Origin of the sequence: Vibrio sp. 1-2 (7-a), from assembly GCF_013048515.1 — a bacterium.
Taxonomy (GTDB): Bacteria; Pseudomonadota; Gammaproteobacteria; order Enterobacterales; family Vibrionaceae; genus Vibrio; species Vibrio diabolicus.
The window spans coordinates 1-57,671 of sequence record NZ_VHSQ01000011.1 but is presented as its reverse complement, the minus strand read 5'-3'; the positions used below and the strand labels follow the sequence as shown (position 1 = coordinate 57,671).

At 44.8% G+C, this 57,671-nt stretch carries 52 protein-coding genes and 1 pseudogene (1 of these 53 running past the window's edge); 40 read left to right on the top strand and 13 right to left on the bottom strand.

From position 1 onward, the window contains the following. The 8 genes in view from FKN08_RS19590 to fliJ are tightly spaced (at most 24 nt apart) and all read left to right on the top strand, a layout consistent with a single transcriptional unit that may run on beyond the window. Positions 1 to 283: the end of an OmpA family protein gene (locus FKN08_RS19590; protein WP_170892742.1), read on the top strand. The gene continues 737 nt to the left of window position 1, outside the view; the window shows 283 of its 1,020 coding nt (coding positions 738-1,020); the start codon falls outside the window, past its left edge; the stop codon is at positions 281 to 283. After that, on the top strand, positions 283 to 1,614 hold the full coding sequence (locus FKN08_RS19585; RefSeq protein WP_006741978.1) for a sigma-54 dependent transcriptional regulator: 1,332 nt from the start codon (positions 283 to 285) through the stop codon (positions 1,612 to 1,614). The genes FKN08_RS19590 and FKN08_RS19585 overlap by 1 nt, the downstream gene beginning before the upstream one ends. Positions 1,615 to 1,629: 15 nt before the next feature. Next, positions 1,630 to 1,986 carry a flagellar hook-basal body complex protein FliE gene (fliE, locus tag FKN08_RS19580; RefSeq protein ID WP_005375045.1) on the top strand — a complete coding sequence of 119 codons (357 nt, stop codon included), beginning with the start codon at positions 1,630 to 1,632 and terminating at the stop codon, positions 1,984 to 1,986. A 3-nt stretch (positions 1,987 to 1,989) separates the two neighbouring features. Continuing rightward, positions 1,990 to 3,738, top strand: a complete 1,749-nt coding sequence (fliF, locus tag FKN08_RS19575) for a flagellar basal-body MS-ring/collar protein FliF (protein WP_031780427.1) — start codon at positions 1,990 to 1,992, stop codon at positions 3,736 to 3,738. After that, entirely contained in the window at positions 3,707 to 4,720 is a 1,014-nt protein-coding gene (locus tag FKN08_RS19570) for a flagellar motor switch protein FliG (RefSeq protein WP_005394839.1), read from the top strand. The genes fliF and FKN08_RS19570 overlap by 32 nt, the downstream gene beginning before the upstream one ends. Positions 4,721 to 4,724: 4 nt before the next feature. Then, positions 4,725 to 5,480, top strand: a complete 756-nt coding sequence (gene fliH / locus FKN08_RS19565; RefSeq protein WP_005394841.1) for a flagellar assembly protein FliH — start codon at positions 4,725 to 4,727, stop codon at positions 5,478 to 5,480. Next, positions 5,473 to 6,819: a flagellar protein export ATPase FliI gene (fliI, locus tag FKN08_RS19560; RefSeq protein WP_005394843.1), complete on the top strand. Its 1,347-nt coding sequence runs from the start codon at positions 5,473 to 5,475 to the stop codon at positions 6,817 to 6,819. The genes fliH and fliI overlap by 8 nt, the downstream gene beginning before the upstream one ends. 24 nt (positions 6,820 to 6,843) lie before the next feature. Then, a complete protein-coding gene (gene fliJ, locus FKN08_RS19555) occupies positions 6,844 to 7,284 on the top strand; it encodes a flagellar export protein FliJ (protein ID WP_005394844.1) in 441 nt (146 codons plus the stop codon). Positions 7,285 to 7,300: 16 nt separating this feature from the next. Here the strand turns inward: fliJ and FKN08_RS19550 are convergent, their stop codons facing one another. Continuing rightward, the gene (locus FKN08_RS19550; protein ID WP_170892741.1) at positions 7,301 to 8,350 is read right to left on the bottom strand and encodes a serine protease; all 1,050 of its coding nucleotides are present in this window, start codon (positions 8,348 to 8,350) and stop codon (positions 7,301 to 7,303) included. Positions 8,351 to 8,427: 77 nt separating this feature from the next. Continuing rightward, positions 8,428 to 9,318, bottom strand: a complete 891-nt coding sequence (locus tag FKN08_RS19545; RefSeq protein WP_170892740.1) for a LysR substrate-binding domain-containing protein — start codon at positions 9,316 to 9,318, stop codon at positions 8,428 to 8,430. Between the two features lie 129 nt (positions 9,319 to 9,447). On the opposite strand from FKN08_RS19545, the gene FKN08_RS19540 reads away from it, so the two are divergent. The 5 genes from FKN08_RS19540 (at position 9,448) to FKN08_RS19520 (ending at position 12,840) form a co-directional block, all read left to right on the top strand. After that, on the top strand, positions 9,448 to 10,371 hold the full coding sequence (locus FKN08_RS19540) for a DMT family transporter (RefSeq protein ID WP_170892739.1): 924 nt from the start codon (positions 9,448 to 9,450) through the stop codon (positions 10,369 to 10,371). Between the two features lie 99 nt (positions 10,372 to 10,470). Then, positions 10,471 to 10,917 (top strand): SRPBCC domain-containing protein, encoded by a 447-nt coding sequence (locus tag FKN08_RS19535; RefSeq protein ID WP_170892738.1) that lies wholly within the window; start codon positions 10,471 to 10,473, stop codon positions 10,915 to 10,917. Positions 10,918 to 11,000: 83 nt separating this feature from the next. Next, a complete protein-coding gene (locus tag FKN08_RS19530; protein WP_046876136.1) occupies positions 11,001 to 11,753 on the top strand; it encodes a phosphatase in 753 nt (250 codons plus the stop codon). Positions 11,754 to 11,908: 155 nt separating this feature from the next. Beyond that, positions 11,909 to 12,298, top strand: coding sequence for a cytochrome b562 (locus FKN08_RS19525; RefSeq protein WP_005394852.1), 390 nt, complete (start codon positions 11,909 to 11,911; stop codon positions 12,296 to 12,298). Between the two features lie 176 nt (positions 12,299 to 12,474). Next, positions 12,475 to 12,840 carry a hypothetical protein gene (locus FKN08_RS19520; protein ID WP_104972915.1) on the top strand — a complete coding sequence of 122 codons (366 nt, stop codon included), beginning with the start codon at positions 12,475 to 12,477 and terminating at the stop codon, positions 12,838 to 12,840. On the opposite strand, the gene FKN08_RS19515 is transcribed toward FKN08_RS19520, so the two are convergent. From FKN08_RS19515 to FKN08_RS19505, 3 genes are all read right to left on the bottom strand, one after another. Continuing rightward, on the bottom strand, positions 12,820 to 13,203 hold the full coding sequence (locus tag FKN08_RS19515) for a VOC family protein (RefSeq protein WP_085342550.1): 384 nt from the start codon (positions 13,201 to 13,203) through the stop codon (positions 12,820 to 12,822). The genes FKN08_RS19520 and FKN08_RS19515 overlap by 21 nt on opposite strands. After that, on the bottom strand, positions 13,196 to 14,125 hold the full coding sequence (locus tag FKN08_RS19510) for a LysR family transcriptional regulator (protein ID WP_085342551.1): 930 nt from the start codon (positions 14,123 to 14,125) through the stop codon (positions 13,196 to 13,198). The genes FKN08_RS19515 and FKN08_RS19510 overlap by 8 nt, the downstream gene beginning before the upstream one ends. A 77-nt stretch (positions 14,126 to 14,202) precedes the next feature. Further along, positions 14,203 to 14,676 carry a hypothetical protein gene (locus FKN08_RS19505; protein WP_170892737.1) on the bottom strand — a complete coding sequence of 158 codons (474 nt, stop codon included), beginning with the start codon at positions 14,674 to 14,676 and terminating at the stop codon, positions 14,203 to 14,205. Between the two features lie 288 nt (positions 14,677 to 14,964). Here FKN08_RS19505 and FKN08_RS19500 point away from each other — a divergent pair, with 288 nt between their 5' ends. The 4 genes from FKN08_RS19500 to FKN08_RS19485 all read left to right on the top strand — a co-directional run bounded on the left by FKN08_RS19500 (position 14,965) and on the right by FKN08_RS19485 (position 18,773). Continuing rightward, on the top strand, positions 14,965 to 15,648 hold the full coding sequence (locus FKN08_RS19500) for a spondin domain-containing protein (protein ID WP_170892736.1): 684 nt from the start codon (positions 14,965 to 14,967) through the stop codon (positions 15,646 to 15,648). Between the two features lie 9 nt (positions 15,649 to 15,657). After that, positions 15,658 to 16,353, top strand: a complete 696-nt coding sequence (locus FKN08_RS19495; protein ID WP_065646215.1) for a spondin domain-containing protein — start codon at positions 15,658 to 15,660, stop codon at positions 16,351 to 16,353. 198 nt (positions 16,354 to 16,551) lie between these two features. Further along, the gene (locus FKN08_RS19490) at positions 16,552 to 17,283 is read left to right on the top strand and encodes a response regulator transcription factor (RefSeq protein WP_065646216.1); all 732 of its coding nucleotides are present in this window, start codon (positions 16,552 to 16,554) and stop codon (positions 17,281 to 17,283) included. Positions 17,284 to 17,399: 116 nt separating this feature from the next. Continuing rightward, positions 17,400 to 18,773 carry a HAMP domain-containing sensor histidine kinase gene (locus FKN08_RS19485; RefSeq protein ID WP_161445707.1) on the top strand — a complete coding sequence of 458 codons (1,374 nt, stop codon included), beginning with the start codon at positions 17,400 to 17,402 and terminating at the stop codon, positions 18,771 to 18,773. 30 nt (positions 18,774 to 18,803) lie between these two features. On the opposite strand, the gene FKN08_RS19480 is transcribed toward FKN08_RS19485, so the two are convergent. Beyond that, complete coding sequence (locus FKN08_RS19480) at positions 18,804 to 19,319, bottom strand: superoxide dismutase family protein (RefSeq protein ID WP_048625386.1); 516 nt, start codon at positions 19,317 to 19,319, stop codon at positions 18,804 to 18,806. Between the two features lie 541 nt (positions 19,320 to 19,860). Here FKN08_RS19480 and FKN08_RS19475 point away from each other — a divergent pair. From FKN08_RS19475 to FKN08_RS19425, 11 genes are all read left to right on the top strand, one after another. Then, positions 19,861 to 21,270 carry an aminotransferase class V-fold PLP-dependent enzyme gene (locus tag FKN08_RS19475; RefSeq protein WP_006741963.1) on the top strand — a complete coding sequence of 470 codons (1,410 nt, stop codon included), beginning with the start codon at positions 19,861 to 19,863 and terminating at the stop codon, positions 21,268 to 21,270. A gap of 62 nt (positions 21,271 to 21,332) precedes the next feature. Beyond that, positions 21,333 to 22,265, top strand: coding sequence for a transporter substrate-binding domain-containing protein (locus FKN08_RS19470; protein ID WP_065646218.1), 933 nt, complete (start codon positions 21,333 to 21,335; stop codon positions 22,263 to 22,265). Next, a complete protein-coding gene (locus FKN08_RS19465) occupies positions 22,262 to 24,592 on the top strand; it encodes an EAL domain-containing protein (protein ID WP_170892735.1) in 2,331 nt (776 codons plus the stop codon). The genes FKN08_RS19470 and FKN08_RS19465 overlap by 4 nt, the downstream gene beginning before the upstream one ends. A gap of 212 nt (positions 24,593 to 24,804) precedes the next feature. Beyond that, positions 24,805 to 25,998 carry a glycine C-acetyltransferase gene (locus FKN08_RS19460; protein WP_170892734.1) on the top strand — a complete coding sequence of 398 codons (1,194 nt, stop codon included), beginning with the start codon at positions 24,805 to 24,807 and terminating at the stop codon, positions 25,996 to 25,998. A gap of 44 nt (positions 25,999 to 26,042) precedes the next feature. After that, positions 26,043 to 27,074, top strand: coding sequence for an L-threonine 3-dehydrogenase (gene tdh, locus FKN08_RS19455; RefSeq protein WP_047009590.1), 1,032 nt, complete (start codon positions 26,043 to 26,045; stop codon positions 27,072 to 27,074). A gap of 379 nt (positions 27,075 to 27,453) precedes the next feature. Next, positions 27,454 to 27,987 (top strand): spore coat protein U domain-containing protein, encoded by a 534-nt coding sequence (locus tag FKN08_RS19450; protein WP_006741959.1) that lies wholly within the window; start codon positions 27,454 to 27,456, stop codon positions 27,985 to 27,987. Continuing rightward, positions 27,988 to 28,524 carry a spore coat U domain-containing protein gene (locus FKN08_RS19445; protein ID WP_244190851.1) on the top strand — a complete coding sequence of 179 codons (537 nt, stop codon included), beginning with the start codon at positions 27,988 to 27,990 and terminating at the stop codon, positions 28,522 to 28,524. 39 nt (positions 28,525 to 28,563) lie between these two features. After that, positions 28,564 to 28,893 carry a fimbria/pilus periplasmic chaperone gene (locus FKN08_RS23850; protein ID WP_249373451.1) on the top strand — a complete coding sequence of 110 codons (330 nt, stop codon included), beginning with the start codon at positions 28,564 to 28,566 and terminating at the stop codon, positions 28,891 to 28,893. 266 nt (positions 28,894 to 29,159) lie between these two features. After that, a complete protein-coding gene (locus tag FKN08_RS19435) occupies positions 29,160 to 31,535 on the top strand; it encodes a fimbria/pilus outer membrane usher protein (RefSeq protein WP_170892763.1) in 2,376 nt (791 codons plus the stop codon). After that, entirely contained in the window at positions 31,532 to 32,503 is a 972-nt protein-coding gene (locus FKN08_RS19430) for a spore coat U domain-containing protein (RefSeq protein ID WP_046875766.1), read from the top strand. The genes FKN08_RS19435 and FKN08_RS19430 overlap by 4 nt, the downstream gene beginning before the upstream one ends. A gap of 141 nt (positions 32,504 to 32,644) precedes the next feature. Beyond that, positions 32,645 to 33,364: a carbonic anhydrase gene (locus FKN08_RS19425; RefSeq protein ID WP_005394873.1), complete on the top strand. Its 720-nt coding sequence runs from the start codon at positions 32,645 to 32,647 to the stop codon at positions 33,362 to 33,364. A gap of 72 nt (positions 33,365 to 33,436) precedes the next feature. Here the strand turns inward: FKN08_RS19425 and FKN08_RS19420 are convergent, their stop codons facing one another. Continuing rightward, positions 33,437 to 34,540: a mechanosensitive ion channel family protein gene (locus FKN08_RS19420; RefSeq protein WP_170892733.1), complete on the bottom strand. Its 1,104-nt coding sequence runs from the start codon at positions 34,538 to 34,540 to the stop codon at positions 33,437 to 33,439. A gap of 300 nt (positions 34,541 to 34,840) precedes the next feature. On the opposite strand from FKN08_RS19420, the gene FKN08_RS19415 reads away from it, so the two are divergent. After that, entirely contained in the window at positions 34,841 to 35,188 is a 348-nt protein-coding gene (locus FKN08_RS19415) for a helix-turn-helix transcriptional regulator (RefSeq protein ID WP_005375109.1), read from the top strand. 91 nt (positions 35,189 to 35,279) lie between these two features. Here FKN08_RS19415 and lldD read toward each other — a convergent pair whose 3' ends face one another. Both lldD and FKN08_RS19405 read right to left on the bottom strand, forming a co-directional pair. After that, a complete protein-coding gene (gene lldD, locus FKN08_RS19410; protein WP_005383962.1) occupies positions 35,280 to 36,419 on the bottom strand; it encodes an FMN-dependent L-lactate dehydrogenase LldD in 1,140 nt (379 codons plus the stop codon). A gap of 315 nt (positions 36,420 to 36,734) precedes the next feature. Further along, a complete protein-coding gene (locus FKN08_RS19405) occupies positions 36,735 to 38,426 on the bottom strand; it encodes an L-lactate permease (RefSeq protein WP_170892732.1) in 1,692 nt (563 codons plus the stop codon). A gap of 162 nt (positions 38,427 to 38,588) precedes the next feature. Between FKN08_RS19405 and FKN08_RS19400 the strand changes: the two genes are divergently transcribed. Both FKN08_RS19400 and FKN08_RS19395 read left to right on the top strand, forming a co-directional pair. Beyond that, positions 38,589 to 39,488, top strand: coding sequence for a LysR family transcriptional regulator (locus tag FKN08_RS19400; RefSeq protein ID WP_005375112.1), 900 nt, complete (start codon positions 38,589 to 38,591; stop codon positions 39,486 to 39,488). A gap of 122 nt (positions 39,489 to 39,610) precedes the next feature. Then, positions 39,611 to 41,644: a prolyl oligopeptidase family serine peptidase gene (locus FKN08_RS19395; RefSeq protein WP_170892731.1), complete on the top strand. Its 2,034-nt coding sequence runs from the start codon at positions 39,611 to 39,613 to the stop codon at positions 41,642 to 41,644. A gap of 241 nt (positions 41,645 to 41,885) precedes the next feature. Here FKN08_RS19395 and FKN08_RS19390 read toward each other — a convergent pair whose 3' ends face one another. Next, positions 41,886 to 43,517, bottom strand: a complete 1,632-nt coding sequence (locus FKN08_RS19390) for an ABC transporter ATP-binding protein (RefSeq protein WP_170892730.1) — start codon at positions 43,515 to 43,517, stop codon at positions 41,886 to 41,888. A gap of 85 nt (positions 43,518 to 43,602) precedes the next feature. Then, a complete protein-coding gene (locus FKN08_RS19385; protein WP_047009582.1) occupies positions 43,603 to 44,100 on the bottom strand; it encodes a hypothetical protein in 498 nt (165 codons plus the stop codon). Between the two features lie 187 nt (positions 44,101 to 44,287). Between FKN08_RS19385 and FKN08_RS19380 the strand changes: the two genes are divergently transcribed. From FKN08_RS19380 to FKN08_RS19370, 3 genes are all read left to right on the top strand, one after another. Then, positions 44,288 to 46,648, top strand: coding sequence for an ATP-binding protein (locus tag FKN08_RS19380; protein ID WP_170892729.1), 2,361 nt, complete (start codon positions 44,288 to 44,290; stop codon positions 46,646 to 46,648). A gap of 294 nt (positions 46,649 to 46,942) precedes the next feature. Beyond that, positions 46,943 to 48,571, top strand: coding sequence for a methyl-accepting chemotaxis protein (locus tag FKN08_RS19375; RefSeq protein WP_005394881.1), 1,629 nt, complete (start codon positions 46,943 to 46,945; stop codon positions 48,569 to 48,571). Positions 48,572 to 48,969: 398 nt separating this feature from the next. Next, on the top strand, positions 48,970 to 49,929 hold the full coding sequence (locus FKN08_RS19370) for a porin (protein ID WP_048625378.1): 960 nt from the start codon (positions 48,970 to 48,972) through the stop codon (positions 49,927 to 49,929). A gap of 122 nt (positions 49,930 to 50,051) precedes the next feature. On the opposite strand, the gene FKN08_RS19365 is transcribed toward FKN08_RS19370, so the two are convergent. After that, complete coding sequence (locus tag FKN08_RS19365; protein WP_041853113.1) at positions 50,052 to 50,789, bottom strand: flagellar brake protein; 738 nt, start codon at positions 50,787 to 50,789, stop codon at positions 50,052 to 50,054. Positions 50,790 to 50,925: 136 nt separating this feature from the next. Here FKN08_RS19365 and FKN08_RS19360 point away from each other — a divergent pair, with 136 nt between their 5' ends. Further along, complete coding sequence (locus FKN08_RS19360; RefSeq protein ID WP_145535690.1) at positions 50,926 to 51,201, top strand: GNAT family N-acetyltransferase; 276 nt, start codon at positions 50,926 to 50,928, stop codon at positions 51,199 to 51,201. A 2-nt stretch (positions 51,202 to 51,203) separates the two neighbouring features. Further along, entirely contained in the window at positions 51,204 to 52,178 is a 975-nt protein-coding gene (locus FKN08_RS19355) for a phosphotransferase (protein ID WP_165603439.1), read from the top strand. A 28-nt stretch (positions 52,179 to 52,206) separates the two neighbouring features. Here the strand turns inward: FKN08_RS19355 and FKN08_RS19350 are convergent, their stop codons facing one another. Beyond that, entirely contained in the window at positions 52,207 to 52,722 is a 516-nt protein-coding gene (locus tag FKN08_RS19350) for a GNAT family N-acetyltransferase (protein WP_145535689.1), read from the bottom strand. A gap of 394 nt (positions 52,723 to 53,116) precedes the next feature. Between FKN08_RS19350 and napG the strand changes: the two genes are divergently transcribed. The 4 genes and pseudogenes from napG (at position 53,117) to FKN08_RS19330 (ending at position 57,532) form a co-directional block, all read left to right on the top strand. Beyond that, the gene (gene napG, locus FKN08_RS19345; protein ID WP_015313573.1) at positions 53,117 to 53,887 is read left to right on the top strand and encodes a ferredoxin-type protein NapG; all 771 of its coding nucleotides are present in this window, start codon (positions 53,117 to 53,119) and stop codon (positions 53,885 to 53,887) included. Continuing rightward, positions 53,887 to 54,741 (top strand): quinol dehydrogenase ferredoxin subunit NapH, encoded by an 855-nt coding sequence (napH, locus tag FKN08_RS19340; protein WP_145535687.1) that lies wholly within the window; start codon positions 53,887 to 53,889, stop codon positions 54,739 to 54,741. Before napG ends, napH begins: the two co-directional genes overlap by 1 nt. Before the next feature lie 204 nt (positions 54,742 to 54,945). Next, positions 54,946 to 55,620: pseudogene (locus tag FKN08_RS19335) on the top strand (MFS transporter); the annotation flags it as partial. Between the two features lie 682 nt (positions 55,621 to 56,302). Beyond that, positions 56,303 to 57,532: an AAA family ATPase gene (locus FKN08_RS19330; protein WP_170892728.1), complete on the top strand. Its 1,230-nt coding sequence runs from the start codon at positions 56,303 to 56,305 to the stop codon at positions 57,530 to 57,532. The last annotated feature ends 139 nt before the right edge of the window (positions 57,533 to 57,671 follow it).

Here is a 57,671-nt window from a genome sequence, read left to right as displayed (position 1 = left end):
CCACACCGATAACGTTGGTTCTAGTTTGGCGAACCTTTCAGTATCGCGTACTAGAGCAGAACAAGTTGCCGAGGCCTTAGTTGAACTTGGTATTGATAAATCGATGCTCGAAACAAGAGCGCATGGTTCTCGTTACCCAATTGCCAGCAATAGTTCGACGAAGGGCCAAGCGAAAAATCGACGCGTAACGTTGCGCCTAGTGAGAGATAACGAGCGAACGGCAGTGAAACACCACCCTGATGTACAACAACAAAATCAACAAACGAAAGTTAAGGTTCAATGATGACGAAAACGAAAATTTTGTTGGTTGAGCCGAATGAAGCTCTTGCTCAACCAGTATTGGATGTGTTGCAAAATGCAGGTTACACCGCAAAACACACTCGTACTGGCCGAGGCGCATTACTTGAAGAGCGAGCAGAAATCACTCTTGTGAGCTCTACTTTACCGGACATGTGTGTCCGCGAGTTTGTTGCTTGCCACCAAAAGCAACGTAACTCTGGTGTTGTTATCGCTATTGTCGATCAAGAGCAGGGAATCTTGGCGGCTGAGACGATGAAATCGGGAGCAACCGATTATCTATTACGCCCATTTGAAGCGAATCAGCTGCTCAATTTACTGAAGCGCGTTGAAGCGCTAGGTAAGCCAATGGCCAACATTGTTGCGGAATCTTGGCGAAGCAAGCAGGTACTGCAATTGGCGCATCGTGCCGCTTGCACCAGCGCCAGTGTGTTAATTACAGGCGAATCGGGAACGGGTAAAGAAGTGCTGGCTCGATATGTGCATGAGCACTCTCCACGTATTGATGGTCCATTTGTGGCGGTTAACTGCGCCGCCATTCCAGAGTCGATGCTAGAAGCGGTTCTATTTGGTCATGTAAAAGGTGCCTTCACAGGAGCGACTAACTCTCAAAGCGGTAAGTTTGAAGAAGCGAATGGCGGGACGATTTTGCTAGATGAAATCGGTGAAATGTCCCCTGCAGTTCAAGCCAAGTTATTACGCGTTCTTCAAGAGCGTGAAGTGGAACGCGTAGGCAGCCACAAGGCGGTGAAGCTTGATATTCGTGTTATTGCGGCAACCAATAAAGACTTACGTGAAGAAGTTCAAAAAGGCACATTCCGTGAAGACCTTTATTACCGATTGGATGTTTTGCCTCTGCACTGGCCTCCTTTGCGTGAAAGAAAAGAAGACATTTTACCGATCAGCCAATTCTTTATTGAAAAGTATCAAGATAGCAGTCGCTGTCATCTATCCCAAGATGCGATCAGTGCGCTGAGTCAGTATCACTGGCCAGGTAATATTCGCGAGTTGGAAAATGTCATTCAGCGTGCATTGGTCATGCGTCATGGTGACTACATTACTGCCCATGATCTGATGCTGCCTATTGAACTTGTTGCGCCAGTTCCATCCGCTGAGCCAGCTTCAAGCTTTGGTCATGTAGAAGCGAAGAAGCAGGCCGAATATCAATTTATTTTAGAAAAATTACGTCAGTTTGGTGGAAACCGAACGAAAACCGCAAACGCGCTTGGAGTCTCTACTCGAGCGCTACGCTACAAACTCGCAGCCATGCGAGAACATGGTATTGATTTACAGTCGGCACTAGGCTCGGCTGCCTAATAGGAGAAAAAATAGATGGCAAGTCAACCTACTCATGCGGTCTCGGCAGAGCAACTTATGTTGTCAAAAATGCAGGCGATGCAGGCACAAGTGCAGCCGCCAGAGTTTATCGTGAGTGCAAATCCTTTAGATCAACAATCACTAAACGCACCATTATCGTTCTCACAAGCGATGACAAATGTGTTGGATACAGTGAATCAACATCAATCAGTGGCTAGTCAAAAAATGACGGCCGTAGAAACAGGAAAAAGTGATGACCTAGTTGGTGCGATGGTCGCTAGCCAAAAAGCCAGCTTATCATTTAATGCTTTGATGCAAGTGCGCAACAAAGTCGTGACCTCATTTGAAGATATTATGAAGATGCCGGTGTAATTCATGTCAGAACTAACCCCCCAAGTCGCCGGAAATACAGCCATGACCTCCGGCTCAGCACAGACATTTTCTACTGCGAATAGCATGGACGATGTAACAACGAAGCTGAAGCAAATCTGGTCGAGTAGCCAGAGAAACCTAGTGTTATCTGCCGTACTCGCTGCGATTGTTGCGGCAATCATTGTGGTCGCTCTTTGGAGTTCCTCACAAAGCTTCCGTCCACTGTATAGCCAACAAGAACGTTTTGATATCGGAGAGATTGTCTCGGTATTAGAAAGTGAAGGTGTGAGCTACCGTATGCAAGAGCAAAATGGCCAAGTTCTTGTGCCAGAAGGCGAAGTTGCGAAAGTTCGTATGTTGCTTGCGTCAAAAGGTGTTAAAGCCAAACTGCCGACAGGTTTGGATTCGCTCAAAGAAGACAGCTCTCTCGGTACAAGCCAATTTATGGAAACGGCGCGTTACCGTCATGGTTTAGAAGGTGAGTTAGTACGCACTATCATGTCTCTGAATTCAGTGGCGAATGCGCGTGTTCACTTAGCTATTCCTCGTCAAACCTTATTTGTTCGTCAAAACAGCGAGAACCCTTCAGCATCAGTGATGCTTGAGCTGAAACCTGGCGAAGACCTCAAGTCTGAGCAAGTTGAAGCAATCATCAACTTAGTAGTTGGTAGCGTGACGGCGATGAAGCCTGAATTTGTATCTGTTATCGACCAATATGGCCGTTTACTCAGTGCTGATGTTGCTTCGGCGGAAGCAGGTAAAGTCAACGCAAAATATCTTGAATATCAAAAGAACGTTGAGAAGCAGATCATTCAACGCGCAGCAGACATGCTTACGCCAATTGTGGGTCCGAGTAACTTCCGTGTGCAAGTTGCTGCCGATATGGACTTTAGCCAAGTTGAAGAAACGCAAGAGATTTTGGATAACGCACCTGTCGTACGTAACGAGCACACCATTCACAACAACTCAGTTGACCAAATTGCGCTAGGCGTACCAGGTTCTCTAAGCAACCAACCGCCGGTAACTGGTGAAGAAGTAGAAACGAACGATAGCCAAAACACCAACGCACGCTCTGAAGTAAACCGTCAGTATGCAGTGGGGAGTAGTGTTCGTCGTACTCAATACCAACAAGGTCAAATTGAGAAAATGAGCGTGTCGGTACTGTTGAACTCGAAAGCCTCTCCGGATGGTGTTGCTTGGAGTGAAGCAGATAAAGAGCAGATTTCAAATATGATCATGGATGCTGTCGGTATTTCTGCGGCACGAGGTGACAGCTTAAGCTTGATGAGTTTCAACTTCACTCCAATTGAAATTGATGCGCCTCCTGCGCTGCCGTGGTGGCAAGACCCTACAGTACAGCAGCCAATACGTTACGTTATCGGTGGTTTGTTAGGCTTGGCGATGATCTTCTTCGTACTACGCCCATTGATCATGCACCTCACAGGCGTTGATAAGCCAGTACCAGAGTTAGACTTTGCAGAGCCGCAAGAAGAGCCTGATTATGACAACCTGCAAACGCGTGAAGAGCGTGAGCATGAAGAAGTGCTTGATCGCCGTCTATCAGAAAAAGGTATCTCAGCCTCTTCCGGCTTAGATGTAAACAGCGACATGCTGCCTCCAGCCGGTTCGCCACTAGAGATTCAATTGAAACACCTACAGCTTATTGCCAATGAAGAGCCAGAGCGCGTAGCCGAAATACTGAAACAATGGGTAAACATCAATGAACACAGTTCCATCAAAGCAGACGCTTAGTTATGTAGAACAAACCGCGCTCGTGCTATTAGGCATGGGCGAGGATGCCGCTGCGAAGGTTTTACAGCACTTTAGCCGTGATGAAACCCAGCGGGTGACTCGTGCAATGGCGAAGTTGAATGGCATTAAGAGCGATTCCGCTCGCGGCGTTATTCAAACTTTCTTTGAAGACTTTCGTGAGCACAGTGGCATTCGTGGAGCTTCTAAAGAATATTTGTCCAATACGCTACGTAAAGCATTGGGTAATGATTTGGCAAAAGGGCTGCTGAATACGCTGTATGGTGATGAAATTCGTAACAATATGCAGCGCTTACAGTGGGTGGAAGCAGAAACGCTTGCTCGTTTCATTGTGAATGAGCACCCGCAAATGCAAGCGATTTTTCTTGCGTATTTGCCAGCCGATAGCTCTTCAGCGGTGTTGAAGCACCTGCCACAAGATTACCATGACGAAATCTTGTTCCGAATTGCTCAGCTGCAAGACATCGATCATCAAGTTGCTATTGATTTGCATGAGCTCGTTGAGCGCTGCATTGAAAAAGTATCTGCAAGCCAAAGCACACCGCTATCTGGTGTCAAGCAAGCTGCTGATATCATTAACCGCTTTGAAGGTGATCGCGGGTCGTTGATGGAAATGCTGAAGTTGCATGATGAAGATGTCGTTAATGCCATTGAAGAGAATATGTTCGACTTTATGGTTCTTGGTCGTCAGCGTGAAGAAACCATGGACATGCTAGTGCAGCAGATCCCACTAGAATTGTGGGCGGTTGCACTTAAAGGTTCAGAAATTACGTTACAGCAAGCCATTAAACGTTCTATGCCTCAGCGTATGGTGAAAGCACTGGAAGACGATATGGAAGCGCGCGGGGCTGTTGCGCTAAGTCGTGTTCAAAAAGCGCGTCAAGACATCATGCAAATGGTGCGTGAGTTGGATGAATCTGGTGAAGTTCAGTTGCTTCTTTATGAAGAGCCAACGGTGGAGTAACGTCATGGTAGAGACAAAATCAAGTACGATGCGACTGCCGCCGAGTGGATACCGTTTGCACCGCTTTCCGCCTTTGGCGCAGCCTAAGGCTATAGAAGACGAATTCGGGCTAGATAACCAAGGTTGGCAAGAGCCGCAAGTTGATATTCAACAACAGCTTGAAGCCGGTTTTCAACAAGGTTTACAACAAGGGCATGAAGAAGGCTTACGTCAAGGTATCGAGCAGGGTAAGCAACAAGGTCTGCTAGATGGACAAAAAGAAGGCTTCCAAAAAGGCTTTGTGTCTGGTGAGCAGTCAGGAAAACAGAGTTTTCTAGAGGCGGCGAAACCCGTGAACGAGCTCTTTCATGCGCTGTCTCGCTGGCAAGACGAAAAAGAGCAACAGCAACGCCATATGATTTGTGAGCTGGTACAAAAAGTGGCTCAGCAAGTGATTCGTGCTGAGCTCACTTTAATGCCTCAACAGATCCTTGCCTTGGTGGATGAGACATTGTCTGCCATGCCAGGCAAAGCGGAAACCGTAACTGTGCATTTAAATCCGCAGGATTTAGAACGAATTACTCACATTAATGCTGATCTACCACAATCTTGGAAACTGGTGGCTAATACGGAACTTCCGATTGGCGGCTGCCAACTAGTGACCGATGATGCAGAGGCGGATGCAAGTTGCGACTCTCGTTTAGAAGCCTGTATGGATAATGTAAAACAACACCTTTTGGATGAAGTTAGTATTCCGCAGGTAGAATCAGAGCATGAGTAATACCTTAAGCCATGAGCTATTGAGTGAGCGTTTGAGCGAAGCATTGGCTTCGCTCGATTCAATCCCTGTTGCTCGCGTGACAGGGCGCTTGATTAAAGTAAACGGCTTAATGTTACAAGCCGTTGGGTGCCGGTTTAAACTGGAGCAGCGCTGTCTCGTAGAAACCGCAGAAGGCGACATGATCGAAGCGCAAGTGGTGGGCTTTGAGCACACTATTGCTTACCTAATGCCTATTCGGCGCTTAGGTGGCTTATTTGCTGGTGCGAAAGTCATTCCTCTGGACGGTGACAGTACCGTGCAGTTAAGTGCTCAGTGGTTAGGGCGAGTGCTGAATGGTTTAGGTGAGCCGTTGGATGACGGGGCACCGCTTAAAGGGGGAGATCGTGTTTCACTTGAACCAAAACCGATTAACCCATTGAAGCGACGTCCTGTTGATACCCCACTCAACGTTGGGGTGCGCGCAATCAATGGACTCTTGACCGTCGGAAAAGGGCAACGCATTGGCTTAATGGCGGGCAGTGGTGTCGGTAAAAGTGTTTTAATGGGGATGATCACCAAAAACACCGAAGCCGATGTGATCGTGGTCGGTCTTATTGGTGAGCGAGGCCGAGAGGTACGCGAGTTCATCGAACGAAACTTAACCCCAGAGGCGCGCAAGAAGGCGATTATCATCGCAGCTCCTGCTGATGAATCCCCGCTGATGAGGTTAAGAGCGACACTGCTTTGTCATCGCGTTTCCGAGTATTTTCGAGACCAAGGCAAAGATGTTTTGTTGTTGATGGACTCTCTCACTCGATACGCCATGGCACAGCGTGAAATCGCTCTTTCGCTTGGCGAGCCTCCGGCATCTCGCGGTTATCCGCCCTCTGTCTTCAGCGTGTTACCGCAACTCCTCGAGCGTGCGGGCAACAGTGAAAATCAGCACGGCAGCCTAACCGCAATTTATACCGTGTTGGCGGAAGGGGACGACCAGCAAGATCCTGTCGTGGATTCTGCGCGTGCTATCTTAGATGGGCACGTCGTATTATCGCGTCAACTTGCCGAGCAAGGGCACTACCCTGCCATTGATATTAATGCGTCTATCAGCCGTTGTATGAGTACCTGTACACAGGAGGCGCATAGCACGATCGCGAATAATTTCCGCCAGATGTACTCCAACTATCTTCAGGTGAAAGAACTGCTGCCGTTAGGAGGCTATCAACCGGGGCAAGATCCTGAATTAGATCAATCTGTTGCTATGTATCCAAACTTACGTGCGTATTTACAACAAGCCGCCAATGAGTCAGTGGATTACCCAACCAGTTTGACCGAGCTCGCACAGCTTTTTCAAAGTGCTTAACCAAATGGGAGTGGTATCGTTGAGATGAAATCCAAGTTAAAAGCAGTGGGTAAGCTGCAACAAATGGAAGAAAAGCAACGTGATCGTGTGGGTCAACAACTTGATGCCATGCGCCAACGTCACTCCCATCTTTCAATGCAGTTGGAACAATTGTCAGCATTGAAAGGCCATGCGGGACAATCAACAAGAACTGTTCCAACACTGACAAGCGCAGCGCTGATGAACTTTAATCGTGTCGATCAAATGCTGCAAAAAATGCTTCGCCACCATGAGCATGAACAAGCCGTCATGCAAGCGGAATGCGCGTCTGTACAAAAAACGCTGGAGCACAAACACGCTCGTGTTCAAGGGTTAGAAAAAGTGCTCGAACGATGGCGTACTAAGCAAAATTATGAAAAAGCGAAAAAAGAGCAAAAAATAATAGAAGACATCATCAACTCTCGTGTTAAGCGCAAGATATTATGATGTCTTATCGAAGCTATTAGGAGCGCGAATAATTTCTGCGGCGTCTTAGCCAACCAAACCAGCCCCCAAGCATGATCATCCCTGCGCCAAGTGCGCCACCACTACTGCCATTATCCTCAAAGCCAGATGTGTTGGTATCTTCTGGTTCAAAGCCGGAATCACCTTCACTATGATAATCTTCTGTGCTTGCTAAGAGGGCATTGTAACGAGTTTTCACTCCCGAACTGGTTTGGGCTTCAATCCATGTTGTGTAATTTAGAACCTCAGTAAACACACTCGGAATCGCAGCGGATTCACAAACAGAAGAACCATAGCTCACAATACCGATTTGTTGATACATTCCGTTGTTGTCTTGATAGGTGAGAGGGCCACCAGAGTCACCGCTGCAAATACCGGTATAACTGCGCTCAGGAAACCCATTGGCACATAAGCTTTCTTGAGCATTAAACCCCGTCACTAAAGAAGCACATTGCGCATCGGTGAGTGGTTTTACTTCCGCCCATCGCAAATAGTTTGGTCCATTTTCATCGTTGGTCGAGGTTTGCCCTAAACCGAATATCTGATAAACCGATTTGCTGCTGTAATCACCAAAATCTTGCGGCAACGTAATGGATTGAACGTTGTCGGTGATCGGGTGGGTAAGTTCAAGTACGGCGATATCATTAATCCATAAATCACTAGGCTCGTAATTTGGATGAATGGCGATAGAGCGAACATCTTTGAATTCCTCAACAAACACATCGTTCATTGTCGGGTTTTTTACTAAGACTCGCAGATCATTGATTGTCCATCCGTCAGAAAAAACACTCGGCTCTACACAGTGAGCGGCGGTTAAAATGAAGCGGTCATTAACAATCGTGCCGCCACAGATGTTGGCAAATTGATTAGCGCCAGTTTTGTGTAGAATGAGTCGTGCGAAAAATGGCAATTGATTCTGAGTGGCTTGCTGGCCGCCTATGATTGCCGTTGAGATGCCTTGCTCTGAATGAGCGTCTTCACTTTCAGCGACTGCACTCATGGGTACTGTGAGGCAGAGTACGCTTAACCATATTTGATACCGCTTCATAAACCATCCTTGGATGAAAAGTGCTCTTTCTAACTTTATACTAATTTTTCAATGAATGTGCTTAACAAAAGGTTTCTTTAATTGAATGATTGTTGCAACCACGAGCGCAGCAGATGAAACGATTCCAACTTTAGCTTGTGTGGCGGGCATACAAAGTAAAGCTGTTGATGAGGATTAATTACGGGTTCGCCCAGCTCGATTAACTGGCCATATTTGATGTCATCTTTCACAAACAAGCGATGAGTGACCAATAACCCCAAACGACGAGTTGTGGCCTGGACGGCTTGTATCGACATATTAAAAGTGATTGGTTTTTTGCTTTTAGGTCGCAGGATGCCAGTCGCATTCTGCCACACGTTCCAGTCATTTTTTCTTCGTTCGTTAGTGACTTCAATGATGGGATACTGCTTTAACAGTTGAGCGATATTTGAGTCATTCGTCTTAGCTACCAATTCAGGGCTACACACCAAAACCAGTTCATCTTCACTGAGCTTTTCACAGTAATAATCTTGCCATTCCTCGGTGTTTCCATGCACGAGTGCTGCGTCGATACCTTCTTGCTCTAGATTAAACCTGCCAGACAGGTTTGATAAACGAACGTCTAATTGCGGAGCAAAGTCCTGCAAACTCGACATTCGCGGAATCCACCAATGCAGCGCCAAGGAATTCACCATATTAAGCGTAATACGTTGCAAGTTTTGGTCTTGGATTAGCGCTTCTGTGGCATCGACAATTTGTTCTAAAGCTGGCGCAACCTTTCGATAATATTTTTTACCGTCAGCACTAAGTTGAACTTGTCTGCCTACGCGATCAAACAGAGGTTTGTTGACCTGAGTCTCCAGTGATTTTATCGCCTGACTCACCGCCGAATGACTCACACTTAATATCTGCGCTGCTTCTGTCATGCTGCCAGATTCCGCCACAGCGACAAATGCATAGATGGATTTTAGAGGGACTAATTTACGCATATTTTAGAAACCATAACATGATGAGAGATAAGTTAACTTGTAAGTTTTTCTTACATTAATAGTTAATATTACTCGCTATTTACAATAAGTGATATCTCATAAAATACTCCACATATTAAGGAGTATCGAATGAATGCAGTAAATAAATCTATCCTTTTCATGCTGATGTCTACGTTAAGCTTATCTGTTACTGGGTTGTTAGCAAAGCAGTTGACAGGTGAACTTTCCGTCACACTGTTTAGTTTCTTACGCTTTTTGGCTCCTGCACTTATTTTGCTTGTCTTACTTCGTTTCAAAAATCTTACCTTTCCTAAAGCTGGGACGTTAAAATCGATTTTACTTCGCGCCTTCTGTATCGGCTTATCACAGTTGTGTTTCATCGCGTCACTACAAACGTTAACGCTGGTAGAAGGGGTGGTATTGTTTGCCACTGGCCCATTATTTATTCCTTTGGTTGAAAAGCTGTTTATGGGAGGCCACATTCGCGTTTCAACATTGGCGGCTTTAGTAATGGCGTTTACTGGAGTGGTTATGTTGGCGGGAGTTGGTGGGGAGTTTACTTGGCGCTCGGATTTATTACTCGGTCTAGCTGGTGGACTCTTCAATTCCGGCTCTCAGCTTACGCTATATAAAGTGAGTAAAACTGATATGTCGCCATTAGAAATCAACTTTTGGGCGTTTGGGTTTGCTGCCGTATTTCTGTTACCGCTAACGTTGTTTAACGACATCGATGTTTTCCTCAAAGCCAATGTGATGGAATCTACTGTTTCTTCTAATATGCTGTGGCTCGGTGTGATGTCCCTGATGATCATTAACACCCAAGTTTTCCGCTCCAAAGCGTACCAACTGGCAAGCAGCGGCTCTCAACTTGCACCACTTATTTTTACTAACCTACTGTTCACCGCGGTTTGGCAGAGTGCGTTTTTCGATGACCGAATGAGTCAAAGCCAAATTATCGGGATGAGTTTAATCGTGCTCGCAACCATACTGAACACATGTTGGGTTCGCTTTACGGCGCATCGTGGTGGTAGGTTACAAGCGAGAACTTCTTAGCCTGTCGGAAAATAGAGGATTAAATAAGGCAAATCAGAGGTGAGGTTTGATTTTTTCTGACAATGAACTAGCGTCAAGAAAGGTTCAGGGAGAGAAATAATGCTTACGCTAAATTATTACGTTGAGATTTCGGCTACACCGCAACGGGTGTGGGAAGTGCTAACCGATGCTGAGTTATACAAACGCTGGGCACAGGCTTTCTCACCCCAGTCTCAATTTGATGGGATATGGGAAGAAGGGCAAGACATCACTTTTTTTGATCCCGATATGGGCGGAACGCGAGCGACTATCGATATCGTGCAACCGCAACAGCGCCTTGAATTTCATCACATTGCCATTTTTAATCCGGATAATAGGCAGCAACTGGATGGAGATTTAGCATCTAAGTGGATTGGATCACGAGAGATCTATCAGATCGACACCAACAGTGATCGTTTGTTACTCAATGTCACCATTCATACGCACAGCGACTTTGTTTCTATGTTTAATCACGGATGGGAAATAGCGTTGCCCCTAATAAAAGCCATCAGTGAGGAGCAAGCTTAAGTCTGATACTCATCTTGGGCTGACGGTACGTCACGTGTAGGTATACAATAGCACGCAAGATAGCGCACCTAAGAGAGTGGATGATGGAATTTAAAGTTGATACCCATACACATACGTACGCCAGTGGTCATGCGTACAGCACCTTGATTGAAAATGCAAAATTGGCGAAAGAGAACGGCTTGGATATGTTCTGTACGACTGATCACGCGGAATCAATGCCGGGCGCGCCGCATTACTGGTTTTTCTCCAACCAAAAAATCCTGCCTCGATTTTTAGACGGTATCGCGATCATTCGGGGTGTGGAATCCAACATTCTTAATACCGAAGGCGACATCGATATTCCGCTGAGTGTCGATCGTAACCTAGATTGGGTTATTGCAAGTTTCCATGAACCTGTTTTTCGTCCTGCAAACAAAGAAACTCATACGGAAGCGCTCATTAATGTGATTCAAAACGGTCGTATTGATGCGCTTGGCCATCTTGGGAATCCAAATTTCGACTTTGATTTTCAGGCCGTTTTAACGTGCGCGAAAGAGCATAATGTTGCGATTGAAATCAATAACACCACGCTAAAAGGGAATAGCCGAGTGGGTAGCGTAGACCGTTGCCACGAGATTGCACAAATCGGTAAAGATCTCGGTGTCTTCTTCACAACGGGAAGTGATGCGCATTTCTGTCATGATGTTGGTAATCTGGATTTGGTTGGAGAGCTAATGGATAAAGTGGGTATCGATAGCAAAAAAGTGATTACTCACACCGCTCAGCAGTTTTTGTCTTTCTTAGCTCTGAGAGGCCGTAAGCCAATTCCAGAGTATGACGACATTCGCAACGCATAAACTTGATTACATTTTAGGTATGCACCTGGCGTAAGATTGCTTTACACTGCGACCCGGAAATACTCAACTAAGCTAGTTTGTCGCCTTTTATGGCGTGGGTTATTTGGGTAAATAAAGCCGACACAGAATTCGGCACTATAAATGGAGAAGTGAAAATGTTACGTCCTTTAGTCCTAGGGTGTGCGATTGCGTTTGGCTCAACATACGCAATGGCAGAAGCGGTTGATTTAAAACAAAACATGAAGCAGATGAAGATGGAATTCAAACAGGCGGCAGAAGCGTCGGATGTTGAAACCATGAAGTCTGCAATTGATAGCTTGCAAGCAATCGTCGAGCAATCTAAGCGCGGCAACTATCCACCAGAGAAATTCGATACCTACTTAGAAGGCTTTAATAAACTAACGGTAACGTTAGACAAGATTGAGGCAGACTTAGACGCTGGTAACCTGCAAGACGCGAAAGCACAATTACGTGAAATTGATAGCCTACGTGAAGAATACCACGACAAGCGTAACCCAAGTATTTGGAGTAAGCTGTTCGGCTAATCGCGATAAAAGCTGACAATAGAATATGAAAATAGCCTGCCGTTTTGGTGGGCTTTTTTGTGTCTGTCAATTGCGTTATTGAAGAAAAGCTGTGAGGTGGCAACCACTTATTGATCCTGTTTTTGAGCTAGCACTCAGAATTAGTTACGCTGAATTAAATTTGTTAAGTCACCGTTATGCGTAGATTAATTCCTTTTTATCGCTCCATGCTATTTGCTAGTGCTCTAAGTTGGGTGCTAGTGACGCTGATGCCTGTTATCAATGCTCATGGTAACAGCATGGGCGTGTGGGCGACGCTATGTACGCTTAATGGGTTTGAATTGGTTCAAATCGAAGAAAGTGACAATGCCGTCAGCCATAAAGGCAAACCTTGTCCTTTTAGCCACTTTTCGACTTTTCATCATGATTCACTTCCAACTACACCAATACTTCCACAACTGAGCTTGGTCATTTCTGAAAGCTACACTTTTTTGGCTCTAAGTGTACGATTTGAAACGCCAGTTCCTCGTGCCCCACCAAAGTTAGCGTTGATAAACCTCTAGCGGCAAGCCATCTGGATCTTTAAAAAAGGTAAACGCTTTGCCTGTAAATTCATCGACGCGAATGGGCTCTACCTCAATTTCTCTCGCCTCTAAATATTCTTTAACATGCTCTACATCATCCACTTGAAAAGCAAGGTGGCGTAACCCCTGAGCTTCTGGAAAGCTCGGTCTTTCTGGCGAGTCTGGAAAGCTAAATAGCTCAACTTGGCTACCGTCAGGCAGAGCAAGGTCAAGTTTGTACGAGTCTCTGGCTTCACGATAATTTTCAGCAATGACTTTTAGCCCTAACAATTCGGTGTAAAAGCGTTTTGACCTTGGATAATCACTGCAAATGATCGCAACGTGATGAATGGCATTAAACATGGTTAGTGTCCTCGGAGACTAAATGCTCCTTAACAAAGTCGATAAACACGCGCAGACGAGCAGGCATGTATTTGGTTTGTGCATACTGCATCGCAATAGCGCCGTGGTAGTTACTCTTGATCATCCAATCCGGTAGTACCTCCACCACTTCACCTTGCTCTAACGCGTCTTTGATCACGAAGTCATGGAAGATCCCAATTCCCAAGCCAGACTTAACGCCATTTAAGCGCATTTGTGAATGGTTGACGGCATAACGGCCACTCACTGCAATGGAGTGGAACGCTTCCTCTTTAAAGAACGACCAGATGTTGTCTTTGTCGTTCTCGGCAAGGTAAATACAGTCGTGCTGCTCAAGTTCAGTCGGATGCTCAGGCATACCGTGTTTGGTGAGGTAATCTGGAGAAGCACATAAAACGAGATTGGTCTTGCTGATCTCTTTGAGTACCAGATTCTCATCGGGTTTGTCGGTGAGCTTAAAGGCGACATCAATACCTTGGCGGAAAAGATCAATCTCACCATCAGCAGCACGTAGCTTGAGCTGAATGTTTGGGTAGCGATCTAGGAATGGCAACACAAATGGTTGAAGCACCGAGTTAAGAAACGCTTCGGGTGCAGCCACTGTGAGTGCACCCGTGGGCTCGGCATGATCTTCCGCCGATAATTCAACCGCTTGCTGCGCCGCATTCACCATTGCGATGCTTTGGTCGTAAACCTTTTGCCCAGCTTGAGTGATGATCAATTTACGAGTCGTGCGCTCAAACAATTTGACCGAGAGCGCTTGCTCTAGTCGGGTTATCAACTTACTTAAAGCCGATGGCGTCACGCCGAGTTGTTTGGCTGCAGCGGTAAAACTGCCTTCGTTTACCACTAAGATAAACGAAGCAAGATCAGGAAGTAGGGCAATGAGTTTTGGATTAACCATAATTGTTCAGTTCTGCGCAGCGGAATAACGATATTGTCTGGTACGGTTTCACGAGGTTCAAGTGTCACCGTCTCGCTTTAACGATATTTTGCCAAAAATGCATGGAGTGCAGGCAAGCCAGATTCACCAGTATGGTATTGCTGCCAACAGTGATAAATGGCCGTTTCGTGGTCTGCAATCAACTCGATAGCTTCTCGCTCAGCGGTTGAATACTGCTGTGAAGCTTTCACTTCTTCATGCCACTCTCGATACTTCACCTCATAAGACTCCACCCATTTCAGAAGAGTTGCCACCAACTCTTGCCATGGTAAACCAATCCACTTGGTTGCATCTGCCAAGCCTTTATCCAGCATCTCTTGGTGTCGACTTTCGATATCCATGCCATTTGTCAGCAGTACAGGTTTGAGCTTTTCTGCGGTGAGCTCTTCAACTTCAATCAAGGTTTTCCACAGTGTTTGTTGTTCACTTTGGGCGTAATGGCTCAAGTAGTGGTTGAAAAAAGCGATGCCGTAGATTTCGCCATAGTAGGCAGACAGAACGTTATGAATCATGGTGAGAATCGTGATTTAAACAGGGAATACCGCATTGTAGGAGGGGAGAGCGCGAAGTGTAAATACCTGATTAAGAGTAAAAAAGTGCTGCTGACAGAATTCGAACAGAACTTGTGAGAATTTTATGAGAATTCGATGAAGTTGCTGATAGATTTGCTCGTCATTCTTAGAAGCAAGAACGCAAAACGTTCGGAACGTAATGCTTAACCTACTCAAGTCACGAACAAAGAAGTAAAGCCGTACACATGGGCTTGGGTAGTTTAACCCTCATTAAAGGATGGAATCACAATGAAAAAACGTACCCAACTCGGACTCGTCATGACTTCAGTCGCTATGGCACTAGGCTCTGCATCAGTGAATGCGGCGGAATTGGAAATCACCGTAACCAACGCAACCAAAGGCATTTACTTTACGCCACTTATTGTTGCCGCACATGGCTCTGACCTTCAAATGTTCAGAACGGGTCAAGTAGCGACTCCGGAACTAGAAGCCATGGCAGAGGGCGGTGATATCTCTGGTCTTGCTAGTGTGATTGGTAACGCTGGTGGTACGGTGGTTGAGAATCCTGCTGGTGGTATTTTGAATCCAGGTGTTGCAACCACCTTCACCTTGGACAGTGGTGACCACGGTTACCTTTCTCTGAGCGCGATGCTACTGCCAACCAATGATGGGTTCGTCGGTCTGGATAGCTGGAAGATTCCAACGGAAGCGGGTACATACCGAGCAACGCTAAGAAGTTACGATGCCGGTACAGAAGCGAACGATGAACTTGCGTCTAGCATGCCAAACCCACCTTTCATTACCTTTGGTACTGGCGGCACAGGCGTTGAAGCGACAGTAACTAACGACAAAGTTCACGTGCATCCAGGCAACCTTGGTGATAGCGATCCAACCGGCGGCATCAGTGACCTAGACAGCAGCAGCCATCGTTGGTTAAACCCAGTTGCAACCATCGCAATCGTTGTGAAGTAAGGGGGATGTATGAAAGTCAGAATCTTACTAGTAGCAGCTTCAGTCGGCTTGCTCGCCGGTTGTCCAAGCGATGATGATAATGACGTAGTGAAATCGTACCGTTACACCGTCAACGTGGCGAACTTGACTGCGAATCAACCTATGTCTCCGCTTGCGGTACTCACTCACAATGGTGACTACCAACTGTTTGAAATTGGACAAGCCGCATCTGTTGAACTTGAGCACCTTGCCGAAGGCGGTAGTAATGCAGAGCTGATTGAATTGATGAACAGCAATGACAGTGTTTACCAAGGTATTTCGGGTAATGGATTGGTGCTGCCGGGTACATCGGACGAAGTCACCATCACGGTTGACACTAGTCGTTACGGTTACTTGTCTGTGGCGTCTATGTTCGTGAATACCAACGATGCCTTTGTTGGCGAAACTGGGCTATCGCTCAAATCGCTCGCAGTGGGTGAAAGCTATGAAATGAGCATGAATGTTTGGGATTCTGGCACGGAACTGAACGATGAGCTTGCCGCGACCATTCCGGGCCCAGCAGGTGGCGGTGAGGGCTTCAATGCCGCTCGTAATGACAGCAATGACGTCGTTGCATTCCATGCGGGTGTTGTTAGCCAAGATGATGGATTAGCAAACTCAGCACTTTCTGCGAACCATCGTTTCTTGAACCCTGGTGCGAAAGTCACCATCACTCGAGTCGAGTAACACAGGCTCCGATGACGTCTCCTTTCCAAAGCGCTTGTAGCCGAGCGCTTTATCCCTTATGGCGTCATCGGAACCTTTTTATTAGCTAAGGTGATACTCGCTGAATATAGCAGTAAGGGAGCACTTGGTGATATGAAAGAAATGTTAGTTTGTTCCGGTCATGTGCAGAGTGGCTTTACGTAAGTTAGGGAAAGGATCATGGAACGACAAGCTAGCTATTTATCGGCGAAGATTTTACTGGTGGAAGATGACGATGATTTGGCAGAACTGGTTCAGATGCATCTTAAGTTTCAAGGACACCAAGTGTCGCGAGCGACAAATGTCGCCGATGCTAAAGCGCAATATCAGCAACAACCCTTTGATTTATTGATCCTTGATCGAGGTTTACCAGATGGTGATGGCCTAGACATCTGCCATTATTTGCGTCAGCAACAAGATTGGAGTCCAGTGCTCATGCTGACAGCCAGAGACGGTGAAATGGACAAGGTTGACGGCTTAGAAGCGGGCGTTGATGACTACATCACTAAGCCATTTAGCGTATTAGAATTCCAAGCACGAGTGCGAAACGTGTTACGCAGAGTCAGCCAAACCGCAGAAGCCAAAGTAGCAAATGAAGTTCTCGATGATGCGATGGATTTTGGTCCGCTGAGAATTATTCCGGAGTTGCACCAAGTATCCCTAAACGATAAAGATGTCACTCTTACCGCGACAGAGTTTACTTTGCTGCAGTTTCTCGCGACTCGTCCGGGCAGAGTCTACAGTAAAGATGAATTGCTCGATCACGTTTGGAACACCAGTCATTCTGGTTATCACCACACGGTGTGTAGCACCATTAACCGTTTACGCAGCAAGTTGTCTTTGTCTGATTCTGATCATCACTTCATCCAAACCGTGTGGGGTGTTGGATATAAGTTTCAACCAAGACACTAATGCAAGAAAGTAAGTCAAAACATTAAGCCAAGACAGTAAGTCGGCAGTTGTTTTCACCGTCATTTTTCAATCATCACGGGTGTTGCAAAAACACCGCTGTTTAAGGAGGCGATAGGATGAGCTTCAAATCTCGCTTAGTGGTATTTACTAGCTTGTGGTTCTGCCTCGCGGCGGTGGTGATTGCACTGACTTACAATTGGCAAAAAGAAACCATCGAGTTACGCACTAAGCAAAGTTTGCACAAAGAGCTAGCCAGCCACATGCGTGATGATAATCCGCTGATGATCGGGACGGATTACAACCCTAAAGCGCTAAAGTCGATCTTTCATACCCTTATGCTGATCGGCCCTGATTTTGAAATCTATTTCCTCGATAGCCAAGGCAATATCACCACCCATGCTGCGCCAGATGGGGCAAAGCTTATGGACTCGGTGGATCTGAACCCCATTCAGCAATTCTTAAACAACGAACCGCTTCCCATATTAGGCGAAGATCCTCGTAATCGCGGTGAACACAAAGTGTTTTCTGTTGCGGCGATAGAGGAACTAGGCTCTACGGTCGGTTATCTTTATGTGGTGATTGGCAGTACCCGACATGACGCCATTGCCAATGCGCAAGTCGATACCCCTTACATCGCGCTGGCAGGATTGGTCTTAGTGTCCATTTTAGGCTTTGCTCTCGGGGCTTATGTGCTGGTCAAACGTAGCCTATTGAACCCGATTGAGCGTGTGACCAAGCAACTTCAACAGCAAGCCGAACATGATTTTCACCTACAACCTGACTTTACTTACCAAGTGCCGGAGCTCGTGCCGATTGCGCACTCTTATCAGATGATGGCGAAGCACATTCAGCAGCAGTTTTTACAGTTGGAGTATCAGTCTTCTCATCGCCGTCAAAGCTTATTGCAGCTCAGTCATGACTTAAAAACGCCGTTATCGAGCGTGCTTGGCTATCTGGAAACGTGGCGTTTGCAGCATCCGGGATCCGATCCGCTGATTGATGTCGCGTTCCGAAATTGTGAGAAGCTCTCAACTCAATTGCATTCTTTATTAGACGCCGCGCGTAAAGAGGAACCAATGCCAAACTACGAGTACCGCCCCATAGAGCTTGGCGCATTGATGGCAGAATGTGCCGAGATGATGCAGAGCCAGCTTTCTCGTAAAGAAGTGGTGTTGAAAGTGGATATGGATAGCGAGATCCAAACTGTGGGTGACAAAGGACTCTTAGAGCGGTTGGTATTGAACCTGCTTGAAAATGCGTTGCGCCACAGCCCACTCGGTTCGGAAGTGCATTGCCAAGCGCATTTGAGTGAGGATAAGTCGCGAATCCTGTTCACTTTTGTCAATCGAATTGATAAAGATGCCGTCGGGGGCGCATTAGGAATTGGTACAAAGATAGTGCAGTCAATTTTAATGTTGCACCACAGCTACTTAGAGACGTGCGAGACGGACACTGAGTATCAACAAAAATTCGCACTTCTCGCTACTTGAGGAGAAGCGCGAATTTGGCTTATCGAATGACTACTTAATAACGCCACATACAACGCGCGCACCGCCGCCGCCTAATTTAGCAGGATGGTCGGAATGATTGTCACCACCAGCATGAATCATTAATGCTCGGCCTTTTAAATCTGATAATTTTAGGCGAGGCGCGACAACGGGCTGATTGGCATTGCCATCCATGTCCACATAGAGTGGAGGCAGGTCGCCTAAATGATTGTCATCGGTCCAAGGGTAGCCATGTTTCCCTGTGTTGCTGGGGTCATAGTGACCACCTGCTGCACCGCCAAGGACGGTTTTGCCATTCTTCTCCGCGCTATCGCACGATGGTTTGGTGTGAACATGGAAGCCGTGCACCCCTGATGACAAACCTGATAACTGAGGCATAAATACCACGCCATAGTCACTTTGTGAAATCTCAATGGTGCCAGCGCTCTTCTTACTGTTGAGATCGGTCATCGCGACAGTCTGCGCAAGTACGTTAGGGGCGGCTACGAGAGTGGCAGCAACTGAAATGCATAGCAATCCTTTTAACATGGGACTTCCTTCTTTTTGGTTGTACGCTCAAGCACATATTAGTGAAAACTTCTCTTCCTTATGTCTGTTGAGCGGTGGGTTTATGTCAGAGAGTGATGTGTCTCACTCTATGGTCTTAAACTGGTATCTATCTGCGAAATCAGTTCTCCATTATTAAGACTTAACATATTGAGATTGTTCAGATATAAAAAGAATAGACGTCAATCAAAAAATAACCTGAATATTTTTAAATTAACGCAAAGTTAAATTTTTAATGACTTTATAACAAAGCTCATAATTGTTTTATAAAGAAGTTGTCGGAATTGTCTTCTATAAAAAGTAATCAATTTAATGAATATTTTAATGTGAATATGGTTGTTTATATGTTTGTGGTCAAACTGTTGCTTATATCATCAAATAAGATAAAAAATTGGAACTAAAGTCACTTAATGGCAGAGGAAAAAATTAAACTCTGGTTTTAATGGGTAATAATGTTTTAGTAACAGATAGTTACGCACTTAAAATTAATAATATGGCTAATTTCCGACAAGGATTGAAAAAGATGAAAGACAAGGAATCTATTCAGACTAATAGCAGCCGCCGTAATTTTCTGAAAGGCGCAACAGGAGCTGTTGTTGCTGGTGTGAGTGCTTCCGCTTTCTCGGGCGCAGTTCAAGCACGAGAACAGAAAATTGATTGGAGCAGCCGCGGGCTAGGTAGAAAACACGATAAGCGCTTTTGGCGTAAAGTGCAACGACAGTTCGTTTTGGATAAACGTACGACTTACATGAACATTGGCACAACGGGTTCTATGCCAAGACAAGTTCTTCAAGATTACGAGCATAACAACAAGTTGGTGGCTAAATATCCTTGGGATATGAAGGGCAAATTTGGCTCTTGGCCTTATGTCTCTGAGATGGTTCAAGAAGTAGCGCCTGGCTTTGGTGCTAACCCAGAAGAAATCATTCTCAGCCGCAATACTACTGATGGTCTATGTTCGATCATTAACGGCTTACACTTTGAACCAGGTGATGTGATTTTAACGACGCACCATGAGCATATGGCAGCGACATCACCGATGAACGTCGCAAAACATCGTTTTGGCGTCGATGTTGTTGAAATTCAACTACCAGTATTTACCGGTACTGAAGACGTTTCTGAACAAGATTACATCCAAGCTTTCCGCGACGCGCTTGATGCGCATCAAAACGTTCGCCTCATCATGTTCTCTCATATCACCTATAAAACGGGAACGGCGTTACCAGCCAAAGCCATTTGTGCTTTAGCGAAAGAATATGGTGTGCCTACGCTTGTAGATGGAGCGCATACTGTCGGTATGTTTGACCTCGATTTCCATGATATGGATTGTGATTTCTATGCAGGTTCTGGTCACAAATGGCAGTGTGGTCCTGGCGCAACCGGTATTTTGTACGTACGTGATAACGCCAATCGCTTGAATGAGTATTGGAGTGATCGTGAAAACCCGTTGTGGTTGATCAACTCTTCACTTTCTCATGCTGATTACTTAGGCAAACAATTACAGATGCAGTACATCGGGAACGACAACTATCCTGCGAAACAAGCGTTAGTTGATAGCTGCAAAATGTGGGATGAGATTGGTCGTGACCGCATTGAGGAACGTGTTCTAAGTCTTGGTAGTTTGTGTAAAACCTTACTTCAAGAGTACTTGCCACAAGCCCAAATGTACTCACCAAACGTGGAAGGTTTAACGAGTGGCTTAACCACAGTTAACCCATTCTCTGATGTGACGAATGAAGACATATTGACTGAATTCAGAGATCGTCTGCGTGAAGAATATGGCTATATCATTCGAACAACCAGCTTTAAGCTGCATAAAGATGATGACTTTGATACTTACGCACTCCGTATCTCCACGCACTTGTTCCATGACGAGCAGGATGTTGAAGGGCTCGTGGTGGCGATGACGAATTTGTATTACTCGTCGTTCTAACATCGTTGTTTATCACTCAAGCGCCCATGATTGGGCGCTTTGTGAAAGGTAAGGATATTATTATGTCAGTCAAAACATTCAAAAGAACTTTAGCGGCGATGGCGCTTATGGCGGCCTCTGTTATGTCCTCTTCCGCTTGGTCAGACGACTTACAACAGATTCGTGATCGCGGAGTGTTGCGCCATATTGGTGTGCCGTACGCTAACTTCGTTTCTTATATTGAACAAGGTGAAGTGGAAACCTTGACTGGCTTAGATGTAGAGATAGTAAAAGGCTTTGCCAAGTCGTTGGGCGTCAAGTACCAATATGTTCCAGCTCAGTGGAGCGATATGGTCGGTAAGCTGACGGGCCAAGATGTTCAATACCATAATAAGCAAGCTGTTGTGGGAGAAAGTGTTCCAATCGAAGGTGACTTGATCGCAAATGGCGTTACCATTCTCGACTGGCGCTCTGAAGTTTTAGACTTTTCACAAGATTACTTCCCGTCGGGCGTTTGGTTAGTTTCCAGAACAGATTCCACGCTGAGTCCGATTAAACCAAGTGGTTCGGTTGATGAAGATGTAAAAACCGTCAAGCAGCTTATTCATGGTCGCGAAGTGTTGGCGTTGGAGCACTCTTGTTTGGACCCTAACCTTTATAACTTATATGACACAGGCGCAAAAGTCATACTGCCTGATGGGGCTCGTCTTCTTAATGAGATGGTGCCAGCGATAATGAAAAATGATGCGGAAAGCACATTACTAGACGTCGCCGATACGTTAATTGCATTAGAAAAATGGCCAGGTGAAATAAAAGTCATTGGTCCAGTATCCGAAAATCAGAAAATGGCTGTTGCATTCCGGAAAAACTCGCCGGAATTACGCAAAGCATTTGATCGTTATTTAGATTCAATAAAGAAAGATGGAACCTACGAAAAATTAGTAAAAAAATACTATCCATCTATTTACTACTTTTATAACGATTACTTCATAGAAGATAGTAAGAAAACCCGATGAAAAAGGCCGTTAAAAAAATATCCAGTAAAAAATTTATTGCAATAAGCGCAATATTAGTCTCTATTTATTTAGCTATGCTTATTGTTGTGACAAGTTTGGGGCAAAATAAATTAAAAGAATCCCAGCATAGGGAACTCGGTTTAAAAGTAAAAAGTTACGCAAGCACACTCGATAATTTATTTACCATTGCTAGTGAAGATGTTGATAATTTATCTACAGATAAAACAGTACAAACATTCTTTGCTAATTTAGCCTCTGGCATGTCAATGGAGTACGGATTAGGAGCGAGTTTAATTAACTTGAAGCGTCGTTTCGATGAAAAGATAGATGGTAAGTTAATTAATAGCAGCCAAATCTATAAAAAGCTCACACTGGTAGGCAGTGATGGCACAACGATTGTCACGACGGGCTCTGAAGACAACACAGAGCAGAAGATGGATATCCAAACCTTAATGACTCAACATGGGCATCCCGAAGAGGTTTGTGCAACTCGATATAACGACGACGTGCGTATTCAAGTCATCAAGCAAGTCAAGTTCTCTGGAAAGCCAGTTGCCTTTCTAATTGCAGATCTCAATAAAAACATTGTTATTGATCAGCTCACTAATCAAGAGCACGAAGACAGTTATAGCCGGCTGGTGCTCAAAATAAAAGACGTTGAGATGGTCGTATGGGATACAATAAATAAAACGTCTTCTCATAATAAAGATGAGAATTATTTAATATCTGAAGCCGTTGATGGAAAAATATATTTTGAAGTGCCTGTTGAAAAACATCACTTCAAACTTATGGCTTGGTTTGAGCCTTTGAGTGAGCGAGATATTTTCACATCACGGATCTTCATTCTCGGTTTGAGTATTCTTGCTATTATGGTTGTTATTGCGCTGTGTTATGCGTTCATTACAAACAATAATAGAATTGAATTGAAAATTAAACTTGAAGAAGAGAAAAAGCGAAAAGACATTCTTTCTCAACAGAACCGAAAACTAACTAACGAAATTGAACGCCGAAAAGCGTCTGAAAAAGAACTCGCCTTCCAAGCTAAATACGATACGTTGACTAACTTGCCTAATCGCAGCTACGGTTCTGAGAGACTGGCTTTGGAGTTGATTAGAGCGTCACGTAGTGGTTCAAAAGTATTGGTCATGTTTATTGATTTAGACCACTTTAAGCAGATTAACGATTCAATGGGTCACTTTGTTGGGGACGAGATCCTTAAACTTAGTGCTCAACGACTTCATCAAGTCGCGAGAAAAACAGACTTACTGGCGAGAATTGGTGGGGATGAGTTTTTATTAGTGATTCCTGACTTGCCTGATAATGACACCGCGAAGCGCGTTGCTTCAAGCGTGCTTTCGGCGTTTAACGATCCATTTGTATGGAACAACCATGAATTCTTCTTGAGTAGCAGCGTCGGAATGTCCGTATTTCCGGATGATGGAGATAATGCCGAGCAGCTCCTCGCCTGTGCTGACATGGCGATGTATCGCGTGAAGCAAGATGGACGCGATGCCTTCTGCTTTTATAACCACAATATGAACCAAGACTTGCAACGCTATTTGGATTTGGAAAATCGACTAAGAAATGCCATCTCTAGTCAATTACTAGAGTTGTATTATCAACCTATTATTGAGCTAAGCAGTGGTAAAATTGTTGGCGCAGAAGCGTTAATGCGTTGGAATGATGAGAAGTACGGATTCGTAAATCCTGAAGAGTTTATCTCTATTGCTGAGAAAAATGGCTTGATTCATCAAATTGGTGAATTCGCTATCCAGCAAGCGTGCCGCCAAGCGGCGCAATGGCAAAATCTGACGCCGCTGTTTGTTTCTGTGAATTTCTCCAGTGTTCAATTTAGGTATTGTGATCGCTTACTTGCGTTTATTAAGAAGAGCCTTGAGGAGTCTGGTCTTCCATCAGATAAGTTCGATATTGAGGTGACAGAGAGCCTTCTCTTTAACCACGACTCAGAGCTATTAGACATGCTCAATAACTTAAGAGCGTTAGGCACTAAGCTTACCATCGATGACTTTGGTACTGGCTATTCTGCGTTGAGTTACTTACAGAAATTTCCGTTCGATCGCCTTAAGATTGATCGCAGCTTTATGCAAAATATGTTCGAAAACGACTCCGATCGTGAGCTCGTCAACGTGATCATTGCAATGGCGAAAGCGCTGAACCTTAAGATTGTTGCTGAAGGCATTGAAGAACAGCGTCATGTCGATTATCTAAAAGGCTTAAACTGTGAGTTCGGGCAAGGTTTCCACTATAGCCGCCCGTTACCAGCCAAAGACTTTGAAGCACTACTTAAACAACCAACTGGGCGATAACTCCTTTTATTACAATAATATAGGAAAGCATTAATTGAATTCGTGCCTTGAATTCATTAATGCTTTTCCACCTTAAGGGATAATCCTTCTTCCTTCCTTGAATTACACTACAATTAATTGATGAGTGATAGCCCGTGATGCCCGTCACATAAAGGCTCAACCTAATTCTAAACGAGTAAATACTCGCCAAAATAACCAGGAAGGAATTTCAAATGTCTTCTGCATTCTACCAACAGATTCAGCAGCAAATTGAAGAAGTGAAGGCTGAAGGTCTTTACAAATCAGAGCGCGTAATCACGTCTCAGCAGCAAGCGGCTGTTAAAATCTCTACCGGTGAAGAAGTATTAAACTTCTGTGCAAACAACTACCTTGGTCTTGCTAACCATCCTGCGCTAATTGAAGCGGGTAAAGCGGGTATGGACGAACACGGCTTTGGTATGGCTTCAGTACGTTTCATCTGTGGTACTCAAGACATCCACAAAGAGCTTGAGCAGAAGTTGTCTAAGTTCCTAGGTAAAGAAGATACGATTCTTTACACCTCTTGCTTCGATGCAAATGCAGGCCTGTTTGAAACCATTCTCGGTAAAGAAGACGCAATTATTTCAGACGCACTAAACCACGCGTCAATCATCGACGGTGTTCGTCTATGTAAAGCAATGCGCTTCCGTTACTCAAACAACAACATGGAAGAGCTAGAGCAACAACTGATTGCTGCGAAAGAAGCGGGCGCACGCCACATTCTTATTGTTACTGACGGCGTGTTCTCAATGGACGGCGTAGTGGCGAACCTTCCGGCTATTTGTGACCTAGCTGAAAAATACGGCGCACTGACCATGGTTGATGACTCTCACGCGGTTGGCTTCATGGGTAAAACGGGTGCAGGTACACACGAATACCACAATGTGGTTGACCGTATCGACATCATTACAGGTACGCTAGGCAAAGCAATGGGTGGCGCTTCAGGCGGTTACACATCAGGTAAAGCGGAAGTGATCGACTGGTTACGTCAGCGTTCTCGTCCATACCTATTCTCTAACTCTGTTGCACCAGCAATCGTAAACGCTTCTATCCGCGTTCTAGATCTACTAGAAGAGAGCGGTGACCTACGTGACCGTCTATGGGAAAACGCAGCACACTTCCGCGCACGTATGGAAGATGCTGGTTTCACAATGGGCGGCGCTGACCATGCGATCATTCCAATCATGTTAGGTGATGCGAAAGTGGCAGCAGAATTTGCTGAGCGAGCACTAGAGAAAGGCATCTACGTAATCGGCTTCTCATTCCCTGTGGTACCAAAGGGCCAAGCGCGTATCCGTACTCAAATGTCAGCAGCGCATTCTCGTGAGCAGCTAGATCGTGCAATTGATGCGTTCATCGAAGTTGGTAAGGACATGGGTCTTATTTAAGACTCTAGGTCCTAGATAATAGGGCCTTTAATTAAGGTTACATTATGAAAATTAAAGCATTATCAAAGCTAAAGCCTGAAGAAGGCATTTGGATGACTGAGGTTGAAAAGCCTGAAGTTGGCCATAATGACATTCTGATCAAAATTAAGAAAACCGCTATCTGTGGTACGGACGTACACATCTACAACTGGGACGAATGGTCACAAAAGACAATTCCAGTTCCTATGGTTGTCGGTCACGAATACGTGGGTGAAGTGGTTGCGATTGGTCAGGAAGTTCGTGGCTTTGAAATCGGTGACCGCGTATCTGGTGAAGGTCACATCACTTGTGGTCACTGCCGTAACTGTCGTGGCGGTCGTACTCACTTGTGTCGCAACACGATCGGTGTGGGTGTAAACCGTGAAGGCGCATTTGCAGAATACCTAGTGATTCCTGCATTTAACGCGTTTAAGATCCCTGACGAGATTTCTGACGATCTAGCATCGATCTTCGACCCGTTCGGTAACGCGGTACACACTGCGCTTTCTTTCGATCTAGTTGGTGAAGACGTGCTCATCACTGGTGCTGGCCCAATCGGTATCATGGCAGCTGCAGTCGCAAAACACGTTGGTGCTCGCCATGTGGTTATCACAGACGTTAACGAATACCGTTTAGAACTTGCTCGTAAGATGGGCGTAACACGCGCAGTAAACGTTGCAGAAGAGAAGCTTGAAGATGTAATGGCTGAACTAGGCATGACAGAAGGCTTTGACGTAGGCCTAGAAATGTCTGGTAACCCAGCGGCATTCAACTCAATGCTAACCACAATGAACCACGGTGGCCGTATTGCATTACTCGGTATTCCACCATCAGATATGGGCATTGATTGGAACCAAGTGATCTTCAAAGGCCTAGTTATCAAAGGCATCTATGGTCGTGAAATGTTCGAAACATGGTACAAGATGGCTTCACTGATTCAATCTGGTCTGGATCTATCACCAATTATTACGCACCACTACAAGATTGATGACTTCCAAGAAGGCTTCGATGTCATGCGTTCAGGCATGTCTGGCAAAGTTATCCTTGATTGGGAATAATCTGCTCAAATAAGAAAGCGCTCCGAAAGGGGCGTTTTTTTTTCGTTTTTTAAACGGTTAGATTTTTTATTATTTAGCTCACACCCTATCTCTTTGCGTTTCTAAAAGCTGTCTAAATTCAGAAAAAACTGCCTTCTTCGTGTTTCAACGTATGCAGAATACACTAAAGACCTTTTATTTAATGTGGTTAATTGGTGGTTTTATATTCCAACCTAAAAGAATATCTCGGTGTAAAGCACTGCTTTTCTTTTGACAACTACAATGAACTGACTTCTTTTTATCTTTTTAATCTTGATATGCACTTTGTTTTATTTGTTGAGCTATAACTAATAATACAATCATCTGTATAGAGTTCACAGAGATAGAAATGGAGCTTCATATGAAAATTTTTTGTTTGATTATTCCCTTGTTATTTACAGTGTTGAGCTTACAAACGAGGGCAGAGACAATTAGCGGTACGATAGACGTTTCGATCAATTTAGTGGAAGGCTGTGTCATTAATGGCAACAATGCGGTGAACGGTTCCAGTAATATTGGTTTTGGCTCATTAAATTTTGGTGACGTTCCGGCCATTTTTACTGAGCAAGAAGCAGTCTTGACTGGGGAAGGTGGTACAGGGATCGAAATACTTTGCAGCAATGGAGTCACGCCTACTTTCTCTTTAGTCAGTGGTGCCAACGATCCCAGTTCGACGACAGGTAATCACGCAATGACCAACGGATCCGAGTTTGTGGATTACACTCTCTTCACTGATTCAGATCGTTCTACCCAGTTTACCTCGAGTAACCCTATAGCACTCTCTACATTTAATGGTGTTGATTCAGAGACCATTAATTTGTACGCCACGGCATACGGTACCAGCAGCGTCGCAGGGAGTTATGTTGATACACTAAACGTAACTCTGAGTTGGTAAGTGAACTCTATATTACTCAAAGTATTTTTATTCACCGCATGTGCCACTTTTTCCAATCCTATTTTTGCAGCGCAGAGTGAAACTTTCCAAGTGTCAGCGACCATTGATACGGGGTGTCTGATCAATGGTGCGCTGACAGAAGAGAGTAACACTCAAATTGGAACAATAGGAGAGTTAAACTTTGGTGAACATTCAGCTATTTATGCTGCGGAAGTCGAAGGCAGCATCACCTACAACGGTGGGCTTACGTTAAGTTGTACCCCTGGCATAGCCATGAATATTAAGATTGACGGTGGTTTGAACGCTTCGGTAGGGGTACGCAAGCTGAAGCACACAGAAAAGTCGAGTACGGTGGATTATTTATTATTTGAAGATGCAGAACACTCTCAAGTATTAGACATTGATACCCCCTATTCTGTTGGAACTAATGAAGACCCTGACAACATTCAGGTGCCAATTTGGGCAAAGGCGATATTAAATGGAAATGAAATCGCTGGTATTTATACAGATACTCTTACCTTAACGCTTGAGTGGTAAGCGCTGTTTCGAAGAAATGATAACCTTCGGAGAAATTAAATGGATTTAATAATAAAAAGACTGGTTTTCGTCACTATTTTCTTATCAACGTTAACTTCACAGGCCTATGCTAATTCTCTCCTTATTTGGCCTATTTACCCTAAAATATCTTCTGAATCGAATGCAACATCAATTTGGATGGTTAATCAAGGCACTGAAGATTTTTATTTGCAGGTTCGTATTTTTCAGTGGGGACAGAAGGATGGGCAGGATACATATGCGCAGCAACGACAACTGATAGCTACGCCTCCTTTTGTGAAAATTGCACCTGGTGCCAAGCAACTTATTCGTATATTAAATCAAGATGGGGCGCTTTCGAATAAAGAGTAAAGATAAGAACCTTATTCATATAGAAAACACCAGTAATCACTATGTCAGATTAGTCAACCTAGCAGTGACCGCACCAAACCAATCGCCTTTTATTGTTTCGAAAGGGTTAGCAGGGTATATATTACCTGAGCAATATAAAACGTGGCCTATTTCTTACTCCAATATGAAAAATATAAAAGTAAAGGCGGATATTGAAGGTAAGCGTTACGTTATTCCACTCGAACACAATGAATAAGATTTTATATCTATCTTGTTTATTTACCAGTATGACGCCTGGCGTGGGTTGGTGCGATAACGTAGTGACCCATTTATCGCAGTTACCTAGTCCTGAAAACTTTTCTTATGAGAACTTTGAAAATATTCATTTGTCGTTAGAACTAGTCATTAATCAACGACCTACTGGTTTAATCTCGGATGTTGAACGTAAAGGCGAGCGTTACTTCGTGTATAGAGACGATTTACTTTCTGCTGGCGTGGTCGCGGATGTATTACCTGGGACGCAAGAGAAGTTAGACATAACATCAATATCGGGTGTAGAGGTCGATTATTTGCAATCGTCACTGCAATTATTAATCACAGTGCCTCCTAATTGGTTGCCGATGCAACGCTTTTCTGCGCAGAACAGGAGGCGTTTTTCGCCCGCTAAATTCGGAACTGGTGGGTTATTTAATTACAGTGTGTTTGGTGTTTATGATCACGATAGTAGTCAAAAAGAAGTATCTATTAACCACGAATTGAGAGCCTTTTCCGAATTCGGCGTACTTTCTACGACGGGAATATTTAAATCTAACCTTCATCGAGACGTTCAAGCGCAACAAAGTAATAAATATACGCGCTTCGACACGAGGTACGAATATGTTGATCAAAGTCGTCGATTGCGCTTTGAAGTAGGGGATTACATTGTGAGGCCCCTTGCGTGGAGTCAACCAGTTCGAATGGCTGGTATTCAACTCTCACATGACTTCTCTATGCGTCCTGATGTGGTTACCGCCCCTTTACCTGTATTTTATGGCGAAGTAACTGCTCCCACGACGTTAGATTTGTTTGTAAACGGATTAAAAACCGATTCAATGTTTGTGGGGCCGGGACCGTTTGTTATTAATGATATTCCAATGGTATCGGGAGCTGGTGAAGCGACAGTGATTGCAACGGATGCTCAGGGAAGGCGGACTGCAATGACCAGTCCATTTTTCCTTTCAGCTAACTTGCTGAAGGCTAACTATACCTCTTACAACGCCAGTTTTGGTGCTTTACGCCGAAACTATGGCAACGCTTCAAATGACTATGGCGATGGTGCTGTTGTCGCAGCTGCGAGGCACGGAATGACAAACTGGCTAACGTTGGAGGCACAAACCGAAGCGAAAGATGACTTAATTGTTGCGGGAGTCGGTTTTGTTACCAACCTATTCAATATGGGAACGATTGATGGGGCGGTAAGGTTTAGCAATTATGAGCAGAGAGCGAGTTCCTATTCAGTTGGTTATAGTTATCAATCTCGAATGTTTAGCTTTTCCGCTCGTACCCAAGTTGAGAGCGAGGGATTTTACTCGCTCTCCCAAACACCAGAGAGCTTGAGAAGTGATGACACTAACGAGCGAGAGAATTTGTCTCGACATGTCTCTCAGATAAATGTTGGCGCCCGGCTGAATGAGTTGGGTTCGTTATCAGGGGGATACTTTGATGTTCAGCAAACCGACTCTCGATCGAGAATACTTAATGTAACTTACAGCCGCTCGCTTCCGTTCGATATCAACATGTCATTATCGTTTAATCGGAGCATAGGTGGAGAGGCCGTTACGCTAGCACAATTCTCATTACCTTTGAGTGCCTTCTCTGGTAGCGCGGGATTAACCATGAAGCGTGAAAGCGATGGTCATCTTAGTGGCCGTGCTAGTGTTAGTCGACTTGCGCCGATTCGAGGTGGTTGGGGAATCAACTTAGCGCATGATATTAATGAAAAGCCTGACAATAGAAAGCAGGCCGATGTTACTTACCGAGCCTCTTGGGCGGAGTTCCGAGCGGGCTTAAACGGGACGAGTGGTAATTACGATTATTTTGCCGAAATGTCGGGTTCGGTTGCGTCACTCGATGGTGAAATATTCCCTGCAAATAATGTGTACGATAGTTTCGCTGTTGTCAGTACTAGCGGTTTTGAAGGTGTGCCCGTCAAATATGAGAATCAAGTCGTTGGATTGACTGATGATGACGGTTACTTACTTGTGCCGTGGGCAATGGCATATTACACCGCAAAATATGAAATTGATCCGCTTAGATTACCAGCCAATGCTTTTTTCCCAACAACAGAACAATACGCGTCGATACATTCTGGGTACGGCTATTTGCTCGAGTTCCCAATAGCTTTGCAAGTTGCGTTAAGCATGGAGGTTGTTGATGAAAATGACGCCTACTTGCCATTAGGAACTTATGGCCAATCAGATACTGGAGTGGTAGGGCAAATTGGTTGGGATGGAGTGACGTATTTTGAGGGGCGTAATGTAGGTGAGTACATTATCTTTTACCCCGAAGGCTTTCCACCATGTAAAGTATTTATAACGGGACTCTATCAAACACGGAGCGAGAAAATACAGACATTAGGTAAACAAGTCTGCACGAAAGAGCAAAAAGCAGAGGTACAATTATGAGTCGGTATTCTCGTTATCTTTGGTTTTTTCTTCTTTTTATATCGTCCGGTAACATGGCTTGTGAGCTCACTGCGCCGACGCCTTTGATTCAATTTGGAAGCGTTTCCTCGTTTACCGTTTCAACTATTCAGCAACAGAGCTCAGCCCAGCCTCATGCTGGGATAACGTGTGACTTTTCTACACTTGTTTCTTTGTTGAGTGGCGATTATGTGTCTGCAACGTTTAACAGCACTAACGATGGGCGGTTGCTTAATGCGGCGGATATCAGCTCGGAACTTAGCTATCAGATTTTTGGAGACCCAAGCCTTTCGCAAGAGTACATTTTTGGCCAAACTTACAATTTTTTTGAAATTGGGCTGCTCGATTTACTAGGTTTATTTGGCACTCAAGCTGAATTTCCGCTTTATGCTCGGACAGGAGCTGGTAGTAATCTCTCAGCAGGGACTTATCGAGACCAAATTACGGTGTCTTGGATTTGGAATTATTGCTCAGGAATTGGAGTTGGAGGCGTATGTCTTGGGCGAGAAACAGGCAATGCACAAAGCTTGATTACGGTAGAGTTGGAAGTCACTCCCGATTGTATGATCACGGCGCCAGATATTAATTTTGGTTCATCACCTTTGGTGGCAGGTTTTGACCCTGTCAGTCAGGTTATATCATTAACCTGTACCAAGAACAGTGCTTTTACCATTGGTTTAAACGACGGTGTGAATGCCTCCGGAGGCCAACGACGCATGGCATCTGGCGGTAACTATTTGGAGTATGAAATCTATAAATCCTCATCGACGGAGCGGTGGGGGGGGACTGGTTCTGAACGTCGTGAACAGAGCGATGTGGATACGGGTGACACCATTCCCGATGGCATCACTCCGCAGAACTTCAATTATCGCGCAGAGATAATAACAAGCCAAACCACCCCACCAGCTGGCACTTATACCGACTCGATAATCGTTGATGTTCAATTTTGAGCATCATATCAATTGCATAACTAGAGGCATCTATTCCAAAAAACTTTTGTAATCATAGTTTTCACTCTATTCCCGCTTAATTCTGTGCGATTAGTATGGTTTTGTTTTCACAACATTTAACTTGAAGGAATAAGGAAAACTATGAAGAAGTCACTGGCAGCACTAGGTTTGGCGTTGGTATTTACAGGAACAGCTTACGCAGCAAGCTGGGGTTACGAGGGGAGTCACGGGCCTGAGCATTGGGGCGAGTTTGCGTCTGAATGTTCCAAAGGTCAAAACCAAAGCCCAATTAATATTGTCTCCGCAGCAGAAGCGAAGTTAGACAAATTGCAGTTCGACTACCATGGCAAAGCAATCTCATTGCTCAATAACGGCCACACCCTGCAAACCAGCCTAGAGGGTGACAACACACTGTTGATTGATGGCAATGCATTCACGTTAAAGCAGTTCCACTTCCATACCCCGTCAGAAAACCATGTGGATGGCAAAGAATACCCTTTAGAAGCGCACTTTGTGCATGCTGATACAACTGGCCATTTGGCGGTTGTGGCCGTGTTTTTTCAATCCGGAAAAGCGAATCCAGATTTAGCGAAGTTACTAGCAAACATACCAAGTAAAGATCAAGGTGTAGAGATTAAATTGCCATTTGAAGCGGATGCACTGCTTCCAAAAGACAAAGCGTATTATCGCTTTAATGGCTCACTAACGACACCACCATGCTCTGAAGGGGTACGTTGGTTAGTGATGAAAGAAGCACAAACCATTTCCCCTGAGCAGATTAAAGCGTTTACGAAAGTGATGGGGGAAAACAATCGTCCCATCCAACCATTGAATGCTCGTATGGTGTTAATGCAACACTAACCAATCCAAGCAAATAAAAAATGAAAAAGCCCGCTTGAATAAAGCGGGCTTTGTTATTGGTATTGGTGGAAATTAGAAGCCGTGATCTTCTTGCTCTTCAGCTTTTATCATTTGAATTGGGTCGAGCTTGAGTGTTTGAGTTGGGAAGGCGATATCTGCTTCGTGTTCTTTAATGATGTTAATTACTTGAAGAAGAACATCCTGTTTAACCTCATGGTATCTCACCCAATTCACGGTTTTTGTGAAGGTATAAATGAAGAAATGCAGTGACGATGGACCGAACGTATCGAAGTTGACGATAAGCGTTTGGCGTGCATCAATATCTTTGTGATTCTTAAGCATCTCTTTCACCGCTGTAATGATTTGCGGTATTTTTTCGGCGTCGTCGTAACGAAGTCCAATTTTTTCGTAGATGCGTCGGTTTAGCATGCGAGATGGGTTTTCTACGACTATGTTGCTAAACACAGAGTTTGGCACATAAAGAGGGCGCTTGTCGAAAGTTCGTATGATGGTCATTCTCCAGCCAATTCGCTCTACCGTACCTTCAATTTGGCGATCTGGAGAGCGGATCCAGTCGCCAACTTTAAACGGACGATCGAAGTAGATCATAAGGCCGCCAAAGAAGTTCGACAGCAGATCTTTCGCCGCTAAACCAACGATTAAACCACCGACACCACCAAAGGTGAGCAATCCTGACAGTGACAAGCCAAACGCCTGCATCACAGTGAGAATTCCGACGGTAATAAAGAACAAGCGCGCGACTTTAGCTATCGCTTGTACTGTGGTTTCATCTCGGTTTTTTTGTTCTAGGACGTACTCTTCAACATTGGTAATGAGTCGCATAACGGTCCAGACGAAGATACTGATCACCAAAATCAGTTTCAGCGTGCTTAACCAGTTTATTTTATCGTTTAGCTCGCTCTCTAATATGATGCCGATAGAGACGGTTGCTGGCCAACACCAAATGAGTGTACTGACTGGCGCTTTTAGCGCATCAAGCAACATGTCATCCCAGTGGAAAGGGGTTTTCTCTACTAGTACTGCGAGACGAGAGCGGATCAGTCGCCAAGCTATCCAAGCAATAAAGCTGGCGAGTGTAATGAAAAGGACACTCCCACTCCAATCTTGATGAGATGTTTCAATATAGCTTTGCAAATCGGTAAACCACTGTGACATATGTAACTTCTTTCTAGTGAACCATGGAAGGAAAGGTAGCAGATATTACTCCTTCACCCCAGTGATTTCCTTTAAATCATTTACTTATGTATAAATCGCCTGAGGTAGGCTATTTCGTGAGGTGAAAAGTGAGTGGTCGAAACTGGGTGATGAGCCGCCGTTCCATTCGTGTGCGGAGCTTCGTCATCTCCGATGTGCGTTGATATTTGAACGATCAATTATAACTTCTCTGACTTATCGCTAACATTTATCTTAAGTAAGTGTGAGAGTGTATTGGCTCTTGAATTAGCGGAGGCAGATATGGAATTTACAGAGCTGGATCGAAACGCGCTCTACGACATCTGGATGTCACAAAAAGCCAAAATGCACATCACTCAAATGGAAATGGCGAAGCGCCTTGGTTTGAGTCTACACGAGTTTTCTGGCTTGTTACGTGGTAATTCTCCACTGACGCTAGGTTTTGTAAAACAGCTATGCGAGCAGCTACATGTACGTCCTGGTCAGGTGATTCCGTCTTTGACGGAGCGTGATCTATCTGCATCTGGTACGGTTTATTTACAAAATCGTGTGACGGTGGATGGTGATATCAGTAACGTGTTTATCGACGGCAACCAAGTCGTGATTGAGTACGTTCACCAAGTAAGCTAGCTTGCTCGTCAAATTATCGGGTTGAAGAGCAATAAAAAACGAGCCAATTGTGGCTCGTTTTTTCGTTTCTGTTTTTAATCGCCTGCAAAGATTATGGGATTTTCACTAGCGAATCGCGAGAAAGATCCGCGATAGACTTCGCGCCAGTAAGCGTCATAGCTACACGCATTTCTTTGTCGTACAGATCCAGTAGGTTTTCAACGCCTGCGCCGCCTTGTGCAGCCAATGCGTACACAAATGAACGACCAAGCAGTGTGCAGTCTGCACCAAGTGCGAGCATACGAACCACATCAAGACCAGTACGGATACCTGAGTCAACAAAGATCTTAAGATCGCCTTTTACCGCATCTGCAATGCTTGGTAGTGCTTTAGCACTTGAAAGCACGCCATCTAACTGACGACCACCATGGTTAGATACTACAATGCCATCCGCGCCGAAACGTACCGCATCTTTTGCATCTTCTTCGTCGAGGATGCCTTTGATGACCATAGGGCCATCCCAAAAGTCACGAATCCACTCAAGATCTTTCCAGGAGATAGACGGGTCGAAGTTTGCGCCTAACCAGCCGATGTAATCTTCTAGTTTTGTTGGTTCGCCGCGATACGTTGAGATGTTACCTAAGTCGTGCGGCTTACCAAGTAGACCCACATCCAGTGCCCAGCTTGGGTGGCGCATCGCCTGGAAGACACGACGCATGGCTGCGTTAGGGCCGCTCATGCCTGAGTGCATGTCACGGTAACGCGCGCCAGGAACTGGCATATCAACGGTAAACACCAGCGTTGTGACGCCCGCAGCTTTTGCACGCTCAAGCACGTTCTTCATAAAGCCACGGTCTTTAAGCACGTAAAGCTGGAACCACATTGGACGTTCAATTGCAGGTGCGACTTCTTCTATCGGACAAACCGAAACAGTCGACATAGTAAACGGGATGCCTTTTTTCTCGGCTGCTTTTGCTGCTTGCACTTCGCCTCGGCGCGCGTACATACCAGTTAGACCAACAGGAGCTAGCGCGATTGGCATTGCCAGTTTCTCACCGAAGATCTCGGTTTCTAGGCTCAAATCTGTCATATCGCGTAGGACGCGTTGGCGAAGAGCGACATCACCCAAATCGTCAGTATTACGCTTCAGCGTGCGTTCGTCGTAAGAGCCGCCATCAATATAATGGAATAGAAACGGGGGAAGCTTGGCTTTCGCGGCAGCGCGGTAGTCAGTAGAAGCTGAGATAATCATAATGGTGTCCTAGCGGTTATTCTAAGCAAAGTTGTGGAGCAATTTGCTCTTTCGTTGAGCCTTCATCGCAAAGCAGTGAAGGCATCAAAATGAGTATAGTTACCTATGGTTCACTTACTTTTGAACTGGTGATGTTGGTAACTCATTTACATAATTGATTGAAAAATTTTGTTAAATCACTCAATCAGTTATACAAATTGGAAAGGATGACACAGCTGCCGGGGGGATTGATGTAGCAAGCTAAATCAACATGTCGGGGTAGTAGTGCTGACAGCTGTGTCAAATTAGGCAGAGCTACAAACCCTGCGTTTCGCGTTACTTCATCAAGACATCCGTCATTTGGAGGCCGTAAATCAACACCAAACCAATAATGCCCGTCATTACAATGTAGTAGAACGTAGGGATAATCGTCTTACGCAATGTTGCGCCTTCACGGCCAAGTAAGCCTACGGTGGCTGATGCGGCAACAACGTTGTGAATCGCAATCATGTTACCTGCGGCTGCGCCAACGGCTTGAAGCGACACAACAATCACACTCGAAATAGACAGTGTTTGTGCCACTTCGAATTGGAACTGGCTGAACATCATGTTTGAAACCGTATTTGAGCCAGCGATGAAAGCACCCAGCGCACCAACGGTGGCACTCAATGCTGGGAACGCAGAACCGACAAGGTCAGAGGCAAAGTTCGCTGTTGTGACCGGCATACTTGCTAGGTCAGCGCCGTTAATACCAGAGTTGATGAAGATACGAACCATCGGGATGGTAAATACCAAGACAAACCCCGCGCCAATCAGTGTTTTGCTTGATTCGCCAAACGCTTCACGCAATGGCTTTGCGCTGCCGCTTTGTAAGATTGCAGCAAGTAGCGCGACAAACACCAGAATGCCACCAGGAAGGTACAACGGCTGAATTGCAGCGCTAACGCCAGTCTCACCAAGAATGTTGCTGAACGACAAACTTACGCTTTGTACAAAGCCTTTTAGTTCTGGGCTTACGCGGCTTGCGACGAGAATTACCGCCAGCATTACATATGGAACCCAAGCTTTTACGATGCTCATTGGCTTGCCTGGATTGTCGTTTAGATCGACTTTTAGCGAGCCCAGCCATTCCGCAGGCCATTTGTCTTCGCTTTCGAAATCCCACTTAGTCTTTGGTACTAAGAAGCCTTTTTTGGCTGCGGTAACAACAATAGAAAGACCAACCAAACCACCGATTAGTGAAGGGAATTCTGCGCCCAAGAACACACCGGTTAACGCGTATGGCACAGTGAAAGAGACGCCTGCGAATAACGCAAATGGTAGAATATCCAGACCTTCACTCCAGCTTCTGTTCTTGCCGAAGAAACGTGTTAACATCATCGCCATTAATACAGGGATCATCGTACCTACAACAGCGTGAATCACAGCAACGTGCGCGGTGATATCTTGCAGGTACATTTCCCATGTTGCGCCTTGTGCAGCCAAAGACTCACTGATGTTATGGGTGTCTAAACCTTTGTTTACACCCACGATGATTGGCGTACCCACCGCACCGAATGAAACAGGCGTTGACTGAATCATCATGCCCATTAGGACAGCGGCTAGCGCAGGGAAGCCGATTGCAACCAGTAGTGGCGCAGCAATTGCTGCCGGGGTACCGAACCCTGATGCGCCTTCAATGAATGAGCCAAAACACCAAGCAATGATGATGGCTTGCACACGGCGGTCAGCTGAAATATCGGTAAATCCATTACGGATAGTGGTGATCGCTCCAGTGTGTTTTAAAGTGTTGAGCAAGAAGATGGCACCAAACACGATCCATAGAACAGAAACAGTAATGCCTAGCCCTTGGAATACAGAAGCCAGTACGCGATTGGCTGACATATCCCAAAACATTAGGGCAATAGCGACGGTTAAACCGAACGCAACAGGCATGGCTTTTTTAGCAGGCCAGTTGAGACCAACCAATAAGATGGCGGCAACAACAATTGGCGAAAATGCCACTAGGGCAAGTAGGGTTTCACTCATTTGTACATCCTTCGTACGCTGACTTCTCGAACGGTGTCAATCCGCTGTAGAGGTGACTTTTTGTTGTAATGGTTTTGTTAATTTGGCGTGAATTTACTCCTTTATTTTTTGTTGATATAGGGAAATAATGAAAATAATTAATTCCAAAAGTGACATAATCGTATGAGAGCAGACGACTTAATCCTATTTTCTCAAGTAATCGAACTGGGCAGTTTTAGTAAGGTTGCAGAAGCAAATAACCTTACAAATTCGGTAGTTAGCAAAAGAATGGCAAGGTTGGAGGAAGAGATAGGGGCGCAGCTACTATATCGAACAACGCGTAAATTGACCTTAACCGAAGCAGGTAAGGTGTTACTCCACAGTGCTAAAAATGTGAAGCAGGCCACTCAGGAGGCTATGGACGCTGTTGCAGGCTTTGGAGAGAATGTGAGCGGTCACATAAAAATGTCCGTGCCTTGTATCTCTGGAGATTTGATACTTGCTGATGCCGTTGCGGAATTTTGTAACCTTCATCCGGGCCTGACCGTGGACATGTCATTGGATAATCGTTTTGTCGATTTAGTGGCTGATGGCTATGATTTGGTCATTCGAACCGGTTACCTAGCGGACTCCAGCTTAATTGCTCGACATATTCTCGATTCTCAATGGGTGGTGTGCGCGTCCCCTTCATATATCGCTAAAAATGGGAAGCCGATCGAGCCGATTGATCTCACCACGCACAATTGTCTGCAATACGCTTACCAAACCACAGGTGCAACGGACTGGGAGTTTAAAGGCGAAGATGGTAATTACATCGTCAAAGTATCGGGCTGCTTTTCTACTGATAACGCGACCGCATTACGTAAAGCCGCTCTGGGCGGCCATGGTATAGCTTACGTCCCGCGCTGTTTGGTGTATCACGATATTCGCAATGGTCAACTAGTGGATATTTTTCCTGAACTAGTGGGTAAAAAGTTGGGTATCTATGCGGTGTACCCGTTTACTCGTCAACCACCGAATAAAGTGAAACTGCTTATTGAGCACATTCGTGATCGGTACTTAACGATATCTCATTATTTCTAGGTTCTTCATAGATTTAAAATAATGTCGTTGAAATCAATATTGGGTGCTCTAAGGTAATCACCGCAATAAAACGATATGAAAATAAATAACTTAATAAAAAACAACGGAGTAACACGGACGTTATGCATTATCCAAAAACACGTAAAGATTCTGTCGTGGACACTTACTTTGGTCACGACATTGCCGACCCTTATCGCTGGTTAGAAGATGATCGCAGTGAAGAAACCGCACAATGGGTTTCGGGTCAAAACTCAGTGACCTTCGATTTTCTTGGTCAGGTCCCGTACCGCCAACAAATCCGTGACTTGGTCGCGAACAGCCAAAACTACGAAAAATATTCCCAGCCATTTGTACGTGGTGACTACACTTATTTCTACAAAAATGACGGTTTGCAAAACCAAAGCGTATTGTATCGCCGTAAAGGCGAGGGAGAAGCCGAAGTTTTCCTTGACCCAAATACGTTCTCTGAAGAGGGCACGACCTCTCTTGGCGAAGTCAGCTTCTCTAAAGACTATCGCTTGGTCGCGTATTCCATCTCGGAAGGGGGCAGTGACTGGCGCAAGATCTTTGTTATTGATGCGGAAACCAAAGAACAGTTAGAGCCTGAGATTGTGGATGCAAAGTTCACGTCGATTTCTTGGCTGGGCAGCAAAGGCTTCTATTACTCAAGTTACGATAAGCCGCAAGGCAGTGAGTTATCTGCGCGAACTGAGCATCACAAGCTTTATTATCATGAACTTGGTACACCTCAGTCTGAAGATAAAGTGATTTTCGGTGAGTTGGATACGCAGGTTCACCGTTATGTGTCTGGTACCACGACGACAGACGACCGCTTCCTCATTATTTCTGGCGCAGAATCCACATCGGGTAATCGTCTGTTTTATATCGATTTACAGTCTGAGTCCCAAGCGATTGTGACACTGCGCGATACGACGCAAGGCGACATCTACTTGATTGATAGTCAAGACGAAACCTTGCTGCTTTACACCAACCTAGATGCGCCGAACGGCAAAGTTGTCAGCTACAACACCCGAACAGCGCAATGGATGGATGTGATTGCTGAACAAGAACAGCCGTTAGAAATCAGCAAAGGTGGCGGTTATCTGTTTGCGACTTATATGGTGGATGTACTTTCTAAAGTGCAGCAGTTTAACTACCAAGGTGAATGGATTCGAGATGTTGAACTGCCGGGAGAGGGTACGGCTTATGGTCTAGCGGGTAAAAAAGAAGAAACCACGCTGTATTACACCTTTACTAACTACGTGACGCCACCGACGATCTTCTCATTTGATGTTGAGTCTGGTGAATCGACGCTGTTTCAAGAATCAAAAGCGCCATTCGATCGCAGTGAGTATGAATCAAAACAGGTGTTCTACACCTCAAAAGATGGCACGCAAGTTCCGATGATCATCTCATACAAGAAGGGCATCGCACTTGATGGTAGTGCGCCAACCATGCTGTATGGTTATGGCGGTTTTAATATCAGCCTCACTCCGATGTTTTCTGGCAATGTAGCCAACTGGCTAGAATTGGGTGGTATTTACGCTGTAGCCAACATGCGAGGCGGCGGCGAATACGGTAAAGCTTGGCACAACGCAGGCACTCAGCAGCAAAAGCAAAACGTGTTTGATGACTTTATTGCGGCGGCGGAATACCTGATTGAAAACGACTACACTAGCTCCGAGCGCCTAGCGATTCGTGGTGGTTCAAATGGCGGCTTGTTGGTTGGTGCGTGTATGACGCAACGTCCTGAGTTATTTAAGGTGGCGCTGCCAGCCGTGGGTGTGCTTGATATGCTGCGTTACCACACGTTTACGTCTGGAGAAGGCTGGAAGTATGACTATGGCACGTCTGAACAAAGCGAAGCGATGTTCCAATACTTGCTTGGCTACTCTCCTGTTCACAATGTAAAAGAAGGCGTGCAGTATCCTGCGACATTGGTGACAACCGCCGATCACGACGATCGTGTGGTTCCAGCACATTCGTACAAATTTATTGCGGAGCTGCAAGACAAACAGCAAGGCGCTAATCCAGTATTGATACGCATTGATGTTAATGCCGGTCATGGTGCAGGAATGCCGCTGAGTAAGCAAATTGACCTCAACACAGACGTGTATGCATTTACGTTACATAATATGGGTATTGAGTCGATTTAGTGCCTTAGTTGCTCGAAGCTTCTGAGAATAAAAAATGCCGCGACACTGTCGCGGCATTTTTCATGGTTGGGGGAACTCAATTCATACTGTTTGCTTGTATGTGAGCCAGGTTGACTAAATCTGACTCTTGAACCAACCAGTCTCGGCGGCCAAACCGAAAGGCAGCTACGCCATTCTTAAGACAAGATGAAATCATCACCTTTTCTTAATCCTAGTTTATGAATATGAAACTGTGATGAACCTAAGCCGCATTGTGCTGATTTTCACTGTTTTCAAGATCAAATGAGGCATCTATCAGTTTTTTCGTGTAGTCATTTTTAGGGTTTTGGAAAATATTTTCGGCCGTACCTTGTTCCATGACCTCGCCCTTTTGCATGACTAGAACACGGTCAGAGAGTGCTTTAACTACTGATAGATCGTGGCTAATAAACAAGTAGCCAATGTTATGCTTTTTCTGCAAATCTTTCAGGAGATCAATCACAGTCAGTTGAACCGAGCGGTCCAATGCAGAGGTCGGCTCATCAAGCAAAATAAACGAAGGTTCAAGGATCAGTGCTCGCGCGATAGCAATACGCTGACGCTGGCCTCCCGAAAACTCGTGCGGATAACGGTTGATGGACGCGGGATCTAAGCGAACCTCTCGAAGCACGTCGCGTGCTTTCTGCATACGTTCTTTTTTACTCAACATTGGCTGGTGGACAGTTAATCCTTCAGTGATGATCTCGCCGATAGTCATACGAGGAGAAAGCGAACCATAAGGGTCTTGGAACACCATCTGAACGTCTTTTTTCAGCTCAAAACGTTCTTTGTTTGTCAGCAAAGCCATATCTTGGCCTTTGTATTCGATTTTACCTGTGGATGGCAGGAGGCCTATCAGTGCGCGGCCGAGGGTAGACTTGCCTGAACCGGATTCCCCAACAATCCCGAGTGTTTCTCCTTGTTTGAGCTCAAGAGAAATGCCTTTTACGGCTTCGAAGTACTCATTTTTACTGGCAATAAAATGCGACTTTATCAAGAATTTGACTCGTATATCGTCAGCTTTTAACAGTTGTGTAGCACTCTCGCTAATAGGGTCCTTACTGCCTTTTGGAATAGAGTTGATCAGCATACGTGTGTATTCGTGCTTTGGGTCTTCGAAGAGTGTTTGCGTTTCGCCTTCTTCGACGACTTCCCCTTTACACATCACAATGACACGGTCGGCAAAGTGTTTCACGACGCCTAAATCATGAGTAATAAATAGGATTGCCATGCCCATCTGAGCCTGAATTTCTTTAATCAGGTGCAACACTTCTGCTTGAACCGTGACATCCAACGCCGTTGTTGGTTCGTCGGCGATCAAAATATCGGGCTCGTTAATCAGTGCCATTGCAATCATGATGCGTTGCAACTGACCGCCAGAAAACTCGTGCGGATATTTGCTGTACGCTTTCTCTGGCTCTGGCATGTGAACCAGTTCAAACAGCTCTAACACTCTCGCTTTGGCTTTCCGTCTATCCACTGGACGGTGGCACATGATGGCCTCAGCGACTTGGATCCCCACCCGCATGTATGGATTCAATGAGGTCATCGGCTCCTGAAAAATCATACCGATACGATCACCGCGAATGCTTTGCATTTCACGCTCCGTTTTATCCAAGATGGAGCTACCCTCAAACATGATGGATGAGTTCGTATGCAAAATAGCGTTGTCTGGCAATAGTTTCATCAGTGCATTGGTTGATACTGACTTGCCAGACCCAGACTCGCCAACGATGGAAAGCGTCTCGCCTGCTTTTAAATCGAAGCTAACATTCTTTACTGCATCGACGATCCCATCGTTTGTCGTAAAGCTGACCGATAGGTTATTCACCGAAAGAATGGTTTTAGAAGACATCACAGATCCTTGTGGTTGGTAAAGCAAATGAAACACAAGCAATGGACAGCACAAACCTAGCTGGCCTCAATGCTTGGATTCTAGATTAATTATAAAAGTGAGAAGGCGAAGACTTTGCCGAACTCATCGCTTGCAAATGCAAAAACTGCTCATGTGCGCGCGTCACATGGTCTAGCTCAATCATCCATTGAGCATTACGTTGAGCGGAGCAAAATGCCGCCATATGAGCTAACAAGTCTTCACTTTGTTGACCAAGTAAATGACCCACACGCTCAATAAGTTCATGATTCTCTAGTTGCAAGAATTGGAATAGTGCGTACGTTTGATTGAGTGTTGAAAAAGCATCGTGCTGTAATCCGAGTTTGTTGAGAATCTCCGATTGTGCGACGCACGCATCTCTCAGCCCGGTGATGAGACAGACAAACTGACAAGGTTTGGTTTGAGCATTTTCGAGCGCCGAATGAATGTGGTTGGGTAGATTGCTGAGTACATCGTCGTATAAACGATGTGCCTCGGGCCAGTGGCCTTGTTCCATCAATTGCTCTGCTTTCAAGTAGCGCATCCAGCATTGCTCAATATTCATGTCCATCTCCACAAGAGTTGATTTGTTTTGATATTAAATGAAATTGATTATCAATTGCAAGTGCGTGTTGATATCACTTTTATGCTCATAAAATGTCCAATCAAACTAGGGTGGAAGGTAAATCACTTAAAATTAAGCAAATAATCTCTACACTCAAATGACGAAAATAAGAAAAAAGGAAGTGGATATGGCAATACTAAGATTGGAAGCTAAGCAGCTATATTCTGTAGCAGATCTAGAGAATATGCCATGTAAGTCGACCAAGGAGTTACCTCCAATTGATGAGATTGTGGGCCAAGAGCGCGCGCAAAAAGCGGTCGAGTTTGCGATGTCCATCAAAGAGAAAGGGTATAACATCTACGCCATTGGTCAGAATGGGCTAGGTAAACGCACCATGATCCTGCGCTATCTGAATCGTCACCAGCACGATGCAGCAGCCTTGTTTGATTGGTGTTACGTTGCGAACTTTGAAGATACCCGCACACCCAAGGTATTAAAGCTTCCGTGTGGTATCGGGAATAAGTTACGTGTTGATATTGAAGCCTTAATGGGCAAACTACTGAATGCTTTACCCCTAGCGTTCGACAATGAGATGTACTTTAGCCGAGCTGAGCGATTAAAAAATCAATTGGCAGCGAAGCAACAAAACGAGCTGGACCGCATTAGCCGAGAGGCAAAAGAGAAAGGCATTAGCTTGACGCTTACCACACAAGGCGATTATCAGTTTGTCGCCATGAATGGTGACGAGCTTCATACGGAAGAGTCTTTTGATGCACTAAGTAAGAAAGAGCAAGAGCAGTTCAGCGATGCTATTGATGAACTCGAAGTGCGATTACGCTCGATGGTCCGTGAGCTCACGGAGTGGGAAGAGACGTACAGCGATAAAATCAAAAAGCTTAATGATGAAGTGACGCTCGATGTGATTACTCACTTCATCAAAAAACTCAAAGTGGATTACGCGGAATATTCTGAAATCAAAACGTACTTAACTGAGCTGCAAAAAGATATTGTTGAAAACGCAGATATCTTCCTTGACCAAAGTGGTGAGCAAGGCGAAATTGCAACGGCGTCGTTGGATAAAAAATTGCCACGTCGTTATAAAGTGAACGTCTTGGTAAGTCGCAACAGCAGTGACTTTCCTATCGTTGTTGAAGAAAACCCCAATTACCATTCGCTCTTCGGTTCGATTGAGACAGCCACTTTCAAGGGAACCGTGTTTACCGACTTTTCGCTGATTCGTGCGGGGAGTTTGCATAAGGCGAATGGCGGCGTTCTGTTAATAGATGCACAGAAAGTGCTTGAACAGCCTTACGTTTGGGATGGTTTGAAGCGCGCACTGCGTGCTCGTCAATTGAGCTTTACCTCCCTAGAAAAAGAAGTGACATTGACAGGGGCGGTATCACTCGATCCCGAGCCTATCCCGCTCGATATTAAAATCATTCTGTTTGGTGACTACCGAACTTATCAATTGCTGCAGCATTACGATCCAGAGTTCAGTGAGTTGTTCCGAGTGACAGCAGATTTTGAAGATGAGATGAAGCGAACGCCAGAGTCGGAACTGCACTATGCGCGCTTTATTTCTAGCGTCGTGAACGATAACAACATGCTGCACTGTGATAGAAAGTCCATGGGACGGATTATCGAATACAGTTCACGCTTGTCTGGTGATCAAACCAAGCTATCACTCCACTCTGCCAATATTGCGAATTTATTACGTGAGTCAAACTACGTTGCTCGTCAAGCCAACTCCAACATGATCCGTATCGGTCATGTGGAAGAGGCGCTCAAGAACCAAGAAATGCGAGTGAGCCGATTACGCGACAACGTGATGGAAACGTTTGTTAACGGTACAACCTTGATTCGCACTGAAGGGAAGGCTATCGGTCAAGTGAATGCCCTCTCGGTATTAAGCACCAGCGACTACATGTTTGGTGCGCCGAATCGCATCACCGCGACGACGTGTTACGGCGATGGGGATGTTATCGATATCGAACGCAGTGTGGATTTGGGCGGCAGTATTCACTCTAAAGGCGTGATGATTCTATCGGCCTACTTGTCTTCCGTGTTTGGTAAAACGGCGCGAGTACCATTAACCACAACGATTACGTTTGAGCAATCTTATGGTGGTGTCGACGGTGATAGTGCCAGCATGGCAGAGCTATGTGCTGTGGTGTCTGCTTTTTCAAAGCAACCAAACCGACAAGACATTGCGATTACCGGCTCAATGAATCAGTTTGGTGAAGCTCAGCCAATTGGTGGTGTGAACGAAAAAATTGAAGGCTTTTACGATGTGTGTGTGATTAAAGGTCGTCATGAAGGGCAGGGGGTCATTATCCCGCAATCTAATGTTCATAACTTGATGCTCCGTTCCGATATCGTGAAAGCAGTAGAAAAAGGTGAGTTTAATATTTGGGCGATTGATCATGTCACTGAAGCCATCGAGCTGTTCACGGGGAAAGTCGCCGGTGAGCCAACCGATGAAGGTTCTTATCCAATAGATACGATTTTTGGCCTTGCTCAAGCTAAGCTCAATTCGTTGAGAAAATAGCCTAAAACCGTCCTAAATGTGAATCTATCTCATCATAAGTGATCACAATTTATCATAACGACAATATCCCGACACTACTGTCGGGATATTGTCAATAACAGATTGAAAATGGGGACTTTTTGTACTAGACAAAAGTGTGATCGACCTCTAATATTCGCCACTTGTTTATTCGTCTGGGAACTTTCCCGTCGCAAGGAAGCATAGATATTCAAATAACCGAAATGCAGCTTCAGTATTGAGAGTTGCTTGAGTTCGTTTGGATATAGGCATCACGCATACAACTGAGGTCCAGTCATGCAGTTATCACTGAAAAATTTGTCAGTACGAACGCAAATTTTGGTTCCGGTATTATTTACCGCGATTGTTTTGTTTATTGCTTTGTGGATTACTAAAAACAATCTTCAAGCTGAGCAAGATGTTATTGCTTCCAACCAAGAGTCTTTGGTTTTCCATAAAGACACTTTGGCGCGTATTGACGATGAAATTTATCCACTTCGTATTACAGCGGTTTACGCTATCTACGACGCTTCCCGTCGTGAAAATTTTCTTAATGAATTGAAAGAAGGCTTAAAGCAGGTTGAAGCTGATTTAAGTGCGATTGAAGCTCGTAATCTGTTTCGTGAAGATGCGATTAAAGTTCGCCAAGCGATCGAAGCCTATGTTCGATATTCAGAGCGCTCAGTGGCTTTCTTTAACCAGTACGATCAAGGCTTGAAATCGGACAGTGAGTACCGTGCATTCATTAAAGAGTACCGTAATGTTGGCCGAGAAATGGTTCAACAAATCAATACTCTGTCGAAGCATGTGAATGACCAAGCAGAGCAGTCAACCATAAGAAGCCATCAACAGAATGAGCGTGTACAAAACAACGCTATGCTGACAGTTCTTGCGGTATTTGCGTTCTCATTGGTGGGGGCGTGGATCTTATCAGGCATGATTGTTACGCCTATTCAAAAACTTCAAGAAGTGATGCGTCAGTTGGCAATGGGCAACTTATCAGTTCGCGCAGATGTAGATGGTGATAACGAAATTGCGAAGCTGAGCAAAGATGTTAACCAAACAGCAGAACAGCTTTATAACACGGTCGACCAGCTAACTCGTATTAGTGAAGAGGTTGCCTCGGCATCGACTGAGCTTGCCGCAGTAATGACGCAAGCAGAAGCGAATGCTCAGCTAGAGCTAGCTGAGATCGAACAAGTTGCATCGGCTGTTAATGAACTTGCTAGCACGGCAAACAACGTGAGCGATAACGCAACGTCTGCGGATTCGACAGCTCGCGAAGCTGATGGTCTTGCGCAATCAGGTCTGGCTATCTTCCAAGAGAGTGCAGAAGCAAGCGCACAGATGTCTCAGGCATTGAACGATGCAGCGCAAGTCGTACTGCGTTTAAAAGAGCAGTCGGTTCAGATCAACGACGTTATTGAAGTGATTCGCGGTGTCTCTGAGCAGACCAACTTACTCGCATTGAACGCTGCGATTGAAGCAGCGCGTGCTGGTGAGTCTGGTCGTGGTTTTGCGGTTGTTGCGGATGAAGTACGTATGCTCGCGGCACGCACGCAAGACTCGACTCAAGAGATCCAAACGATTATTGAAGAACTTCAAGCGCAGTCTGGGCTTGCGAATGACAGCATGCAAGTCAGCCTTGATATGCTCAGTCGTAACAACGAACTGACGCAACAAGCGAATGAGGCATTGGTTGGTATTACCGAGTCGGTAGCCAACATTAATGATTCAAACACGCAAGTGGCAACCGCAGCCGAAGAGCAGTCTCAAGTCACTCAAGACATCAACCGCAACGTGGTTAACATGTCTGAACTGGTTAACCAGAATGTGGCGGGTATCAGTCAAAGCGCAAGCGCGAGTACTGAGCTTTCATTACTTGCAGAGAAGCAGAAAGAGCAATTGAGCTTCTTTAAGCTTTAATTCGCCATTCGCCTAACAAAATGTATAAATCCCTGAGCTATTGCTTGGGGATTTTTTTGTTTGTGAGAAACTGATTTAAAATCAGGAAGTCTATCCAAAACAGTCATTTAGTGAAAATGTTTTGCGAGCAAAATCACATATAATGAGATTGTTTTTATATTTTTTGCGTCAAATTTTTTTTGACGCGAACGATTTTTTTACCTCAACCGATAACTTGATGGTTGAGAGGTATTCATATCGTCATTTTACTTGGTGTTTTCTTCTATAAGTGCTGTTTATTCAACGCGTTGCGTGAAAAATAACAGCTGCTACTATGCCGCCAGTTTTCTCGTTGGTACAGAAAAGTCCTGTTTTTCTGGTGAGAAAATACATATAAAACAATGATATGGAAAATAACAATGAAATTAAAAACTTTAGCTGTAGCAGTGGCGCTAATGGCATCAGGATCTCAAGTTGTCGCTTCAGAACTATACAACCAAGATGGCACTTCTCTTGAGATGGGCGGCCGCGCTGAAGCGCGTCTTTCTATGATGGATGGTAAGGCAAAAGACCGTACTCGCATCCGTCTTAACTTCCTAGGCAAACAGGAAATCAATGAAAACCTATACGGTGTTGGTTTTTGGGAAGGTGAGTTCGAAACAAAAGAAGAAGGTGCCGTAGATAACAACAGTGATCTTGAAACTCGTTACGCTTACGCAGGCCTAGGCGGTAAATACGGTGAAGTAACTTACGGTAAAAACGACGGTGCATTATTCGTTCTTACTGACTTTACCGATATTATGGCTTACCACGGTAACACTGCAGCACTTAAGCTGCCTGTATCTGACCGTACAGACAACATGCTTTCTTACAAAGGCCAATTCGAGCAACTAGCTGTACGTGCTAGCTACCGCTTTGCTGACCGTACAACAGACGTGAATGGTTTTGCAGATAACAACGAAGATGGCTTCTCTCTATCTGGTATCTACGCATTTGCTAATACTGGTATTGAACTAGGTGCTGGTTATGCAGACCAAAACGATAGTGATGAGTTCATGCTTGCTGCTGCATACTCTGTAGGTGATTTCTACTTCGCTGGTAACTACACAGGCGCAGACGTGGATGTTGCAGGTGAGTCTGCGGATTACAAAGGCTACGAACTAGCTGCATCATACACTATGGGCCAAACTGTATTTACTTCTACGTTCAACAAAGGTGAGCTAGAAGATGCTGATACTGTAGAAAACCTAGCTGTTGATGTTACTTACTACTTCAAGCCTAACTTCCGTGGCTACGCATCATACAACTTCGATCTAATGGATAACGAAGGCGCTGATGAAAAAGATGAGCTAGCGCTAGGTCTACGTTACGACTTCTAAGTCGAAACTGTTATCTAAGATTCTGCCTTATTCTTAGTAAACAAAACCCCTTACTTTACAGTAAGGGGTTTCTTGTTTTCCGGGTATCAAAACTGGTCGCTACTTGGTGCTCGTTATCAAAGCTACCTTTTTAGTGTGAGTTTAGTCCCATCAAATTTTAGGTGACTCAGGAGACTTTTAGCGTTGGTTTTACCAACCTCATCAAACTCCATTCCATAGCGAGCATGGTGTGTCGATTTTTGTAAGTTACAAATACGACCTCGCAATGGCGCGAGCATGTGGCTTTCACCGGGCATGGTTAGGTCCAATGAAACGCGATCACCAACCTGAAGTGGTCGGCTCATTGGTGATGTCACAAAGCGGCACCCACTACGAGATAAATCTCTTATCTCGCATTCAGTTCGATAGGCTTCTAAACAAACGCGCGCCCTCAAATTCACTTCGTAACGTACTTCTTTACGAAGCTGAAAGACCTGCATGGTGTTAGGTAGACTTAGCACTAAAATTGGATACGGGTCGCCGAGTCGGTGCTGCAATTGCGCCCGAAATGGAATGACAGCACCTTCCCCTCGATGAGAGTACGCTTTTACATTGATCCAAAAGCCTTCTTGAAAATAGAATTTCAAGTCCTCATCGGAGATGTTCGGAACCTCTATCAATGCGGTATTATTTGAGTGACAGCCGACAAATGTGCTGGTTGTAATAAACTTGGTACCAACAGGTGTCGTGACGTTTAAACTTACTTCACTGCCATGTTCGACCATTGCCATTGCATCGGTGCTATTTAGTGTACTTGCCTGACGTTCGGGTGCCTTCTTGCTTTGCAGAGGTAGTTTGCCGTCTCTGGCAATAGGGCTCATATTTCTCATTATTATTGTCGTACCTGATTTGAGAAGGTAATGGCGTGAAGTGACAGAGCACTTCCGCATGGTGTTGATTCTATTCAGTGATATAGTTTGATTCAATCAATCCGTAACAAAAATTAGAGAGCAATATATGCATAAAGTAACTCATGAAGTTGAAAACAACACATTTTGGGTTGATTTAGAACAAGGTTATAAAGCCAAGGTGCTTTATCAGCTTGAGAACAATGTCATGCACATCACATCAACCGTAGTTCCTGAAGCATTACGAGGTAAAGGGTACGGAAAAGTGATGATGGAAGCGGTATTGCCAGAAATTGAGGCACTCGGTTATCAAATCAAACCAGTCTGTCCATATGTCATTCATTATATGGAGAAAAACCAAGCGTGGTCACATCTGCTTGCATGATAATGAACGACAACCACCAACGTTACCAAAGCATTGGCCAGGAGCTAAAGCTCGGGAATTATCAATCGGTAGAAGTCATACAATCGCTATGGGGAGGCTATGGTGAGTTAGTCCGAGTTAATTATTCAACTTGTTCGGTGATCATTAAGCATGTAAAACTCCCTAAGCCTTCAGAGCATCCAAGAGGTTGGAATACTGACCGATCTCACCAAAGAAAGCTGCACTCTTATCAGGTGGAAGTGAATTGGTATACGCATTTTTCCAGAGAGGTGAGCACTCGCTGCCGAGTACCACAAGGTCTAAAAACATTCCAATCGGAGAATGAATGGCTCATCGTGATGGAAGATCTCGCCGAGGCGGGCTTTCCAAAAGTCATCACCGATGCAAAGCTAGAACATCTGCGAGCCTGCCTTACTTGGTTGGCGAACTTTCATGCGCGCTACATCGGTGTTCGCTCGGATAAGCTGTGGCATAGCGGCACGTATTGGCACTTGGCAACCAGACCCGATGAGCTTGAGGTGCTGCAAGACACCGAGCTAAAAGATGCCGCTCAATTAATTGATCAAACGCTTTCGCAAGCCAAGTTCAAGACGCTTGTACACGGTGATGCCAAATTGGCGAACTTCTGTTTTGATCGAGAAGAATCAAGCGTTGCTGCGGTCGACTTTCAATACGTCGGACATGGCTGTGCGATGAAAGACGTAGCACTGTTCATGAGCAGCGCCGTCAAGCCAGAACGTTGTGCAGAGATGGAAGTTTGGGTCTTGGATACGTATTTTGCTCAGTTGCAACAGGCGTTAATGGTTTATCAGCCGAATCTTGACCCCAATGAAGTCGAGCGCGAATGGCGTCCTTTGTTTGCGGTTGCGTGGGCTGACTTTCAACGCTTTGTGAAAGGCTGGAGCCCAGATCACTGGAAGATCAACCCTTACACAGAAGCACTGACTAGCAGAGCGCTGACTCACTTACGAAAGTGAGTAGAAGTTTAAAAAGAAAAGCCTCCAATTAGGAGGCTTTGATATACTTTTTACTTGGCCTGATACGTGCCATGTAATAGGTATTGATGAACTCGCCATCTCGGAAGGAGCCATCAATGGCTTCGCCCTCAATTTGAAATCCATGTTTTTTGTACAGCCCAATGGCGGCGTCATTATCGGCGTTGACTTCTATTTGAATTCTTCTCACGTTTAGCCAGTTATCCGCCAGTTCAGTGACCGTTTCAATCAACTTGCTACCAATACCGAGCCCGTGGAAACTATCATGCACTCCGATGCCAAATGATGCTGTGTGCATTGTTCTCGGACGCTGCGAGTGGTGAAAGCCAATGTTACCCATTACTTTACCATCGATTTCAGCGACGTAGCTGTAAACGCCAGCGGGCATATTTGACAATCGTTCTACCCACATTGCGAGCGAAGGTTTTGGGAGTTGCAGGGTTTCACGTTGTGCTTTTGGTTGTGAATAGATTTCTACGAGTGCCGCTGCGTCTTCAACGGTTGTTGGACGTACGATAATTTCCATGCTTCTCTCCTTCGCTTTTTAGTATTAATTTTCAATCTAACCACAGTTCCTTATTTTGGATAGTATTTTTTAAGTTTGAGAGATAAACACCTTTTAAATTAGGTTGTTATAGCGATGTTTTTCTAAATTTTAGTAGTCATTTATCTTTGAATTTAGCGAATAGATTGCAAAGGTGTTGAATTATTGTACTGAAAATGGCGTGCACGGCAGAGTATCGTGGTGAATTTCATGTTGGAGGAAATAAATGGAATTATTCAAACTGTGACGACGGCACTGTACATCAGTTGACTTGAATCAATTGAGAGGGGAGTTACCTCTTATGAGGTATGGGGAAGAGGTACGTTTAGCGCTATTTATGCTTAACTTGATAAAGGAGTTTCGTTGAGGAAATAGCATGAAATCCTCTCAGTCTAAAACATCGCAAAGTCGGCGTCGATTTTTGCGTGATACTGTCCGAACTGCGGCAGGCGTTGGCGCAGCGGCGTGTGTGTTGGGCTTACAATCGCTGCAAAGCCAAGCTCGAGAAACGAAAGGTGTGCCTATTCGCCCACCCGGTGCTTTGCCAGAAGGCGATTTCGAATCAGCCTGTATTCGATGTGGCTTGTGTGTTCAAGCATGCCCTTACGACACATTGAAACTCGCGACATTACTTTCTCCTGTAGCCACTGGTTCACCTTACTTTACTGCGCGCGATATTCCCTGCGAAATGTGTGAAGACATCCCTTGTGTGGTCGCTTGTCCGAGTGGGGCGCTGGATCCGAAGCTAACCGATATTGATGACGCTCGCATGGGGACAGCGGTTCTTATTGACCATGAAACTTGCCTTAACTGGCAAGGGCTACGATGCGACGTTTGTTATCGCGTTTGTCCGCTGATTGATGAAGCCATCACATTAGAGATGGTTCACAACGACCGAACTGGCTATCACGCTAAACTTATCCCTACAGTGAATTCCGAAGTGTGTACCGGATGTGGCAAGTGCGAACAAGCGTGTGTGTTGGATGTCGCTGCTATTAAAGTCGTCCCGACGGATTTGGCGAAAGGCAAAGTGGGCAGTCACTACAATTTTGGTTGGAAAGAGATCGACAAACCACTCGAAAATATCCTCCCTAGTGAGACGCCTGTGCCGGAAGGTGCGCTTGAATCGCTAAAAGGAGGTAAGTAATGGCAAAGAACTTAGCTCAAAATGCTGGCAAAGAAGCGGTTGAAAAGCTTGGCTGGTGGCGCGCGCATCGGTTTCTGGTTTTACGTCGGCTATGTCAGCTCACCATCATTGCGCTGTTTATGGCTGGGCCGACACTGGGAATTCTAACTGGTAACCTCTCATCAAGTATGTTGCTCGATGCAGTGCCGTTAAGTGACCCGTTAATTTTGCTTCAAGCTTTGGCGACAGGGCATGTTCCGGAGTTTAATGCGCTGTTAGGCGTAGTGATTGTCGTGGTGTTTTACGCGATTTTAGCGCCGCGCGCATTTTGTGCGTGGGTGTGCCCGTTAAATATCGTGACAGATTTGGCGGCTTGGCTGCGCAGAAAGCTCAACATTAAAGCGAGCTATCGTTGGTCTCCTACTATTCGTTATTGGCTGATCCCTGTTTTGATGTTGGGTAGTGCGCTATCTGGCGCGATTCTTTGGACATGGTTAGATCCAGTGGCGGCACTGCATCGCGGATTGGTGTTTGGTATGGGCGCAGGTTGGGTGTTGATCGCACTGGTGTTCGTACTGGATTTACTCTTAGTTGAGCATGGGTGGTGTGGGCACTTATGTCCACTGGGTGCTACCTATGGCGTGATAGGCCGAAAAAGCCTGTTGCGCGTTACTGCTGTTCGCCGCGAAGATTGCACCAAATGCATGGATTGCTTTTACGTCTGTCCAGAACCTGAGGTGCTTCGACAACCATTGAAAGAGGGGGATCGTCGAGTTATGGATCAAAACTGCATCAGCTGTGGCCGCTGTTTGGATGTGTGTCCAGAACATGTGTTTGAATTTAAGAATCGTCTAACAGTAAAGAATATCGATTAAGTTACTGAGCCTCATCACTGGCGTTTCTACCTATTTCTCTCGATATTTCAACATCGCGCTTAGCCAAGGAATTGAGTGCGATGTTTATCTTCATAACAATATCCCTATGCCATATCTGCTTGGTTTGGGCTGAAAATAATAATGATATTGCGAATTTGTTACATTTGAAGCTATGATGATGCCTTCATATTTAAAGGAAACATCATGACTACCTCATCGCAAGGCTGGAGAACGCCGCAAAATTTCCTCCTGTTAATTTCCATTATCGTGCCCATTGCTTTTTCTACCTGGATGGCGTTGTTGAACAACTTTGTTATCGAGAAAGCGAACTTTGATGGCGCTGATATCGGTTTACTTCAAAGTGTTAGGGAAGTACCTGGCTTTCTCGCTTTCACCGCGGTATTCGTTTTACTTTTTATCCGTGAACAACGCTTTATGCTCGTCTCTTTGGCGATGCTTACGCTTGGTACGGCATTAACAGGTTATTTTCCCACTTTGTACGGTCTACTTTTTACCACCTTGTTAATGTCCACCGGTTTCCACTACTTTGAAACACTAAAGCAGTCTTTGTCTTTACAATGGCTATCTAAAGAAGAAGCGCCAGAAATGCTGGGTAAGTTTATTTCTGTTGGAGCTTTGGCTTCTCTGTTTACCTACGGCGCCATTTGGGTTTCGCTCGAACAGCTCAAACTTGATTTTAAAACGGTCTATTTAATGGCTGGTGGTTTAGGTTTTGTGCTCATTTTGGTGATGGCATTTGCCTTCCCACAATTTAAGACAAAAGTGCCTCAGAACAAGAAGCTCATCCTACGTAAACGTTACTGGTTATACTATGCGCTTACGTTTATGAGTGGAGCACGCCGTCAGATTTTCACGGTAATCGGTTTATATGAACTAAAAATCATCCCAACTCGGTGGGTGAGTGACTAACTATCCTCCCTGTATGGGCTTTGTACGGAGTTCTCTTGACCACAATTCATTACAAATACTTTTAATTTTGTAAAGTAGATAATCTTGCGACGTCAAATCGGAGAACATCGCACTTAATATCCTTTACAAAAATAATAACAAATAAACTCTATCTAACTTTTTTAACCCAAGGGCTTGGCAAGGCGATGGCCTCACTGCGTGAAACCACCCCCTACAAAAAGTTATTTAGGGGAAGGATGGTAAAGTAAAATTATAAAGCCCCACCTGACGCTCGCACAGTTCGCTACTCGCTAGGCATTTATGATTTATTCTTGACCATCCGTTGTAAATCGCTTTTGGACAGAATGTGCTTGAGTAACCAATCTAAAGACCGTGATTCAGATTATTTTTTGTGAGGCACAATCGTGCAGTGAACAACAAATTCCTGATACAGTTTTAAGCCGGTTTTCGGCATTTAGCGGATACTGCCCCTCATTAGCTTGTTTAATCTCGTCAATTAAGAAGTACTTGCATCTACTTCTGTAGATGAAGAGTTTTATATGCAATATATTGACCTTTCTCCTGTGGTACTCCTGACTTTTTGGATAGTATTGGCAACATACTATTCTCAAAACTAAAAGTCATAGCTCATATGTACATAAGCAGTTTATCAATTGTCAATTACAAGAACTTTCGAAGCGGTACTTTCGCATTTGTTAAGGATTCCGTTAATACAATCATCGGAGAAAACGCAGCTGGTAAAACTAATGTGTTTCAAGCAATGAGATTGGTTTTAGACGAGTCATTACCTTCGAATGTGAAACATCTCCAGAGTGAAGATTTTCATAGAGGCCTTAGACAGCCATTTGGAAACTGGATTGTGATAGCGATAGAGTTCGATGACCTTTCCAATACTGAGGAAGAACAGGTTCTAGCTAACTACGTCATGAACAAAGATGGGAAGCTAGAACCAACGGGAAAAGGCACATATACATTCATATTTCGTCCTAAGTTTCATATTCGACATTCGCTTTTTGAATTAACCAAAGACTTAAAAACACAAGAAGAAAGAGAAGAGGCCTTTGATGGATTTGTCTTAGGACAAAGTATCAATAGAGACACTTATGAGGCTATCGCTTTTGTCAGGACGAACTTAGACTTTACTCAAGAAGATATCTACAAAAAACATATTGGAGATTTTGTCGAGTTTACCTTCCCTGATCCTAACGAAGAAAGCAAAGCTGAAATAGGTAACGATAAGCCTCCTTACTTCTCAATTGTAAGTGAGGTCGCATGTACATATGTCAAAGCATTGAGAAATGTTGTATCGGACTTGAAGTACTATAAGACTAACCCTTTGTATAAGCTGCTCACCCTTACGAGTAAAGAGATAGAAGACGACACAGACGTTGTCAGTGATATTGTTAATGTTAATGAGAAGATATCCGCCATCCCAGAAATAGACGCATTAAGTAAAAGTATCTCTCGTTCGCTGCTCAACACTGTAGGATCAACGTACTCTCCAAAGATTAATGTGTCTTCTCAACTTCCAGAAAATTTTACGGAACTAGTTCAATCGCTGGGTCTTGTCGTTGAAGACTCGCAATACTATACCGGAACCGGAAGAATTGAAGACCTTAGCTTAGGAGGAGCTAACCTTATATACCTAGCTCTAAAACTTTATGAATATGAGGCAATAAGGGACAGTGATGAGCATATAACGCACTTTTTACTTATTGAAGAGCCAGAAGCTCATATACACAATCATATTCAAAAGACCTTGTTTGATAACTTCAACTTCAACAACACACAAGTATTTGTTTCGACTCACTCTACACAGATAAGCTCTGCGTCAAAGATATCTTCGATGAATATTTTGTAAGCGTCTACGAACTGTAGTGGCATAGTGAATTTGGTCACTTAGTTAGAGGTGATATCATCACCTCATAAGTTAACAGGTGACACTATGACAAAACGTACAAGACGACTATTTAGCGCAGAATTTAAGTTAGAAGCAGCGC

Bases quoted from the DNA above. Each gene is read 5' to 3' on its own strand.
- FKN08_RS19585 (WP_006741978.1), top strand. From the start codon at position 283: ATGACGAAAACGAAAATTTTGTTGGTTGAGCCGAATGAAGCTCTTGCT.
- fliE (WP_005375045.1), top strand. From the start codon at position 1,630: ATGGCAAGTCAACCTACTCATGCGGTCTCGGCAGAGCAACTTATGTTG.
- fliF (WP_031780427.1), top strand. From the start codon at position 1,990: ATGTCAGAACTAACCCCCCAAGTCGCCGGAAATACAGCCATGACCTCC.
- FKN08_RS19570 (WP_005394839.1), top strand. From the start codon at position 3,707: ATGAACACAGTTCCATCAAAGCAGACGCTTAGTTATGTAGAACAAACC.
- fliH (WP_005394841.1), top strand. From the start codon at position 4,725: ATGGTAGAGACAAAATCAAGTACGATGCGACTGCCGCCGAGTGGATAC.
- fliI (WP_005394843.1), top strand. From the start codon at position 5,473: ATGAGTAATACCTTAAGCCATGAGCTATTGAGTGAGCGTTTGAGCGAA.
- fliJ (WP_005394844.1), top strand. From the start codon at position 6,844: ATGAAATCCAAGTTAAAAGCAGTGGGTAAGCTGCAACAAATGGAAGAA.
- FKN08_RS19550 (WP_170892741.1), bottom strand. From the start codon at position 8,350: ATGAAGCGGTATCAAATATGGTTAAGCGTACTCTGCCTCACAGTACCC.
- FKN08_RS19545 (WP_170892740.1), bottom strand. From the start codon at position 9,318: ATGCGTAAATTAGTCCCTCTAAAATCCATCTATGCATTTGTCGCTGTG.
- FKN08_RS19540 (WP_170892739.1), top strand. From the start codon at position 9,448: ATGAATGCAGTAAATAAATCTATCCTTTTCATGCTGATGTCTACGTTA.
- FKN08_RS19535 (WP_170892738.1), top strand. From the start codon at position 10,471: ATGCTTACGCTAAATTATTACGTTGAGATTTCGGCTACACCGCAACGG.
- FKN08_RS19530 (WP_046876136.1), top strand. From the start codon at position 11,001: ATGGAATTTAAAGTTGATACCCATACACATACGTACGCCAGTGGTCAT.
- FKN08_RS19525 (WP_005394852.1), top strand. From the start codon at position 11,909: ATGTTACGTCCTTTAGTCCTAGGGTGTGCGATTGCGTTTGGCTCAACA.
- FKN08_RS19520 (WP_104972915.1), top strand. From the start codon at position 12,475: ATGCGTAGATTAATTCCTTTTTATCGCTCCATGCTATTTGCTAGTGCT.
- FKN08_RS19515 (WP_085342550.1), bottom strand. From the start codon at position 13,203: ATGTTTAATGCCATTCATCACGTTGCGATCATTTGCAGTGATTATCCA.
- FKN08_RS19510 (WP_085342551.1), bottom strand. From the start codon at position 14,125: ATGGTTAATCCAAAACTCATTGCCCTACTTCCTGATCTTGCTTCGTTT.
- FKN08_RS19505 (WP_170892737.1), bottom strand. From the start codon at position 14,676: ATGATTCATAACGTTCTGTCTGCCTACTATGGCGAAATCTACGGCATC.
- FKN08_RS19500 (WP_170892736.1), top strand. From the start codon at position 14,965: ATGAAAAAACGTACCCAACTCGGACTCGTCATGACTTCAGTCGCTATG.
- FKN08_RS19495 (WP_065646215.1), top strand. From the start codon at position 15,658: ATGAAAGTCAGAATCTTACTAGTAGCAGCTTCAGTCGGCTTGCTCGCC.
- FKN08_RS19490 (WP_065646216.1), top strand. From the start codon at position 16,552: ATGGAACGACAAGCTAGCTATTTATCGGCGAAGATTTTACTGGTGGAA.
- FKN08_RS19485 (WP_161445707.1), top strand. From the start codon at position 17,400: ATGAGCTTCAAATCTCGCTTAGTGGTATTTACTAGCTTGTGGTTCTGC.
- FKN08_RS19480 (WP_048625386.1), bottom strand. From the start codon at position 19,319: ATGTTAAAAGGATTGCTATGCATTTCAGTTGCTGCCACTCTCGTAGCC.
- FKN08_RS19475 (WP_006741963.1), top strand. From the start codon at position 19,861: ATGAAAGACAAGGAATCTATTCAGACTAATAGCAGCCGCCGTAATTTT.
- FKN08_RS19470 (WP_065646218.1), top strand. From the start codon at position 21,333: ATGTCAGTCAAAACATTCAAAAGAACTTTAGCGGCGATGGCGCTTATG.
- FKN08_RS19465 (WP_170892735.1), top strand. From the start codon at position 22,262: ATGAAAAAGGCCGTTAAAAAAATATCCAGTAAAAAATTTATTGCAATA.
- FKN08_RS19460 (WP_170892734.1), top strand. From the start codon at position 24,805: ATGTCTTCTGCATTCTACCAACAGATTCAGCAGCAAATTGAAGAAGTG.
- tdh (WP_047009590.1), top strand. From the start codon at position 26,043: ATGAAAATTAAAGCATTATCAAAGCTAAAGCCTGAAGAAGGCATTTGG.
- FKN08_RS19450 (WP_006741959.1), top strand. From the start codon at position 27,454: ATGAAAATTTTTTGTTTGATTATTCCCTTGTTATTTACAGTGTTGAGC.
- FKN08_RS23850 (WP_249373451.1), top strand. From the start codon at position 28,564: ATGGATTTAATAATAAAAAGACTGGTTTTCGTCACTATTTTCTTATCA.
- FKN08_RS19435 (WP_170892763.1), top strand. From the start codon at position 29,160: ATGACGCCTGGCGTGGGTTGGTGCGATAACGTAGTGACCCATTTATCG.
- FKN08_RS19430 (WP_046875766.1), top strand. From the start codon at position 31,532: ATGAGTCGGTATTCTCGTTATCTTTGGTTTTTTCTTCTTTTTATATCG.
- FKN08_RS19425 (WP_005394873.1), top strand. From the start codon at position 32,645: ATGAAGAAGTCACTGGCAGCACTAGGTTTGGCGTTGGTATTTACAGGA.
- FKN08_RS19420 (WP_170892733.1), bottom strand. From the start codon at position 34,540: ATGTCACAGTGGTTTACCGATTTGCAAAGCTATATTGAAACATCTCAT.
- FKN08_RS19415 (WP_005375109.1), top strand. From the start codon at position 34,841: ATGGAATTTACAGAGCTGGATCGAAACGCGCTCTACGACATCTGGATG.
- lldD (WP_005383962.1), bottom strand. From the start codon at position 36,419: ATGATTATCTCAGCTTCTACTGACTACCGCGCTGCCGCGAAAGCCAAG.
- FKN08_RS19405 (WP_170892732.1), bottom strand. From the start codon at position 38,426: ATGAGTGAAACCCTACTTGCCCTAGTGGCATTTTCGCCAATTGTTGTT.
- FKN08_RS19400 (WP_005375112.1), top strand. From the start codon at position 38,589: ATGAGAGCAGACGACTTAATCCTATTTTCTCAAGTAATCGAACTGGGC.
- FKN08_RS19395 (WP_170892731.1), top strand. From the start codon at position 39,611: ATGCATTATCCAAAAACACGTAAAGATTCTGTCGTGGACACTTACTTT.
- FKN08_RS19390 (WP_170892730.1), bottom strand. From the start codon at position 43,517: ATGTCTTCTAAAACCATTCTTTCGGTGAATAACCTATCGGTCAGCTTT.
- FKN08_RS19385 (WP_047009582.1), bottom strand. From the start codon at position 44,100: ATGAATATTGAGCAATGCTGGATGCGCTACTTGAAAGCAGAGCAATTG.
- FKN08_RS19380 (WP_170892729.1), top strand. From the start codon at position 44,288: ATGGCAATACTAAGATTGGAAGCTAAGCAGCTATATTCTGTAGCAGAT.
- FKN08_RS19375 (WP_005394881.1), top strand. From the start codon at position 46,943: ATGCAGTTATCACTGAAAAATTTGTCAGTACGAACGCAAATTTTGGTT.
- FKN08_RS19370 (WP_048625378.1), top strand. From the start codon at position 48,970: ATGAAATTAAAAACTTTAGCTGTAGCAGTGGCGCTAATGGCATCAGGA.
- FKN08_RS19365 (WP_041853113.1), bottom strand. From the start codon at position 50,789: ATGAGCCCTATTGCCAGAGACGGCAAACTACCTCTGCAAAGCAAGAAG.
- FKN08_RS19360 (WP_145535690.1), top strand. From the start codon at position 50,926: ATGCATAAAGTAACTCATGAAGTTGAAAACAACACATTTTGGGTTGAT.
- FKN08_RS19355 (WP_165603439.1), top strand. From the start codon at position 51,204: ATGAACGACAACCACCAACGTTACCAAAGCATTGGCCAGGAGCTAAAG.
- FKN08_RS19350 (WP_145535689.1), bottom strand. From the start codon at position 52,722: ATGGAAATTATCGTACGTCCAACAACCGTTGAAGACGCAGCGGCACTC.
- napG (WP_015313573.1), top strand. From the start codon at position 53,117: ATGAAATCCTCTCAGTCTAAAACATCGCAAAGTCGGCGTCGATTTTTG.
- napH (WP_145535687.1), top strand. From the start codon at position 53,887: ATGGCAAAGAACTTAGCTCAAAATGCTGGCAAAGAAGCGGTTGAAAAG.
- FKN08_RS19330 (WP_170892728.1), top strand. From the start codon at position 56,303: ATGTACATAAGCAGTTTATCAATTGTCAATTACAAGAACTTTCGAAGC.